This window comes from Streptomyces sp. L500 (assembly GCF_054551825.1).
On the sequence record NZ_JBTOLC010000018.1, the window covers coordinates 1 to 55,724 of the forward strand.

General features: G+C 70.6%; 53 protein-coding genes and 1 pseudogene (1 of these 54 running past the window's edge). 30 read left to right on the forward strand and 24 right to left on the reverse strand.

Annotated features, from left to right (window positions below):
• A partial coding sequence (locus ACX9I7_RS18215; protein ID WP_459387896.1) for a beta-ketoacyl synthase N-terminal-like domain-containing protein occupies positions 1–1,155 on the reverse strand: 1,155 nt, incomplete at its 3' end.
• A 122-nt stretch (positions 1,156–1,277) separates the two neighbouring features.
• Positions 1,278–3,860: an acyltransferase domain-containing protein gene (locus ACX9I7_RS18220; RefSeq protein ID WP_459387897.1), complete on the reverse strand. Its 2,583-nt coding sequence runs from the start codon at positions 3,858–3,860 to the stop codon at positions 1,278–1,280.
• A 489-nt stretch (positions 3,861–4,349) separates the two neighbouring features.
• Between ACX9I7_RS18220 and ACX9I7_RS18225 the strand changes: the two genes are divergently transcribed.
• From ACX9I7_RS18225 to ACX9I7_RS18260, 8 genes are all read left to right on the forward strand, one after another.
• Complete coding sequence (locus ACX9I7_RS18225) at positions 4,350–6,362, forward strand: CoA transferase (RefSeq protein ID WP_459387898.1); 2,013 nt, start codon at positions 4,350–4,352, stop codon at positions 6,360–6,362.
• The gene (locus ACX9I7_RS18230) at positions 6,359–7,975 is read left to right on the forward strand and encodes a thiamine pyrophosphate-binding protein (RefSeq protein ID WP_459387899.1); all 1,617 of its coding nucleotides are present in this window, start codon (positions 6,359–6,361) and stop codon (positions 7,973–7,975) included. Before ACX9I7_RS18225 ends, ACX9I7_RS18230 begins: the two co-directional genes overlap by 4 nt.
• A gap of 11 nt (positions 7,976–7,986) precedes the next feature.
• The gene (locus tag ACX9I7_RS18235) at positions 7,987–8,805 is read left to right on the forward strand and encodes an alpha/beta hydrolase (RefSeq protein ID WP_459387900.1); all 819 of its coding nucleotides are present in this window, start codon (positions 7,987–7,989) and stop codon (positions 8,803–8,805) included.
• Positions 8,806–8,819: 14 nt separating this feature from the next.
• Positions 8,820–10,019, forward strand: coding sequence for an enolase C-terminal domain-like protein (locus ACX9I7_RS18240; protein ID WP_459387901.1), 1,200 nt, complete (start codon positions 8,820–8,822; stop codon positions 10,017–10,019).
• Positions 9,986–10,774, forward strand: a complete 789-nt coding sequence (locus tag ACX9I7_RS18245) for an SDR family NAD(P)-dependent oxidoreductase (protein WP_459387902.1) — start codon at positions 9,986–9,988, stop codon at positions 10,772–10,774. The genes ACX9I7_RS18240 and ACX9I7_RS18245 overlap by 34 nt, the downstream gene beginning before the upstream one ends.
• Positions 10,775–10,817: 43 nt before the next feature.
• The gene (locus ACX9I7_RS18250; protein WP_387571136.1) at positions 10,818–11,588 is read left to right on the forward strand and encodes an SDR family NAD(P)-dependent oxidoreductase; all 771 of its coding nucleotides are present in this window, start codon (positions 10,818–10,820) and stop codon (positions 11,586–11,588) included.
• A 387-nt stretch (positions 11,589–11,975) separates the two neighbouring features.
• Positions 11,976–12,131, forward strand: coding sequence for a DUF6131 family protein (locus ACX9I7_RS18255; RefSeq protein WP_240667824.1), 156 nt, complete (start codon positions 11,976–11,978; stop codon positions 12,129–12,131).
• A 204-nt stretch (positions 12,132–12,335) separates the two neighbouring features.
• Entirely contained in the window at positions 12,336–12,500 is a 165-nt protein-coding gene (locus ACX9I7_RS18260; RefSeq protein ID WP_126917778.1) for a CsbD family protein, read from the forward strand.
• Between the two features lie 245 nt (positions 12,501–12,745).
• Here ACX9I7_RS18260 and ACX9I7_RS18265 read toward each other — a convergent pair whose 3' ends face one another.
• A complete protein-coding gene (locus ACX9I7_RS18265) occupies positions 12,746–13,666 on the reverse strand; it encodes a helix-turn-helix domain-containing protein (RefSeq protein ID WP_459387903.1) in 921 nt (306 codons plus the stop codon).
• 200 nt (positions 13,667–13,866) lie between these two features.
• Between ACX9I7_RS18265 and ACX9I7_RS18270 the strand changes: the two genes are divergently transcribed.
• Entirely contained in the window at positions 13,867–14,793 is a 927-nt protein-coding gene (locus ACX9I7_RS18270) for an alpha/beta hydrolase (protein ID WP_459387904.1), read from the forward strand.
• Between the two features lie 121 nt (positions 14,794–14,914).
• On the forward strand, positions 14,915–16,417 hold the full coding sequence (locus ACX9I7_RS18275; protein ID WP_459387905.1) for a M20/M25/M40 family metallo-hydrolase: 1,503 nt from the start codon (positions 14,915–14,917) through the stop codon (positions 16,415–16,417).
• 133 nt (positions 16,418–16,550) lie between these two features.
• On the opposite strand, the gene ACX9I7_RS18280 is transcribed toward ACX9I7_RS18275, so the two are convergent.
• The 3 genes from ACX9I7_RS18280 to ACX9I7_RS18290 all read right to left on the reverse strand — a co-directional run bounded on the left by ACX9I7_RS18280 (position 16,551) and on the right by ACX9I7_RS18290 (position 21,089).
• Entirely contained in the window at positions 16,551–16,805 is a 255-nt protein-coding gene (locus ACX9I7_RS18280) for an RICIN domain-containing protein (RefSeq protein ID WP_459387906.1), read from the reverse strand.
• Between the two features lie 193 nt (positions 16,806–16,998).
• Positions 16,999–19,656, reverse strand: a complete 2,658-nt coding sequence (gene rph / locus ACX9I7_RS18285; RefSeq protein WP_459387907.1) for a rifamycin-inactivating phosphotransferase — start codon at positions 19,654–19,656, stop codon at positions 16,999–17,001.
• Positions 19,657–20,252: 596 nt separating this feature from the next.
• Positions 20,253–21,089, reverse strand: a complete 837-nt coding sequence (locus ACX9I7_RS18290) for an alpha/beta fold hydrolase (RefSeq protein ID WP_459387908.1) — start codon at positions 21,087–21,089, stop codon at positions 20,253–20,255.
• A 109-nt stretch (positions 21,090–21,198) separates the two neighbouring features.
• Between ACX9I7_RS18290 and ACX9I7_RS18295 the strand changes: the two genes are divergently transcribed.
• On the forward strand, positions 21,199–21,876 hold the full coding sequence (locus tag ACX9I7_RS18295) for a TetR/AcrR family transcriptional regulator (RefSeq protein ID WP_387571119.1): 678 nt from the start codon (positions 21,199–21,201) through the stop codon (positions 21,874–21,876).
• A gap of 518 nt (positions 21,877–22,394) precedes the next feature.
• Positions 22,395–23,147: a response regulator transcription factor gene (locus tag ACX9I7_RS18300; RefSeq protein ID WP_459387909.1), complete on the forward strand. Its 753-nt coding sequence runs from the start codon at positions 22,395–22,397 to the stop codon at positions 23,145–23,147.
• A gap of 521 nt (positions 23,148–23,668) precedes the next feature.
• On the opposite strand, the gene ACX9I7_RS18305 is transcribed toward ACX9I7_RS18300, so the two are convergent.
• The gene (locus tag ACX9I7_RS18305; protein WP_459387910.1) at positions 23,669–24,172 is read right to left on the reverse strand and encodes a hypothetical protein; all 504 of its coding nucleotides are present in this window, start codon (positions 24,170–24,172) and stop codon (positions 23,669–23,671) included.
• A 197-nt stretch (positions 24,173–24,369) separates the two neighbouring features.
• Positions 24,370–24,801: a GNAT family N-acetyltransferase gene (locus ACX9I7_RS18310; RefSeq protein ID WP_387571111.1), complete on the reverse strand. Its 432-nt coding sequence runs from the start codon at positions 24,799–24,801 to the stop codon at positions 24,370–24,372.
• A gap of 247 nt (positions 24,802–25,048) precedes the next feature.
• Here ACX9I7_RS18310 and ACX9I7_RS18315 point away from each other — a divergent pair.
• Both ACX9I7_RS18315 and ACX9I7_RS18320 read left to right on the forward strand, forming a co-directional pair.
• Positions 25,049–25,679, forward strand: a pseudogene (locus tag ACX9I7_RS18315) (DUF1731 domain-containing protein).
• Between the two features lie 139 nt (positions 25,680–25,818).
• Positions 25,819–25,983 (forward strand): CsbD family protein, encoded by a 165-nt coding sequence (locus ACX9I7_RS18320; protein ID WP_358626574.1) that lies wholly within the window; start codon positions 25,819–25,821, stop codon positions 25,981–25,983.
• A 156-nt stretch (positions 25,984–26,139) separates the two neighbouring features.
• Here the strand turns inward: ACX9I7_RS18320 and ACX9I7_RS18325 are convergent, their stop codons facing one another.
• The gene (locus tag ACX9I7_RS18325; protein ID WP_459387911.1) at positions 26,140–27,075 is read right to left on the reverse strand and encodes a LysR family transcriptional regulator; all 936 of its coding nucleotides are present in this window, start codon (positions 27,073–27,075) and stop codon (positions 26,140–26,142) included.
• 122 nt (positions 27,076–27,197) lie between these two features.
• Here ACX9I7_RS18325 and ACX9I7_RS18330 point away from each other — a divergent pair, with 122 nt between their 5' ends.
• The 6 genes from ACX9I7_RS18330 to ACX9I7_RS18355 all read left to right on the forward strand — a co-directional run bounded on the left by ACX9I7_RS18330 (position 27,198) and on the right by ACX9I7_RS18355 (position 32,708).
• A complete protein-coding gene (locus tag ACX9I7_RS18330) occupies positions 27,198–28,439 on the forward strand; it encodes an MFS transporter (protein WP_459387912.1) in 1,242 nt (413 codons plus the stop codon).
• A gap of 124 nt (positions 28,440–28,563) precedes the next feature.
• Positions 28,564–29,163, forward strand: a complete 600-nt coding sequence (locus ACX9I7_RS18335; protein WP_459387913.1) for a cysteine hydrolase family protein — start codon at positions 28,564–28,566, stop codon at positions 29,161–29,163.
• A 312-nt stretch (positions 29,164–29,475) separates the two neighbouring features.
• A complete protein-coding gene (locus ACX9I7_RS18340) occupies positions 29,476–30,273 on the forward strand; it encodes a GNAT family N-acetyltransferase (protein WP_387571099.1) in 798 nt (265 codons plus the stop codon).
• Positions 30,267–31,274 (forward strand): threonine ammonia-lyase, encoded by a 1,008-nt coding sequence (locus ACX9I7_RS18345; protein WP_459387914.1) that lies wholly within the window; start codon positions 30,267–30,269, stop codon positions 31,272–31,274. The genes ACX9I7_RS18340 and ACX9I7_RS18345 overlap by 7 nt, the downstream gene beginning before the upstream one ends.
• Before the next feature lie 21 nt (positions 31,275–31,295).
• Entirely contained in the window at positions 31,296–32,162 is an 867-nt protein-coding gene (locus ACX9I7_RS18350) for a TauD/TfdA dioxygenase family protein (RefSeq protein ID WP_459387915.1), read from the forward strand.
• Between the two features lie 96 nt (positions 32,163–32,258).
• Positions 32,259–32,708: a hypothetical protein gene (locus ACX9I7_RS18355; RefSeq protein WP_459387970.1), complete on the forward strand. Its 450-nt coding sequence runs from the start codon at positions 32,259–32,261 to the stop codon at positions 32,706–32,708.
• Between the two features lie 179 nt (positions 32,709–32,887).
• Here ACX9I7_RS18355 and ACX9I7_RS18360 read toward each other — a convergent pair whose 3' ends face one another.
• Together ACX9I7_RS18360 and ACX9I7_RS18365 are read right to left on the reverse strand one after the other, a co-directional pair.
• Complete coding sequence (locus tag ACX9I7_RS18360) at positions 32,888–34,393, reverse strand: sensor histidine kinase (protein ID WP_459387916.1); 1,506 nt, start codon at positions 34,391–34,393, stop codon at positions 32,888–32,890.
• Positions 34,386–35,063 carry a response regulator transcription factor gene (locus ACX9I7_RS18365; RefSeq protein ID WP_387571089.1) on the reverse strand — a complete coding sequence of 226 codons (678 nt, stop codon included), beginning with the start codon at positions 35,061–35,063 and terminating at the stop codon, positions 34,386–34,388. Before ACX9I7_RS18365 ends, ACX9I7_RS18360 begins: the two co-directional genes overlap by 8 nt.
• A 136-nt stretch (positions 35,064–35,199) precedes the next feature.
• Between ACX9I7_RS18365 and ACX9I7_RS18370 the strand changes: the two genes are divergently transcribed.
• From ACX9I7_RS18370 to ACX9I7_RS18380, 3 genes are all read left to right on the forward strand, one after another.
• The gene (locus ACX9I7_RS18370; RefSeq protein WP_459387917.1) at positions 35,200–35,733 is read left to right on the forward strand and encodes a hypothetical protein; all 534 of its coding nucleotides are present in this window, start codon (positions 35,200–35,202) and stop codon (positions 35,731–35,733) included.
• Positions 35,734–35,858: 125 nt separating this feature from the next.
• Positions 35,859–36,608: a COG4705 family protein gene (locus tag ACX9I7_RS18375; RefSeq protein ID WP_459387918.1), complete on the forward strand. Its 750-nt coding sequence runs from the start codon at positions 35,859–35,861 to the stop codon at positions 36,606–36,608.
• Between the two features lie 345 nt (positions 36,609–36,953).
• Positions 36,954–38,600 (forward strand): hypothetical protein, encoded by a 1,647-nt coding sequence (locus ACX9I7_RS18380; protein ID WP_459387919.1) that lies wholly within the window; start codon positions 36,954–36,956, stop codon positions 38,598–38,600.
• Positions 38,601–38,913: 313 nt separating this feature from the next.
• Here ACX9I7_RS18380 and ACX9I7_RS18385 read toward each other — a convergent pair whose 3' ends face one another.
• From ACX9I7_RS18385 to gvpO, 11 genes are all read right to left on the reverse strand, one after another.
• Positions 38,914–39,738: a hypothetical protein gene (locus ACX9I7_RS18385; protein ID WP_459387920.1), complete on the reverse strand. Its 825-nt coding sequence runs from the start codon at positions 39,736–39,738 to the stop codon at positions 38,914–38,916.
• Positions 39,735–40,643 carry a sigma-70 family RNA polymerase sigma factor gene (locus tag ACX9I7_RS18390; protein ID WP_386729911.1) on the reverse strand — a complete coding sequence of 303 codons (909 nt, stop codon included), beginning with the start codon at positions 40,641–40,643 and terminating at the stop codon, positions 39,735–39,737. Before ACX9I7_RS18390 ends, ACX9I7_RS18385 begins: the two co-directional genes overlap by 4 nt.
• On the reverse strand, positions 40,640–40,861 hold the full coding sequence (locus tag ACX9I7_RS18395; protein ID WP_387571074.1) for a hypothetical protein: 222 nt from the start codon (positions 40,859–40,861) through the stop codon (positions 40,640–40,642). Before ACX9I7_RS18395 ends, ACX9I7_RS18390 begins: the two co-directional genes overlap by 4 nt.
• Positions 40,862–41,365: 504 nt before the next feature.
• A complete protein-coding gene (locus ACX9I7_RS18400; RefSeq protein WP_358626606.1) occupies positions 41,366–41,647 on the reverse strand; it encodes a gas vesicle protein K in 282 nt (93 codons plus the stop codon).
• Positions 41,644–41,844, reverse strand: coding sequence for a gas vesicle protein (locus tag ACX9I7_RS18405; RefSeq protein ID WP_387571071.1), 201 nt, complete (start codon positions 41,842–41,844; stop codon positions 41,644–41,646). Before ACX9I7_RS18405 ends, ACX9I7_RS18400 begins: the two co-directional genes overlap by 4 nt.
• The gene (locus ACX9I7_RS18410) at positions 41,834–42,856 is read right to left on the reverse strand and encodes a GvpL/GvpF family gas vesicle protein (RefSeq protein WP_459387921.1); all 1,023 of its coding nucleotides are present in this window, start codon (positions 42,854–42,856) and stop codon (positions 41,834–41,836) included. Before ACX9I7_RS18410 ends, ACX9I7_RS18405 begins: the two co-directional genes overlap by 11 nt.
• Complete coding sequence (locus tag ACX9I7_RS18415) at positions 42,853–43,206, reverse strand: gas vesicle protein GvpJ (RefSeq protein WP_387571066.1); 354 nt, start codon at positions 43,204–43,206, stop codon at positions 42,853–42,855. Before ACX9I7_RS18415 ends, ACX9I7_RS18410 begins: the two co-directional genes overlap by 4 nt.
• A 49-nt stretch (positions 43,207–43,255) precedes the next feature.
• Positions 43,256–43,459: a gas vesicle protein GvpG gene (locus ACX9I7_RS18420; RefSeq protein WP_459387922.1), complete on the reverse strand. Its 204-nt coding sequence runs from the start codon at positions 43,457–43,459 to the stop codon at positions 43,256–43,258.
• Positions 43,459–44,178, reverse strand: coding sequence for a GvpL/GvpF family gas vesicle protein (locus tag ACX9I7_RS18425; RefSeq protein WP_459387923.1), 720 nt, complete (start codon positions 44,176–44,178; stop codon positions 43,459–43,461). Before ACX9I7_RS18425 ends, ACX9I7_RS18420 begins: the two co-directional genes overlap by 1 nt.
• Complete coding sequence (gene gvpJ, locus ACX9I7_RS18430; RefSeq protein WP_358626618.1) at positions 44,175–44,603, reverse strand: gas vesicle protein GvpJ; 429 nt, start codon at positions 44,601–44,603, stop codon at positions 44,175–44,177. The genes ACX9I7_RS18425 and gvpJ overlap by 4 nt, the downstream gene beginning before the upstream one ends.
• Before the next feature lie 126 nt (positions 44,604–44,729).
• The gene (gvpO, locus tag ACX9I7_RS18435; RefSeq protein WP_459387924.1) at positions 44,730–45,281 is read right to left on the reverse strand and encodes a gas vesicle protein GvpO; all 552 of its coding nucleotides are present in this window, start codon (positions 45,279–45,281) and stop codon (positions 44,730–44,732) included.
• Between the two features lie 223 nt (positions 45,282–45,504).
• Here gvpO and ACX9I7_RS18440 point away from each other — a divergent pair, with 223 nt between their 5' ends.
• From ACX9I7_RS18440 to ACX9I7_RS18465, 6 genes are all read left to right on the forward strand, one after another.
• A complete protein-coding gene (locus tag ACX9I7_RS18440) occupies positions 45,505–45,966 on the forward strand; it encodes an SRPBCC family protein (RefSeq protein ID WP_459387925.1) in 462 nt (153 codons plus the stop codon).
• A 621-nt stretch (positions 45,967–46,587) separates the two neighbouring features.
• Entirely contained in the window at positions 46,588–46,914 is a 327-nt protein-coding gene (locus tag ACX9I7_RS18445; RefSeq protein WP_459387926.1) for a trypco2 family protein, read from the forward strand.
• A gap of 68 nt (positions 46,915–46,982) precedes the next feature.
• A complete protein-coding gene (locus ACX9I7_RS18450) occupies positions 46,983–51,866 on the forward strand; it encodes a tetratricopeptide repeat protein (protein ID WP_459387927.1) in 4,884 nt (1,627 codons plus the stop codon).
• A gap of 366 nt (positions 51,867–52,232) precedes the next feature.
• Complete coding sequence (locus tag ACX9I7_RS18455; RefSeq protein WP_459387928.1) at positions 52,233–52,577, forward strand: DUF6980 family protein; 345 nt, start codon at positions 52,233–52,235, stop codon at positions 52,575–52,577.
• 19 nt (positions 52,578–52,596) lie between these two features.
• Complete coding sequence (locus ACX9I7_RS18460; RefSeq protein WP_387571044.1) at positions 52,597–53,226, forward strand: hypothetical protein; 630 nt, start codon at positions 52,597–52,599, stop codon at positions 53,224–53,226.
• Between the two features lie 160 nt (positions 53,227–53,386).
• The gene (locus ACX9I7_RS18465; RefSeq protein ID WP_387571041.1) at positions 53,387–53,899 is read left to right on the forward strand and encodes a hypothetical protein; all 513 of its coding nucleotides are present in this window, start codon (positions 53,387–53,389) and stop codon (positions 53,897–53,899) included.
• Between the two features lie 381 nt (positions 53,900–54,280).
• Here ACX9I7_RS18465 and ACX9I7_RS18470 read toward each other — a convergent pair whose 3' ends face one another.
• Positions 54,281–54,643, reverse strand: a complete 363-nt coding sequence (locus ACX9I7_RS18470; protein WP_387571038.1) for a MerR family transcriptional regulator — start codon at positions 54,641–54,643, stop codon at positions 54,281–54,283.
• Between the two features lie 88 nt (positions 54,644–54,731).
• Here ACX9I7_RS18470 and ACX9I7_RS18475 point away from each other — a divergent pair, with 88 nt between their 5' ends.
• Positions 54,732–55,517: an amidohydrolase family protein gene (locus ACX9I7_RS18475; RefSeq protein WP_459387929.1), complete on the forward strand. Its 786-nt coding sequence runs from the start codon at positions 54,732–54,734 to the stop codon at positions 55,515–55,517.
• Between the two features lie 108 nt (positions 55,518–55,625).
• Here the strand turns inward: ACX9I7_RS18475 and ACX9I7_RS18480 are convergent, their stop codons facing one another.
• A protein-coding gene (locus tag ACX9I7_RS18480) for a YunG family protein (protein ID WP_459387930.1) crosses the window boundary here: on the reverse strand, positions 55,626–55,724 show its 3' end. It continues 300 nt past the right edge of the window; the window shows 99 of its 399 coding nt (coding positions 301–399); the start codon falls outside the window, past its right edge; the stop codon is at positions 55,626–55,628.

Below are 55,724 nucleotides of genomic sequence, written 5' to 3' on the forward strand. Positions count from 1 at the left end.
GGCGGCCTGCGCATGACCGATGTTGGACTTCACCGACCCCAGCCACAACGGCCGGCCCTCCGGCCGCCCCTGACCATACGTCGTCAACAGTGCCTGCGCCTCGATCGGGTCGCCGAGCCTGGTGCCCGTGCCGTGCGCCTCCACCGCGTCCACGTCCGAGGGCATCAGCCGCGCGTTCGCCAACGCCGCCTCGATGACGCGCTGCTGCGACGGGCCGTTGGGTGCCGTGAGGCCGTTGGACGCGCCGTCCTGGTTGAGCGCGGAACCGCAGATCACGGCCAGTACCTCATGGCTGTTCCGCCGGGCGTCGGAGAGGCGTTCCAGTACCAGCACGCCGACGCCCTCGCCGAAGCCCATGCCGTCTGCCGTCGCGGAGAACGCCTTGGAGCGTCCGTCGACGGCCAGCCCCCGCTGCCGGGAGAAGGCCACGGGAAGCTGGGGTGTCGACATGACCGTGACGGCGCCGGCCAGGGCAAGCCCGCACTCCCCCGACCGCAGTGCCTGGGCGGCCAGGTGCATGGCCACGAGCGAGGACGAGCAGGCGGTGTTGACGGTGATCGCGGGGCCTTCGAGGCCCAGTGTGTAGGAGATCCGGCCGGAGAGCACGCTGCCGGAGGCTCCGGTGGCCAGGTAGCTCTGGGACCGGTCGTCGGCGCGCAGCAGCAGGGTGTTGTAGTCCTGCCAGTTAGTGCCGGCGAAGACGCCGGTGCGGGTGCCGCGCAGGGACCGGGGATCCATCCGCGCCCGCTCGATCGCCTCCCACGAACACTCCAGCAACAACCGCTGCTGCGGATCCATCGCCAACGCCTCACGCGGCGAGATACCGAAGAACTCGGCATCGAACTCCCCCGCGTCATGGAGGAATCCGCCTTCACGCACATACGACTTGCCGGGGGTGTCCGGGTCGGGGTCGTAGAGGTTCGGTACATCCCAGCCGCGATCGGCGGGGAAGCCGGAGACCGCGTCGCCACCCGCCTCGATCAGTTCCCAGAAGTCCTCGGGCGAGCGCACGCCGCCGGGCAGGCGGCAGCTCATGCCGACGATGGCGATGGGCTCGCGGTCGCCGTCCTCCAGCTCGCGCACACGCCGCTGTGCCTCGTCGAGCTCGGCGCTGACGCGTTTGAGGAAATAGCGGAGCTTGTCTTCGTGTGCCATGGGGAAATCCGCCTTCGACGAGGACTGGGGTGGGGGCGGGTGGGCAGCGCGCGGCCGTCGAAGCCGCGTATGAAGCTGATGGGCTGTGGAGTGGGAGCGGAGACCGGGGAGGCCGGCCGGCTCTAGGAGATGCCGAACCGCTCGCCGATGAGGGCGAACATCTCCTCGTCGTCGGCCGACTCGAAGGGGTCGGCGACCGATGCCGAGTCGTCCCCGTCCCCTGCTTCGGCCGTGTCGCCGCCGGTGCGTCGGAGTCTGGCCAGCAGGGCTTCGAGGCGTGCCTGGATCCGCTGGGTGGAGGCGCCTTCGGTGGCCGGCAGCTGTGCGAGGGCCGCCTCCGCCTGTTCGATGGCGGCGAGCACCGGGGCGTCCGGGCTCGTGCCGTGCCCGAACAGGACACTCTCCAGGTAGTGGGCCAGGGCGGCGGGGGTGGGGTGGTCGAAGGCGACCGTGGTCGGGAGGTACAGGCCGGTGGCGGCGTTGAGCCGGTTGCGCAGTCGCACGGCTGTCAGTGAGCCGAGGCCGATCTCCTTGAACGCCGCCTCGGCGTGGATCGCGTCGGCGGACTCCTCCTCCAGTACCTCGGCGACCGTGCCCCGGACGAGATCGACCAGGGCGGCCGTCCGCTCGGCGCCGGGGAGGGCGGCGAGGCCCTCCGCCCAGGACGGACGGGCGCCGTTGCCGTCCCCGTCGTTGTCGTCCCCGCCGTCGGCGGCCGAGAGTTCCGGCAGGTCGATGTACTCGGAGTCCGTGCCCGCGAGAGTGGGCGACCAGTCGACGTCCATGCCCCGGGTGTACGCCTCGGCCAGCGCGGTCAGCACCCGGCGGGTGCCGCCCTGGCCTCGGCGGAGGGTGCCCACGACGGCCACGTCGCGGATGCCCAGCTCGGCGGCGGTGTCCTCGATGGACATCGCGAGCAGCGGGTGGGGGCTCACCTCGATGAACGCCCTGTGGCCGGCGGTGAGCAAGGAGCGGATGGCGTCGTGGAACCGGACCTGGCTGCGGGTGTTGAGGTACCAGTAGTCGGTGTCCAGGGTGGCGGTGTCGCGGCGCGTGCCGTCCACCGTGGAGTAGAAGGGGACGTCGGAGTTCGTCGGGGAGACGGGGCGCAGCACGTCCAGCAGGTGGTCGCGCAGGATGTCGACCTGCGAGCAGTGGCCCACGGTGTCCACGCCGGGGATCCGTTTGGCGTACACGTTCTGTGCGGTGAGTTCGGCGACCATGTCGTCGAGCACGTCGGGCGGGCCGGCGAGGGCCACGGATCGCGGTCCGTTGACCGCCGCCAGTTCGACCGAGTCGGGCCAGGCCGCCAGGTGGCGGGTGATCTCCTCCGCGGAGGTGCCGACGGAGATGACCGTGCCTTTGCCGACGAGGCGCAGCCAGGCCCGGCTGCGCCGGGCGAGCAGGCGTGCGGCGTCGCGCAGGCTCAGTCCGCCGGCGACGTGTGCGGCGGCGATCTCTCCGTAGCAGTGGCCGACGACGGCGGCGGGCCGGACGCCGTGGGAGCGCCAGAGTTCGGCGAGGGAGACCATCGTCGCCCAGAGGGTGGGTTGCAGGACGTCGACGCGGCGCAGCGGTGGTGCTCCGGGTGTCTCGCGCAGGACGTCGAGCAGTGACCAGTCGACGAACTCCGAGAGGGCGTTCGCGCAGGCCTGGACGCTGTCGTGGAAGACCTCGGAGGTTTCCAGCAGTTCTGCCGCCATGCCGGCCCATTGGGAGCCCTGGCCGGGGAAGACGAAGACCGGTCGGGGGTCGTCGATGGCGGTGCCGCTGATCAGGTGGGGTGCGCTGCCGTCGGTGGCGAGTGTGGTCAGTCCCCGGCGCAGTTCGGTCCGCTCGCGTCCCACGACGACGGCTCGCCGAGGGGCGGGCGGGGTGGTGAGCAGGGTGCGGGCGACGTCGGCGGGTGGTGCGGGGTTGGTGTCGAGGTGGGCGGCCAGTGCCGCGGCCTTGGCCCGTAGGGCTCGGGGGCCTTCGGCGGTGAGCACCCAGGGGAGTTCGGTGGCGGCGGTCGCGACACGGGGGTGTTGGAGGATCACGTGCGCGGTGGTGCCGTCGGCGCCGGACTCGGATATTCCCACGGTGCGCGGTGTGTCGCTCTGAAGGGTGCGTACGGTGTCAATCGCCGCGGTGAGGCCGGTGGCGGTCTGCGGGGCGATGTCGTCGGGCGTCAGTCCTCCGGCTGCCAGCGCGTCGGCGGTGGCCCGCTCGGGGTCGCCCGAGGAACCCGTGTGTACGACGGCCGAGCCGCGTACGACCGCGAGCACCCGGGCTCGTGCCGTGTGTGCGACGGAGAGTCGGGCCATCAGCAACGCGCCCGTCTCGTCAGCCTTTTCCGCGCCGAGGAGTACGAACGAGCACGCGTCGGCGCGCAGTGTCTGGGTGGCGAGGTGGAGCGCGGCGAGCGCGGGTGTGTCGGTGGTGTTCAGTGAGATCGTCGGGCCGGTGAGGCCGAAATGGCCGGCGAGTTCACCGGTGGCGCCGGCGCGGCCGAGGGTTCCGGCGATCACGCCGGTCCGGTGCTCGCGCAGTGCCGTCGGGTCGATTCCCGCTTGTTCGACGGCGGTCCGGGCCGCTTCCAGCAGCCGTTCGGCCGGGGTGGCCGAACAGGCCCGGTGCCGGTCTTCGATGAGACGTCCGGCGCCCAGGACGACCAGTGGATCGGAATTGTCCCACGCACGTGAGAATTTACTTTCGTGCGTCATGAAATGGACTCACAGAAACGATTGGAAAAGCGCTTCCCCCGCAATGCTTCCCTCCGGATCACGCCCGATGCGAAACAGACGCCCTTTGTGAATTCCTTATGAAGCGTCGCGGCCAACCGTGCCAGCGGAAACGACGCACCGTCAACAAGTTGATCAAGTGATCCAGGTCACATAACGACGCGTTGGTTTAGACAACTTCCTTGTCAGGGGCGGTCACCTTCGACACCTCACAGGGGCACCCCACACCCCGGGGTCAAATCTCCACCAAAGCGTTGACCACCGGAAAGGCATGCTGTATGTACGCGCCAATAGTCCTTCGTAGAAAAGAACCATTGGCTTCCCCGAGGGGCGGTGATACCGTCGCCGCCTGAGCGATCCCGGAATCCCGAATCCGGTCGAGGCGATATCACGCAAAGACCCGGTGAACACTTGAACACGCCACTTGAACATGTGGCGTCGCGGCCGGGAGCGCATGTCTAGGGGGACGAAATGAACAGGGCGGGGCCGCTGGGCGGCATCACCGTCATCACCGCGTGCGAGGACAGGGCGGCGGCACTACTCTGCCGGATCCTCGCCGATCTGGGAGCACTGACGATCCCGGTCGGTGAGCTCCCGGCGCCCTCCGACGGTTTCGAGCGGTGGTTACGTGCCGGCGCGGCCGCACCCGCCGCGGGGGAGAACATGGAACGGCTCCTTCACCGGGCCGACGTCCTGGTGTGCGACGCGGCGGGCGGTGCGCGGCTCACCGCGCGCGGCCTGAGCCCGCGACAGCTGGCAGCCGCCCACCCGGAGCTCGTCACCGTACGGATCAGCGCGTTCGGCCTCAGCGGTCCGTTGCGCGACACCCCGGCCACCGAAGCGACCCTGCAGGCGCTGGCCGGTATCACGGCGGCCACCGGCGCCGACGGGGATCCCCCGGTCACCGCGACCGTGGGACTCGCCGCCCGCACCGCCGCGCTGTCCGGCCTGATCGCCGTCACGGCCGGGCTCATCGGCCGTGACCGCGGAGGCGGGGGCGATTACTTCGACATCGCCGAGTTCGACAGTCTCCTCACCCATGTCGGCACCCTCCTGCCGAGCGTCGCGCTCACCGGCCGGCCACCCCGGCGGACCGGCAACCGGCACGGAATGGCCGCTCCCTGGAACAGCTACCCCTGCCGCGACGCCCCCGTCGTCATCTGCACGATGGGCGAGACGATGTGGCACCGGCTCGTCAAGGTCACCGGCCGCACGGAGCTCCTCGACGACCCGCGCTTCGCCGACACCCCCGCCCGGGTCGCCCACGCGGACGAACTCGACGCCGTCATCGCCGCGTGGACCGGCGAGCGCGCGGCGCACGAGGTGGTCACCCTGTTGCGTGCCGAGGGCATCCCTTGCGCGCCGGCGGCCGCGCCCCGGGACGTCCGGTACGGGGCGGCCGCCCGGCGCCGGGGTCTGGTGGCCGGGCCGCACCACGAGCCGCGCGGCCCACTGCGCTCCCTCGTCCCGGAAGTGCCGGACGCACCAGGCGCACCGGCTTCGCCGGACACGCGCGCCACGCCCGAGCCTCTCCCCCGGCAGGGCCGCCTGTGGGAGCGGATACCGCGCGGCGCGCCCCCGCTCCTCGGGGTCCGCCTGCTGGAGTTCGGTTCGTACACGGCGGGGCCGCACGCGGGCCGGCTGCTGGCGCAGCTGGGCGCCGACGTGCTCAAGGTCGAACCGCCGCACGGCGAGGGCTCCCGGCGTCTGGCGCAGAGCGTGGGCGGGGTCGGCTATCTGTACCTCGTCAACAACGCGGGCAAGCGTTCCTGCCGTCTCGACCTCGCCGACCCGGCGGACCGGGCGACGTTCGACGAACTGCTCGGCGGCGCCGACGTCCTGCTCACCAACCTGGCCGCCGACACCCTCGACGCCACCGGCATCTCCCCCGGGCGGGTGCTGTCCCGGTACGGCGTCGTGCACTGCGCGGTGACGGGCCACGGCCTGGCCGCCGCCGACCGCAGCGTCGACACCGTGATCCAGGCCGAGTCCGGGATGATGCGCCTGCTCGGCGGCGCCACCGGCACCCCGCTGCGCACGCCGGTGTCCAGCGCCGACGTGCTCGGGGCCTATCTCGCCGCCGCCGCCGTCACCGTGTCGTCCTACGTCCGGCTGCGCACCGGTCACGGCGCCGGCGCCGACGTGGCGTTGTTCGACGCGGCGGTGTGGGCGACCCAGGACAGCTGGTTCGACGACGCTCCCGTACGGACGCCACGGATCGTCGAGACCGACGACGGCCCGGTGCTCGCCGACGGGGACGGGATACCCACCGCACCCCTGCACGACCTGACCCGGGCGGTACGGCATCCACAGGTCGGCGCCCGGGGGATGGTCGTCGAGCAGTCGTACGCCGACACGACCGTGCTGATCACGGGCAACCATCTGCGCTCGCTGTTGCGCGGCGCGCCTCCGCCCGGTCCCGCGCCCGTGGACCACGACGACCCCGCCTGGCCGGCACCCACCACGATCGAAGGGCAACGATGAAGGTCTACCAAGCGCTGGCGGACGCCCTGGCCCGGCACGGCGTCGACACCCTCTTCGGGCTGATGGGCAACGCCAACCTCCTCTATCTCCCCGCGTTCGCCGACGCGGGCGGGCGGTTCGTCGCCGTGACCCACGAGGCCGGCGCGGTGGCCATGGCCGACGGCTACGCGCGGATGTCCGGTCGGCTCGGGGTTGCCTCGGTGACCCACGGGCCCGCGTTCACCAACACGCTCACCTCCCTGGTCGAGGCCGTCCGCAGCCACAGCCAGGTCCTGCTGATCACGGGTGATCCGCCGCTGATCCCCAGTCATTTCCACCACTTCGACATCGAGACGGTCACCAAGGCGGCGGGCGCGGGCTACGAGAGGGTCTACGAACCGGCGTCGCTGGTCCGCGACCTCGACCGGGCGGTACGGCGGATCGTCGCCGAGCGCCGGCCGGTCGTCCTGAACGCCCCGATCGGCTTCATGGCGGCCGAGGCGGGCGCGCAGCCGCCCGTGACCCTTCCGGTGCCCCCGCCGGAGCCGGCGCCCCCGGCGGCGCGGGCGCTCGACGGCGCGCTCGGCCTGATCGGCTCGGCGAAGCGGCCGCTGATCCTCGCCGGGCACGGCGCGGCCGTCTCCGGGGCGCGCGACAGCCTGGTCGCACTGGCCGACCGGATCGGCGCGGCCCTGGCCACCACCGTCCTCGGCAAGGAGATGTTCGCCGGTCACCCCCGTGACATCGGTATCTTCGGCAGCCTCGCGCACAGCGTCGCGGGCACCGTCATCGCCGAGTCCGACTGTGTGATCGCCTTCGGCGCCTCCCTCAACATGTGGACCGCGCTCAACGGCGACCTCACCAGGGGCAAGCGGATCGTGCACGTGGACACCGACCCGGGCCGGTTCGGCTCGTACACCCCCGTCGACGAAGCCGTGGCCGGCGACGCCCGGCTCACCGCGCTCGCGATGGACTCCCTGCTGGAGCGGGCGGGTCACGGCGGGAACCGGCACTGGGCCGAGCGGACCGAGAAGGCACTGGCCGGTTTCGCCCCGGAGGCCGACTTCACCGACCTCGGCGGCGCGGACACCGTCGACATCCGGTCGGCGATGATCCGGCTCGACCGGGTGCTTCCCGAACGGCGCACGGTCGTCAGCGACATCGGCCGGTTCAACGTGGGCGTCTGGCCCCATCTCCGGGTCGCCGACCCGCTGCACTTCACCACCATGGGCGGCTTCGGCTCGATCGGGCTCGGCCTGGCCGGGGCGATCGGCGCGGCGCTCGCGGGCGCGGGCCGGCCGGTGGTCGCCACCCTCGGCGACGGCGGTTTCATGATGCACCTCGCCGAGTTCACCACGGCGGTGCGCGAAAGGCTTCCGCTCGTCGTGGTGGTGCTCGACGACGGCGCCTACGGCGCGGAGCACTACAAGCTCAAGAACCACGGGTACGACCCGGCCCACTCGGCCTTCGCCTGGCCGGACCTGGCGGCCCTCGCCACCACCATGGGCGCGCGGGCGCTGACCGTCCGCCGCACCGAGGAACTCGACGCGGTGGGCGCACTGCTCCCCGAACTCGACGGCCCGCTCCTGGTCGACGTCCGGCTCGACCCGGACGTCAACCTCGTCCGGTACTGAGGGGGACGGCCGTGCACACCATCAGCACCCTGACCGCCTCCGACGGCACCCCACTCGCCCTCCACCGGTGGACCGCCCCCGGTACCACCGCCGCGCTGTTCTACGTCCACGGCATCCAGAGCCACGCCGGATGGCTGTACGAGACCGGTCCCGAGCTGGCAGCACGAGGTGTCGACGTCCACGTCCTGGACCGCCGGGGTTCCGGGCGCAGCGGAGGCGAACGCGGTCATCTGCCGTCGTCCGGACAGGTCCTCGACGACTACGCGCGTGCTCTGCGGGCCGTGGCCGACGACACCCACGGGCGCGGCCTGGTCGCCCTCGGGCAGAGCCTGGGCGGCAGCGTACTGACCGCCCTGTGGTGCGAACACGCGCTGCCGGTACGGAAGCTGATCCTGTGCGCGCCGGCGCTGGGGCAGCAGCGCTCGCGCCAGGCCCCGGCGGCGCTGGAGGAGCGCCGCACCCGCACGGGGACGGCACCCCAGGAGGTGGGCCTCTCCGACGGCGACTACACGGACCTGCCCGGATACCGGGCGTTCCTGGCCGGCGATCCCCTGATGCTCCGGCAGATCACCGCGGCCACGCAGGGGACGCTCGTCCGTCTCGAGGACCGCTACGTCGACGGCTCCCCCCGGACGGCGCTGCCCATCGACGTCGCGATGCCCGCCCACGACCCGATCATCGATCTGGACGCCGCGCGGGCGGTGCTCGCCCGGCTGGCGCCCACGGCCGGCGAGCGGGTCTTCGCCACGGACCGGCACTACCTCGAGTTCACCGGCGTCAGGACCGCGTACTGGGACTGGCTCGCCGCCCGGGTCCGGGAGGCCGTGTGATCCGGCGGATACGTGTGCACACCGCGACCGTACCGATGGCCACGGCCTTCGACCACGCCACCCGGTCCCGCCGCCGGTCGGAGTCCCTGCTCGTCGAACTGGACCTGGACGGGGCGCGCGGCTGGGGCGAGGGGGCGCCGCGCGGCTATGTCACCGGCGAGACGCTGGAGGGCGCGGCGGCCGCGGTACGGGCCTGCGATCCGGCCGCGCTGGCCGGGCGGATCGACTGGACGTCGTTCGACGGCGCCGTCGCGTCGATCGCCGCGCTGAGTCCGGCCGCACTCCGGCCGTCCGCGCTCCGGCCGTCCGCACTCGCCTGCGGCCCGTCGGCCGCGGCGGCGCTGGAGATCGCTCTGCTCGACGCGGTGGGCCGGCACTTCGGCCGGCCCCTGGTCGACGTGTTGGACGTGCCGGACGTACGGGACGTGCCGAAGCGGCCCGCCGGGGTGCCGCGCGCCGGCGCGGCGGCCGTGAGCCTGGTCGTCCATCTGTCCCGTGACGTCACGGCGGCGCTGGAGGAGCTGACGCCGGAGGCGAGGGCGGCCCTGCGGCACGTCAAGATCAAGGTGGCGGACCCGGACGCGGCCGTGGAGCGGCTGCGGCGGGCCCGTGAGCTGCTGGGCCCGGACACCGGGATCTCCCTGGACGTCAACGGCCGCTGGTCGCCCGGGGACGCCGAGCGGATCGCGGACGACCTCGCGGGGGTGGCCTGGATCGAGGAGCCCCTGGCCGCCCGATCGTGGGCGGAGCTGGCCCGGCTGCGGCGGCGCACCGGGCTGCCCGTGATGCTCGACGAGTCGTGCACGGGTCCGGCCGATCTACGGGCGGCCGTGGAGACCGGCGCGGCGAGCCACGTCAACGTACGGCTGTCCAAGTGCGGGGGCGTCTTCGCGGCGGCCCGGCTGGCGTCGCTCGCCCACGAGCTGGGTGTCGGCTGCCAGCTGGGAGTGCACGTGGCGGAGGTCGGCCCGCTGTGGGCGGCGGGCCGGGCACTGGCGACAGGCTGGGGGCCGTGGCGAACGGTGGAGGCCGGGCGGGGAGACGAGTGGTTTCCCGAGCCGCTGACCCGGCCCGCGTTCGCGGTCGACCGGACCGCGTACCGGGTACTGCCGCTGCCCGGTCCGGGCACCGGCGTCGAGCCCACCGAGGAACTGCTGCGGCACACGAGGTGCCTGGCGACATGGCGGCCGGACACCGGCTGGAGGACGACATGACGGTGACAGCGCAACGCGACGTGGCCCTGCTCACGGGCGCCGGCGGCGGGATCTGCGCCGAGGTGGCCCGGGGCCTGGCCGCCGAAGGCATGCGGCTGATCCTGGTGGACCACGACGCGGAGGCGGTGCGGCGCGTCGCCGGGGAGCTCGGCGACCGGCTGGCCTGCGACCCCTTGGTGGCCGACGTGACCGACGTACGGGCGCTGGAGGCGGCGTTCGCCGCGCTGCCGGCCGACCTGCGGCCCGGTGTGCTGGTCAACGGCGTCGGCGGGGACACCCGGCCGCGCCCCCTGACCGAGCTGACGGAGGCCGACCTCGAGCACGCGGTCACCCACAACCTGACGAGCGTGTTCACCCTGACGCGGCTGTGCGTGCCCGCGATGGTCGCCGCGGGCTGGGGGCGCGTCGTCAACCTCGCGTCGGTGGCGGGCCGTACGTACACCCGCTTCAGCAACGCGGCGTACGTCGCGGCCAAGGCGGGCGTCATCGGGTTCACCAAGCAGTGCGCCTTCGAACTGGCGCCGCACGGCATCACGGTCAACGCGGTCGCGCACGGGGTCATCGGCACCGAGCGCATTCGCCGGGCCTGGGAGGACCGACCCGAGAGCTGGACCGCCGAGCGGGTCAGCCACATCCCGGCCGGCCGCTTCGGGACCGTCGCCGAGGCGGCGGGAATGGTGCGGCACCTGTGCGGCGAGCACGCGGGCTACACCACCGGCACGGTCGTCGACGTCAACGGCGGACTGCACATCTGATGGACACAAACATCTGCTGGACACGAACGGAGTGGGTCACCCCATGAACCTGGAACTCGACCAGCGGGTCGTGATGGTCACCGGAGCGGGAAGCGGGATCGGCCGGGCGGCGGCCCGGCTGTTCGTGGGGCTCGGCGCGCGGGTCGTCCTCGTCGGCCGCGGGGCGGAGGCCCTGTGGGAGACCGCCGAGGGCCTGCCCGCCTCCGAGGTCCTGGTGGCGCCCTGCGACGTGGCGGACGAGGCGCGGGTCGACGCGTGCGTGGCCGAGGCCCTCGACCGGTTCGGGCGGCTGGACGGGGCGTTCAACAACGCGGGCACGTTCGGCGCGTTCGGCCCGCTGCACCAGGACACGGCCGGGAACTTCGACAGCGTGGTGGGCACCAATCTGCGCGGGGTGTGGGCGTGCATGCGGGCCCAGATCGGGGCCATGCTGACCACCGGCGGCGGGGCCGTCGTCAACTGCGCCTCGGTGGCGGGGCACATCGGCCACGCCCAGAGCCCGTTGTACTCGGCGACCAAGCACGCCGTGATCGGGCTGAGCAAGTCCGCGGCACTGCAGTACGCGGGTGACGGCATCCGCGTCAACGTGGTCAGCCCCGGCTCCACCGACACGCCACTGCTGCGCGACCTCTACCGCGATCCGGACGCGCTGGACCAGCGGGCCCGCCGGGCGCCGCTGGGCCGGCTGGGATCCTGCGAGGAGGTGGCCAACGCGGCCGCCTGGCTGCTGAGTCCGCTGTCCGGCTATGTCACCGGCCAGACCGTCGTCGTCGACGGCGGCGTGACCGCCGGTTCGGCCGTGGCACGGAAGTGAGCGGTACGCGGCCGAGGCTGCGCCGGGCCGCGTCGTGCCCGGCCGCTTCGTGCCGCGTGTCGGCGCGCCGGGCCAACGTGTCCGCGTCGGTGGCCGGGACGATGGCCGAACCCGGCAGGAATGTCGGGCAGAAGGCCGGGCTGAATCACCGACGTCGCGTCGATCACAGTCGCCGAGCGCGCTGACATACAAGGTCCCCGGCCGCGCCGTCCGGCTGGCCGAACTCGGCAATCGTGGGACGCGCAGGAGCACCATTGGCCGGGTGCCGGACGTGGTTGGTGGAGGCGTGGGTCCGTTCCCGTACGGGTCGGCCCACGCAGGGCCATGTTCTGAAGGAACGAGGGTAGGAGGGCGGTTGAGAGACTTTCCCTACAAGTGGAGGGCATCGTGATCGTCCTCGGGATCCTCTTCCTCGTCATCGGATTCCTGACCGGCATCTCCATCCTGTGGACCATCGGTGCAGCCCTGCTCGTCATCGGCGCCGCCCTATGGGTCCTCGGTGCAGCCGGACACGCGATCGGCGGCCACCGGCACTACTGGTAGAAGCGGGGTGGCACGCAAATACAGCGATCGGTGGCACTGCCACCATCCGACAGCCGGGGGAGACTGGCGAACACTCCCCTGCCCGGCGCACCACCGACAACAGACGCGGCGTCCGTTGCTGTTCGAGGCCCCCAAGGGGGAGGCACGCCCGGCGTGACGGAAGGAAAACCACACCACTATCGCAGCAGGAAGGAAGGCAGAGCCATGAGCAAGGCACAGGGCAAGGCCAAACAGCTCAAGGGAAAGGCGAAGGAGACCACCGGCAAGGCCACCGGCAACCGACGCCTGCAAGCAGAAGGCAAGGCCGAAGAACTCCATGGCAAGACACAGGAAGCCGCCGAGAAGATCAAGAAGTCGACCGACACCTGAACTCGACTCCCCCGACGAGAGGGGTAGGCGCTAGCACAAGGCTCTGAGCCCCCACAAGGAACACCTGTGGGCTGCGCGCCATCCAGTGGCGCGCAGCCCACAGGACGTCTCATGGCCGGGGGCAGGGGCGAGATACCGGCCAGGCAGAGCGGGGGCCGCCACCTCCTGGATACGGGCGCCTTGTTCCATCGGCCAACCAGGACGATCGGGATCTCCACAGCCGGGTTGATCGTCATCCCTGGTGGTCAGGCAGGTGAGGTGGGCGCGGTCTTCGGGTGTCCAGGCAGCCTACGCGTCAGGTCCTCCGTCCGGCCGGGGCTCGGTTGGCGGGTGGCCCATGAGGTGAGGATGCGCAGGGCGTCGTGGGTGGGGCTGCCGGGTTCGGCGGTAAGGATCATCAGGCGCTGTCCGGAGCCGTCGGGGCTGGTCCATGTGTCGCAGTCGAGTGTGAGGTCGCCCACGAGGTGGTGGCGGTAGCGCTTGGTGCCGTAACTGGCGCTGTTGACGCGGTGTTCGGCCCACCAGGCGGAGAAGTCGGGGTCGTGGAGGGAAAGTTCGCCGACGAGCCGGGCGAGTTCGGGATCGTCGGGGTCGGCCGCGGCCTCCATGCGCAGTGCGGCGACGGCTTCCCTGGCGTCGTGGGACCAGTTCTGGTGCAGTTGCCGGATCACCGGGTCGGTGAACAGCAGCCGGATGTAGTTGCGCCGGTGTGCCGGGATCGCGGCGAAATCGGTGTAGAGGGCTATGGCTGCGGGGTTCCAGGCCAGGACGTCCAGGCGTTTGCCCAGGACGAGCGCGGGGGTTTGGGCGAGCTGGTCGAGTAGACGTCGCATGGCGGGACGCAGACGTTGGGCGGGCCGGCGGCGGTGCGGGTGGGCGTCGGGTCGGCCGGCGAGTGTGCAGAGGTATTGCTGCTGGTCGTCGTCGAGGCGCAGGGCGCGGGCCAGGGTGGTGAGCACGGGTACGGATGCCCGGACGCGGCCTTGTTCCAGTCGTGTGTAGTAGTCGACGCTGATGGCGGCGAGCTGGGCGACCTCCTCGCGGCGCAGTCCGGCGACTTTGCGGGCGGAGTCCGTCTGGGGAAGGCCGCACTCCTGCGGTGTCAACCGGGATCGGCGGGCCTTGAGGAAGGCGCCCACCGCCCGGGAGTCGGAGTCTGACGTCATGGTCTCAAGTGTCGTTGCGCCGTGACGATCACGGCACATGTGTGAGGGGGCAAGTTCTTTCCCAGGCAGAAACCTGTCCCTCCCGCTTGTGGGGAGGCTGACGGAACGTGGAGGTGTGCCCGGCGCGGCGGTGTCGGCTTCCGAGTCCGCCGCGCGGGTGCGTTACGACACCATCATGACCGTTTCAGGGGAGTTTTCTCATGGCCCGGACCACCGTCAGCTTCGACAGCGCCGGCATCTCCATCGCCGGACACCTCTACACCCCCGACGCTCCGGCGTCGGGTCCACGGCCGGCACTCGTGGTCGGTCACCCCGGCACCAGTGTGAAGGAACAGGCTTCCGGCACCTATGCGCGGCGGATGGCGGAGCGCGGTTTTGTCACCCTCGCCTTCGATGCCGCGTACCAGGGTGAGTCCGGCGGTCTGCCCCGGGGTCTGGAAGACCCCGGTCAGCGCGTGGAGGACTTCAAGGCCGCCGTCTCCTACCTCACCACGCGCGACGGCGTCGACGCCGGACGCGTCGGCCTGCTGGGCATCTGTGCCTCCGGCGGCTACTCCCTCGCCGCCGCCGGCGGTGACCACCGCGTCCGGGCCGTCGCCACCGTCTGCGGCGTCGACGTCGCTCGCCAGTTCCGGCTCGGCGCCGACGGCACCCAGGACCCGGCCGTCTTCCAGAGCCTGCTCGACACCGCCGCCCAGGCCCGCACCGCCGCCGCCCGCGGTGAGGACCCCGGCGTCATGACCGTTTTCCCCCGGACCGTGGAAGAAGCCCACGCGCTTGGCGGCCGGCACGGCGCCGAGGGTTTCGAGTACTACTGCACGCCCCGCGGTCGGCATGAACGCTCCGCGAAGTTCCTCGCCTGGCAGAGCGTCGACAAGCTGGCGTCCTTCGACGCCTTCCACGCCGTCCCGCTCATCGCCCCTCGGCCCCTGCTCCAGATCGTCGGCAGTCGCGCCGTCACCTCCTGGATGGCCGTCGAGATCCACCAGCGCGCCACCGGCCCCAAGGAACTCCACTGGATCGAGGGGGCCGGCCACGTCGACCTCTACGACAAGGAGCAGTACATCGACCCCGCCATCGACAAACTCACCGACTTCTACACCGCCTGCCTCACCGCCGACCGATGAGCGCTCCCCCACTTCCCCCAGGGGCCGGAACGGGCGTTGTCGGGCTCGGGCCCGACAGCCCTTCTCCCCGGGCCGAAACCGGACCTTGCGGGGGTGTTGAGGCGGGCGTGACGATGGCGGCATGACGGAGCCGGGCGAGGACGCGGGCGGCAGAGACAGCGGTCACGACGGGCACAGCCGACGCAGCGGAGAGGGCACGGCGCGGCGTACCGTGCTCGGCGCGGCCACGGTCGGTGCGACGGCCCTGGGGCTGTCGTCGGCAGCGGCGATGTCACCGGCGGTGGCCGGACCCGCACAGTCCGGGCCGGCGCGGCCGCCAGGACCCGCCCGTCACCGGCCCACCGAACAGCCCCCTTCGCGCGAACTCCGCGCACTGTTGCGGGAGATCGATCCGCGTCGTGTCGAGGCGACCGTCCGCAAACTGGTCTCCTTCGGCACCCGGCACACCCTGTCCGCCCAGGACGATCCCGTGCGCGGCGTCGGCGCGGCCCGCGACTGGCTCCTCGCCGAGCTGCGCCGCCGCGCACAGGCATCCGGTGGCCGGATGACCGTGGAGCTCCAGTCGTACGTGCAGCAGCCCGCGCCCCGTGTCCCGGTGGCGACCAGGATCACCAACGTCGTCGCCACACTGCGCGGGTCGGTCACGCCCGACCGGATCTATGTGGTCTCCGGGCACTACGACTCGCGGAACAGCGACCCCATGAACGCCACCGGCGACGCGCCCGGCGCCGACGACGACGCCTCCGGCGTGGCCGTCGTCCTGGAACTGGCCCGGGTCTTCGCGACCCGGCGTCCGGCCGCGACTCTGGTGTTCGCGGCGGTGGCGGGTGAGGAGCAGGGGCTGTACGGGGCCGGGCACATGGCCCGGATGTACCGGGGCCGGCAGGCCGACGTACAGGGCATGTTCACCAACGACATCGTGGGGAGCCCGACCGCCGAGGACGGTTCGCGCGATCCGTACACGATCCGGCTGTTCGCCGAGGGGGTACCGACCGCGGAGACGCCGGAGCAGGCCGAGGTGCGGCGCTCGGTGGGCGGCGAGAACGACTCGTCCTCGCGCCAGCTGGCCCGGTTCGTCCGGGACACCGCAGAGAACGACGCGACGGGGATGCGGGTGCGGGTGGTTTTTCGCCGCGACCGCTATCTGCGCAGCGGCGACCACATCCCGTTCCTCCAACAGGCTTATCCGGCCGGGCGGTTCACCGAGCCCGCCGAGAACTACGCGCACCAGCACCAGGACGTGCGGATGGTGGACGGCAAGCAGTACGGGGACCTGCCCGAGTTCTGCGACTTCGGCTTCATCGCCCGGGTGGCCCGGGTGAACGCGGCCGCCCTGTGGTCGCTCGCCCATGCACCCGGTACACCGCGCGGCGCGAAGATCCGCACCACCGCCCTCGGCAACTCCACCGAGCTGGCGTGGGAACGAGGCCCCGAGCCGGACCTCGCCGGCTACGAGGTGGTGTGGCGGGAGACCACCGAACCGGAGTGGACCCACGTCATCCCGGCCGGGAACGTGACCCGGTACGCCGTCGACCTGTCCAAGGACAACGTGTTCTTCGGCATCCGCGCGTTCAACCACTCCGGCCTGCGCAGCCCGGTCGCTTTCTGCACGCCCCAGGCGTGAGGCCCCGTGGCCGGCCGCGTGACCGGGGCCTTTCCCGGTGCTTCACAGGGCACGGGTGCCCCGCCTTCCGGATCGGGCGACTCGCGCAGCGGCCGTCGTCGGTCGGCGACCAGTGACGGCCGCTGCACAGGTTTCACCCGTGCCAGAGTTGGGTCGCGCCTCCGTAGCAGTCCCACTGGTTTACGACGGTGCCGTTGGTGTGGCTCCATACAGCGTCCAGGCACTTGCCGCTGTCCACGTTGACGAAGTAGCCGCTGCTCGCCGCGAGGCCCGGGCCGCCGGGCTTGGCTTGCGCGTCTGCCGGAGCGGCCGTTACGAGGCTGCCCCCGATGAGGGAGGCAACGCCGACCGCGAGAGCGACCATGTGCTTGGCGTGATTCAGCGCCATGGTGTGGTACTCCTTCGCTGATGCCACTGGCGTGGTGGTGGGTACAGGCCGCACCTCCCTGTCCGTAGACCGGGCGGATGGCTCGGCGAGCGCCATCGATATCGGCGTCACCGTGGCGAGCAGCGGGACGAGGGCGGGGATCCCGTCGCTCAGGTGCCGCCGTAGAAGGTGACGGGCTTCTCGGTGTGGTCGGTCAAGGAAGGATCTCGACGTACCCGTCGGTTCCGTGCACGCGGATCCGTTGCCCGTCCCGGATCAGCCGGGTGGCCTGCTCCACGCCCACGACGGCCGGCAAGCCGTACTCCCGTGCGATCACCGCGCCATGGGTCATCAGGCCGCCCACCTCCGTCACCAGGCCCGCGATTCCGACGAACAGCGGCGACCAGCTGGGGTCCGTGAAGGTCGTGACCAGGATGTCGCCCGCTTCGAGATCGGCCTCCGCCATGTCGAGGACGACGCGGGCCCTCCCTTCGATGGTCCCGGCGGAAACCGGTAGGCCGATCAGGGCGCCGGCCGGCACGTCGTCGCGCCGGTAGGCCCCGGTGACGGCCTCACCGTCCGATGTGAGCACCCGGGGCGGTGTGAGCGCGTGGTACGACCGGAACGCGTCCTTGCGCTGCTGGATGAGCCGGTCGTCCACCCGGTGCGAGCGCACGACGTCGTGGAGTTCCTGGAGCGTGAGGTAGAAGATGTCCTCCTTCTCAGGAAGCACGTCGGCCTGCACGAGGCGCTCGGCCTCCTTCAGCAGGGCCTGCTTGTAGACGAAGTAGCGGCTGATGATGCCGTACTTCGGGTATTCCCGGTACCCGATGAAGGTTCTGACCCGGTCGATCATCCGCTTGGTCCCGTCGGCTTTCCGGTCCCCGTCCGGCAGGGCCCGCAAGCGTGACAGCACGTCCTGTTCCTTCTTCCGCGCCTTCTGCCGCCCTTGCTCGAAGCGCCGCTCGGCGGCGCCCGGCTCGAAGTTCCTGACGTTGTCGAGGATCGCGGGCACGAGCGTGGTGGGGCGTTCGCGCCAGCGTGCCCTCGTGATGTCGATCTCGCCGGCGCAGCGCACGCCGTATTGGTCGAGGTATGCCTCTATGGCGTCGCGCGCTTCGGTCCCACCCGGGAGCTTCGCCAGCTCGTCCAGGAAGCCCTCACCCTCGACGCCTTCGTCACCGGCGCCCTCATACCCGACGCCCTTGTGCCCGACGCCCTGCAGGAACGCCACCACCTCCGGATGCGGGCGGATCACGTCCGCGACGTCGAGCAGCGCCAGTCCCATTTCCGACGTAACGTTTCCGGGGGCGGACAGCGTGAGCGTGTCAGCGGCGTTCTTCTCGCCCAGCCACTCCTCCAGCTTGTCGTTGAGCCACCACGTGGCCTCCATCCCCGCCATGATCACCTGAAGGCTCAGCGGATCCCTGAGGACTCGCTTGTGCTCCTCGAATGCCTCCAGCAGGAAGTCGAACAGCGCCGGCCCGGTCTTCGTCCGGATCTCGCGCTCCAGGGCGGCGATGGACACCCGGCTGCGCTCGATCAGCTCGTTGACGATGGCCGGATCGGTCTCGATCGGGGCGGGCGCACCGCCGGCCGCCGGCCCGCCGGGAGGCGCGTCCGGGAGCGATGGGACGAAATCGTCGCGGTTGAGAACGGTCTCCAGGGCGTCCCTGACCAGCGGATCGCCTCTCCCTATGACATCCAGGAGGGCGGCGCGGCTCGCGGGCGCGGCCAGACGCCGGGTGACGTCGACGAACAGCCTGCCACCGGCCTCGTGCATCGGCACCATGGCCGTCAGCTGCCACATGGAGAGCCCCAGGGGCTTCATGGGGTCGGTCATCATCTGCTGGTGACCGACGGAGACGTAGACGTGGTTCTCCTGGTCGCCGGTCTCGGGGATGGGGAACAGTGTCGTGATCGGCCGGCTCTGAACGATCTGGAAGCCGTCATCGACCCGGCACCATTCGATGTCCTGCGGGCGGCCGAAGTGTGCTTCGATCCGCCGCCCGAGCTGTACGAGCCGCACGGCCTGCCCGTCCGTGAGCGCGGGCTGGTCCTGCAGCCGCGAGTCGATCGCCACTTCCCGCGTACCGCCGGTCGGCAGGGCGTGCAGGGCGCGCTGTTTTGCGGCGATCGTCTTGGCGACGACTTCGCCGTCTCGCACCGTGAAGACGTCCGGGTTCACCAGGCCGGAGACCAGGGCCTCACCGAGGCCGAAGCCGGCGTCCACGGTGGCGACCTTCCGGTTGCCCGTGACGGGGTCGGCCGTGAACAGGACGCCGGCCGCATGTGGGAAGACCATCTGCTGCACGACCACGGCCATGTGGACCGTACGGTGGTCGATGCCGTTCCGCCGGCGGTAGGTCACGGCCCGCTCGGTGAACAGCGAGGCCCAGCACCGGCTGATGTGCTGGAGGATCGCCGTCGGACCCACGACGTTCAGGTACGTGTCCTGCTGGCCGGCGAAGGAGGCCGTCGGCAGGTCCTCCGCCGTCGCGCTGGATCGGACGGCGTAGGCGGCTTGCTCGCCGAACCGGGCGAGCGCGCGGGTGATCGGCGCCGCGATATCGCCGGGGATGGCAACCTCTTCGATGGTCCGACGAATCTGCGCGCTGAGCGTGCGGATCGCCTCCCGGTCGTCCCGGTCGTCCGGATTCAAACGCGACAGCTGATCGAGCCGATCGTCGATCGACGGCGCTTCCGCCATGACACGCCGGAAGGCGTTGGTGGTCACGCAAAAACCACCCGGCACGTGGATGCCTTCGATCCGCGACAGCCCGCCCAGGTGCGCGCCCTTGCCGCCGACGACCGCGACCTGCGTCTCGTCGACCTCTTGAAGATCCAACACGTACTGCTTCTTTTCAATCATCGCGATACCCCGAGGCAACCATGCTCTGTCCCACTGCGGTGGCCGATCGAATCACCGGCGCCTCCGGCTCTGTCGAGCCTGCTGTCGAGCACGTCCTCATTCCTGGTTGCCTTTCCTCTGACGAGTCGGTCGGCCGCTCCGTCCGATCGAGCGGCGCGCACCCCCGCGTCTCCGCGCCGAGCGCCCACAATCCCCACCGCAACCGCACTGCTGGTCCCACCACTGGTTCGATTTCACCGCGTCCCCCATATGCCGACAGCGACACGCGCACGTCGTGCCCCCTGCTTCCGCTTCCGCGGGTTTCGGGCATCGGCCGACGATTCTGCGCCATGACCCGGGCCTTGCGGCAAGCCCCCCAGTGCGCTATATGTTGAGAGTGGCAAGGAGAGGGTTCTCCTTGCCTTTGTCTTTTTCCGCCAATGGAACCGACAAGTTCCTCGCCGAGCAGTGGCGCGCCGCGCGCAGGCATGTACGGGCTGTGCTCATGGATCGGTAGATGCGGCTCAGCGAATTCCTATTCCGCATCCGACAGTTGCATCAGCGGCGTCGCCGCATTTGCGATCTCGCGCACTTCGGAGGCATAAGTGGCCCACGCGTCACGGCCGAGGTAGTGCCCGACGTCGGGCACTGTTCGCAGCCGGGCGCCGGGGATGGCGGCGGCGATGCGGCGGGCGGCTGCGGTGCGCAGCAGCGGATCTCCTTCGCCGTGCAGGACGAGGGTGGGTGCGGTGATGTCGCCGAGTGCGCCGCCGTGCCATTTGGCGCCGATCTGCCGGCTCTGGGCCTCGTCGTCGCGGAAGCTGACGACCCCGTGGGCGGCCTCGCGTCGGACGAGCTCGCGGACGTCGTCCTCGTTGACGCGCCGCCGGGGTGCGGCCAGGAGCCTGGTGACGTCCAAAGCCAGGGCAAGCTCTCCTTCGGGCGTGCCGCGGGTGGCGCAGCCGGGTGAAGCGGGCGACCGTACCGAGGCGGACGTAGCGCAGCACGTTGAGGCCTCGGACGTCGCTCGGTACGGCGGAGGAGCTGGTGAGCGTCCGGATCCGTGTGCGGTGTCGGATGGCGATGCGTTGGGCGATCAGCCCGCCCATGGAGTGCCCGAAGAGGTGGGCACGCTTCCAGCCGAGGGCGTCCAGCACGGTGATCGCGTCGTCGGTGAGGTCTTCGGCGGTGTAGGCGGGCGCCTCGCGTCGGAGCAGTGCGACGAGCGGGTGGGTCCGGCGCCGGCCGGGGAAACGGGTGGATTCGCCCGCGTCGCGCTGGTCGTAGGCGACCACGTGGAAGCCACGCCGTACCAGTTCGTCCGCCAGTCCTCGCGGCCACCAGAAGCGCGAGGCCCCGAGGCCCATGACGAGCAGCAACGGGTCGCCACCGGTGCCGCCGAGCTCTTCGAAGGCGATCCGGACCCCGCCGTTGTCCGCATACCGTGTCGCCATCCCGTGCTCCTTCCGAGATTTGGTTTGCGTACAGCGTTCGCGAATTTTGCGAACACTGTACGCAAAGAGTTAAGCTGGCACAACCACGAATGGCTGCAATGGAGATGACGTGTCAGTTGCGAACGAGACGGTGATCTGGTTGCGACCCGAGCGCGCTGCGGTCGGCCGACCGGCCGAGCGCAGCCGCGCCGAGATCACCTCCGCCGCGATCGCCCTCGCCGACCGCGAGGGCCTCGACGCGGTCTCCATGCGACGGGTCGCCGCGCAACTCGGCACGGGCGCGGCCTCGCTCTACCGCTACGTCGCCACTCGCGACGACTTGCTGGACCTGATGACCGACGCCACCGCCTCGGAGTACGAGCTGAATGAGCCTGGCGGGGACTGGCGGGCCGACCTGCTCACCGTCGCCCGCCAGACTCGGCGGATCATGCGCCGCCATCCCTGGCTGCCGGGCCTGATCGCCACCCGGCCGGCGCTGGGCCCGCACGCGGTGGACGTCCTGGACCGCTTCCTGGAATTCCTCGCCGACCACCCGGCCCCCGCCGCTCGGAAGCTGGAGGCATTCGCCCTGCTCAACGCGGTGACCGCGATGATCGTCCAGAACGAAAGCGCAGCCACCACCGCCGGCACGGCCCGCAGCACCGCATACCTGCGGCATGTCGCGGCCGCCGGCACCCACCCCCGGATCACGGCCGCGCTCGCCAGCGCCCCTATGGCGGACGGCGCCGCGACCACCGACCCCTTCGACGACGCCGTAGCCCGCATGCTCGACGGCCTCCTCGGCTGAACGCAGCCGATCCGCAGGGCTGGAGACGCGATGCCCGAGCCGCAGGCTTCGACCCCGTGGGCCTCGATCCCGTGGGCGAGCACCGGCTCGAACGGAGGCGTCGGCGCCACCTCATCGTCCTGGCCGTGCACGGCGGCCCGAAGCCGAGTCGTCCCGCATGAGGCGGACAGCGGGTGGACATGACCGGCGTTCGGCCGTCCGGGCACCGTTTCCAGTCAGGGCGGGGCCAGGAGCTGGAGGGCCTCCCGGCGATGTTGTTGGGGGATGTGGTGGGTGGCGCTGAGGGCTTCGGCTTCGGCTTGGGCTTGGGCTTGGGCTTCGTCGGCGAGCCAGCTGTGCGGGCTTCGCGTCGATGGTGCCGATGGCAGCGCGCGACCGGGACCGGGCAGTAGCCGCAGGCGGTTGCGAACGCAGTCGCGGATCAGGCACCGTGCGGCAGGCCTGCCGGCGGGGATGTCGCCAGGCAGCAGGGCCGCCATGGCCTTGTGCCCTGAGGAGGTACCTCACAGACTTTCCCCATGGGGCGGCTTGGCGTACGGGACTACGAGCAAATACTGGACCTCGCGGTGGCGATCCTCGAAAACACCGACCCTGAGGCGATGTGGTCGCTGATCACCAAGCATTTATGCGAAGTCTTCGACTGCACAGGGGTGACGTTCTCCGGCCTGTACATCGCTGAGCGCGTCCTTCGGACGGAAGCCTGGGCACCGGAATCGCATGGCCCCATTGCCTTGGATCTCACCGACCGCTACCCCAATCCGGACCAGCATCCCTTGACCCTCCACGTGGCGTCCGGGGGAACAAGCCCAGTCATTTTGAGCCGCATCAGCGAGAGGTGGCGGCATTCTCCTTGGTACGACTCAGCCCGGGAGACCGGGGGCGGGGAACAACTCGGCCTGCCCACCCCTGGTGACCCGCTGGCGTTGCGCTCCCTCATCCTGGGGCGCGAGCAGGAGTTCACCGACCGCGATCTCGCCCTGGCAGCTCGCATCCAGCCCCTGATCCTGACCGTGGACAGCCAAGCCCGCGAGTTCCGCCGCCTAGGCGCCGCCGCACCACTCTCCGTTTCCACCAGACACGACCTGACGCCACGCGAGCTGACAGTGCTGGGCCTGCTGTCGGAGGGCCTGACGTCCCAGGGCATCGCTCACCGTCTGCTCATCTCCCCGCATACAGTCAACCGTCACCTCGAGAAGGTCTACCGGAAACTCGGCACCAACAACCGGGTCTCCACCGTCCTACTGGCGAAGCAGCACGGGCTGGTGCCTTGAGGTGACTTCGTCTCTTTCCGGCAGACCTCCACCACCACTAGCTCGCCGACTACAGCGGGGGCCCGTTCTTCTGCACAGCAGAGCCAAGCCAAGCGATGCCATGTCATGGCTCATAAGCAGCACAAGCCGCGCCGGAGACACAGGCGGGCACGGCGGACAGGATCAGGGCAACCATCGGCCTCCCTGTCACCGGGTTGAACCTCATGCCGGGGCTGGGGGGGGAAGCGTGCCGGGCATGGCACGGTCGTGGTGCTGCTGGCACGTTCCTCGGCCTGGAGACCGCCGCGGGAGCCGGTCCTCACCAGGACGACACCGAGAGCCTCACGACTCCCCCGCCGCCGAAAACCACGCCTCCGGCCACGGATGGCCCGGGCCCGGCGGGCGCACGAGACGCCCGGTTCGGGAACCCATCAGAATCAGGGCTGACGCGGGCGTCCGATGTCGCGGAAGCCCGCATCAGGGTCAGCAACCTCACGATCGACGTCTGGATCCGCTGGGGCCTGTCTGCGGAGTGCGGTGTGTCAGGAGATGGACGGGCCGTCCGGGATGGAGTTGACCGCCTCGATGGGCAGGTTCTGGATCTTGTTCCAGGCGAAGTAGTACTTGTCCATCGCCGCCGGGCTGGTGATCCAGCGCTTGGTGCCGTTGCTGAACAGGTAGACCTCGGGTCGACCCGATGCCTTGCCGAGGAACGCGCCGTCGCTGAGCGCGCCGCCGGCCGTGATTCCCCCGACGTCGAGGACCGACACGACGCCGTTCCAGTCACGGAACAGGTTGTTGTAGGTGGCCGGGTTGGGTATCCAGTGACGCTTGCCGTCGAGGACCAGGTAGATGTTCGGGGCGTTGACGGCCTTGATGCGCAGGCCGTTGAGGTCGGGTCTGTCTCTCTGCGGCTTCGCCGTCGAGCCGTGCGACGCGGTGTCTGACGCGGTGTCCGGGGTCGTGGCCGCGGATGCCGTCGCCGCCCCGGCGGAGGAGACGAGCATCAGGGCCAGGGCCGCAGCGCACCATGAACGTTTCGTCATTCTTCCTCCACGGATTCCGATGGAGCTCAGGCCTTTGGGGCGCGACAACCGTCGTGGCAGCCGAACCGACTGTCAAGGGACGTCCGCGGCCCCCCAAGGGCGGTCGGCGATTCTCCGCCAAGACCACACTCGGCGTCCGGGTTGCGGCCCTGCGCCCTGTGCCCCTCATACACCTGACGCAGCGGACCCTGTAATGGTCAGTCCAGCTTCTTACCGAAGTGGAAGGCGTCGACGACCATGCGCTCGCGGAAGTAGAAGCGGTGGGCGTCGGTGCGGTGGGTGCCGGAGTCCAGCCGGAACTGGTGGCAGCCGGCCTCACGGGCGCGCGTCTGCAAGTGTTCCAGGAGCTGGTGTCCGACGCCCGTGGAACGGGCCTCGGCGTCGGTGACGAGGTCGTCGACGTAGAGCATGCGCAGCGTGCTGGTGTTGACGGTTATGCGCCAACCGGCGACGCCCACGCATATCCCGTTGTCGTCGTAGGCGGCAGTGAAGCGCAGCCCTTGCGCGTGCCCCTCCTCGTACACCTCCCGGAAGACTTCTTCGGTGAGGTGCGGGCGCAGCTGGCGCAGGACGGGCAGGAGGTCGGAGGCGAGGCGCGGGTCGCCGGGAGAGAGCTCGATGATCTTCATAGCCGCACACACTAAAGGAAGCCGCACGCACTGGAGGAATCCGTGAGCCTGGCTCCGGTTACCTCACGGCCGGCGCAGGTGAGGGCCGCAGCGGGTGTCATCGCTGAGGGGCGTGCTGCTTCGCGAGGGGCTCGAATACGCCCGCCAGCGCGCTTGGGCAGATCTCGCGCAGCTCGTCGCGGGAGCACGCCAGTAGATTTGGAGGCGTCACCGACCGGCTCTCCGCAGGCCCTTCTCAGGAGGCGAGATGAAGGTTGTGACAGCAGGCGGGACCGGCCAGGTGGGAACGATCCTGCGTCGCGCCCTGACAGCCGCCGACCGCGAGGTCGTGGTCCTCACCCGACATCCGGTGCGCGTCGGCGAGGTCGGCTGGGACGGCCGGACTCCGGGCCCCTGGGCGGAGGAGGTCGACGCCTGAGGCGCGGAAGGTCGCCCTGCGCTCGGCGATGGTGATGAGTCCGGACCGGGGTGGCGTCTTCGACGTGCTGTTGTGGTTGGCCAGGCTGGGGCTGGGCGGTCCGGTCGTCGGCGGTGCCCAGTACATCTCGTGGATCCACGACCGCGACTTCGTCCGGGCCGTCGAGTTCCTGATCGACCGGAACGACCTCACCGGCGCGGTGAACCTCGCCGCTCCCGAGCCGCTTCCGCAGCGGGAGTTCATGCGCGTTCTGCGTAAGGCATGAGGCAGGCCGGCGGGGTTGCCCGCCACGAAGTGGATGGCGGAGCTCGGCGCCTTCGCTCTGCGCTCGGACGCCGAGCTGCTCCTCAAGAGCCGTCGCGTCATTCCGGGGCGGCTACTGGAGAGTGGCTTCTCCTTCACGTGCGGACGCTGGCCGCAGGCAGCTGCCGAGCTGGTGCACCGCGTGCGTCAGAGGTGAGTCCTCCTTCCCCCCGGCCGCCGTCACGCGCTCGCGTTCCGCTTCTCGGTCTGGCCTGAGCATGCCTGGCTCGGAGGATGGTGGGTAGGCGGTTGGAGGGTAGAGAGATCTCATCCGCAGTGGGAGGGAAGGTCCGGTCATGAGCAAGGCGCAGGGCAAGGCCAAGCAGCTCAAGGGGAAGGCGAAGGAGACTGTCGGCAAGGTCGTCGGTGACCGGCGCATGGAAGCCGAGGGCAAGGCCGAAAAGCTCCACGGCAAGGCACAGGAGATCATGGGGAAGATCAAGAGGTCAGGCGGCAGCTGAGCTCTGTGGGATGTCGGGCCGGCCCCTCCCCCAACCCCGGCTTCGCAGGAGCGCAGGACGACGAGCAGTCGGGCGTCTCGAACGCGTCGGTGGCCAGGCGCCCCAGTCCAGGGCTGCCTTTCGAGGTGAGTTCGGGAGTCACTTCCGTGGCGGCGGTCAGCGCGGCATCACCCAGCTGGGCGCCCACATGCCGGCGGTCTCGTGGGCCGCCGCTGTGGTGGCGAGGTGGGAGCGGAGGGTGGTCAGCGCCGGGTGGGGGTTGTCGCGGTGCCAGAGGAGTGAGTGCGGGTAGACGGGTGTGGGGTCGGTCACCGGGATGCGGCGCAGGCCGTGGTCGGCGGGCCAGACGAGGCGGGTCTGCTCGCTCATGAACGTGGCCAGGGCCGGGGTGTCGGCGATGGTGTCGAGGAGGGCGTCGGAGCCGAAGTTGGGGCCGGTCGCCTCGATGGTGAGGCCGAATTCGGCGACGAGGTCGTCGTAGTAGGCGGCCCACTCGGTGCCGGGGACGATGCCGGGCATCCAGATTCTGTGCCCGGCGAGCTGGGCGAGGGTCACCGACCGTGCGGACGCCAGCGCGTGGGCGGGGCCGGTGAGGAGCTGGAGCGGTTCGTCGAGCACCCGGGCGGACTCGATGTCCTCGGGAAGGGGCCGACCGGGCATGGCGACGGCGCGGAAGGATGCGTCGATCGTGCCGGAGCGGATGGCGGCGACGGCCGTGTCGACGTCGAACAGCATCACCACGTTGAGGTCGATCTCGGGATGCGCGTGGTGGAAGCCGCGCATCAGGCCCGAGGCCGCGCCGCGCGAGTTGATTACGTCGACGCGCAGGGGACGGCGGCCGGTGCGCACGGACGCGACCGCGCGTTCGGCGACGCTCAGCAGCTCCCGCGCGTGGGGCAGGAACGCCTGCCCGTCGATGGTGGGCTCGGCGCCGCGCGGTGTGCGGGTGAACAGTCGCACACCGAGGTCGCGCTCCAGCGCGGCGATGCGCTTGGAGACGGCCTGCTGGGTGATCGACAGGTCGACGGCGGCTTTCTGGAACTGACCCGCTTCCGCCACAGCGACGAAGGTACGTACTGCTTCTAGGTCCACGCTGATTCAGCTTAGTGAACAACAGATGGTTGTGCAGAACCGCCGGGACAGTTGTTTGACCTGCTGTTGTGGTCCTCGGTTAGCTCTCATTGGTCAACCTCGGATTGTTCGGGTGGGAGAGCATGGTGGGCAGGAGACGGTTGGGTCGGCGGTTCGGCTGGCTGTGGGCGGCGTATGCGGTGAGCGCCTATGGATCCGGGCTGGGGTTCGGGGCATTGCCGCTGATCGCCGTGCTGGTGTTGCACGCCGGCCCCGCTGAGGTGTCCGCGCTGTCCGCGGTGGGGCCTGCGGTGGGCGCGCTGATCGCGGTGCCGCTCGCGCCGTGGGTGGAGTTCCGGCGCAAGCGCTCGGTCATGATCGCGATGGACCTGACCCGGTTCGCGGTCATGGCGACGATCCCGGTCGCCTACGCCTTCGGCCGGCTCTGTTTCGTCCAGCTGCTCGTGATCTCGGCCGTGGTCGCCGCGGCCAAGATCGCGTTCAACGCGGCCGGCGGCGCCTACCTCAAGGCACTCGTCCGGCCGGACGACCTGCTCGTGGCCAACGCGCGGTTCGAATCCACGAACTGGAGCTCCATCGCGGTCGGACCGCCGCTGGGCGGGGCGGCGATCGGCCTGTTCGGGCCGGTCACCACCGTGGTGGCCGACGCGCTCAGCTACCTGCTCTCCGCGCTGGGCATCACCGCGATCGGCGGCGGGCGGGAGGAGGCACCGCGACCGACCGGCAAGAGCCAGGTCCGGGCCGGCGCGCTGCTCGACGGCTGGCGGCACATCATGGGCGATCCCGGTCTTCGGGCGCTCTACCTCAACAACATGCTCGTCTCCGGTCTGATCATGGCCACCGAGCCGCTGCTGGCCGTGCTCCTGCTTCGCCAGCTCGAGTTCCCGCCCTGGCAGTACGGCCTCGCCTTCGCCGCCCCCTGTTTCGGCGGACTCATCGGCTCCCGGCTGGCCCACCGTGTCGTGGCCCGCTACGGCCGGCACTGGGTCTTCCGGACCGTCGGCACCCTGCGCGCCGTCTGGCTGATCGGCCTGGCCTTCGTCCGTCCCGGCGTCGTCGGCCTCGTCACCGTGATGGTCGTCGAGCTGGCGATCATCATCAACATGAGCCTGTACACCCCGGTGCTCGCCACCTACCGGCTCGAACGCACACCCAAGCATCTCGTCGCCCGCACCCTCTCGGCCTGGTCGATCGGCCAGCAGGCGTCCATCGCCGTCTTCACCGCGCTCGGCGGGCTGCTCGCGGACGTCACCGGCCCGCGTACCGCTCTCACGGTCGCGGGGCTGGTCATCCTGGCCACCCCATTCCTGCTTCCCCGCCGCGACCGGGCGACGCCGCAGCACGAACCGGAATTGGCTGCGTAGCCACTCATCACGTACCCGTCACGTCACGCACCGCGATGCACCACTGAAATCCGCAGGCCGCCGCTGATTCGCCAGTGTGCGTCCGCGTCGACCAGGCACATCCACCAGTAAGGAGAAAACTCGCGTGAGCACCGCCCCCGCGCTCGACCCCGCGCACACCGCTCTTCTCGTCATGGACTTCCAGCCCGCGATCCTGGCCGCTCTACCCGAAGGCGGCGACCGCGAGGCCCTGCTCGGTCGCGTGGAAGGGGCCATCTCCGACGTTCGCGCGAAGGGCGGCACCATCGCCTACGTACGCGTCGGCTTCACCGAGGCCGACTGGGACGCGATCCCGGCCGTCAACAAGTCCTTCGCCCCGCTGGCGCAACACCGTGTCATGTACCACGAGGACCCTGCCACTGCCATCCACGAGCGTCTGGCTCCCCGGGACGGCGACATCATCGTGCGCAAGACCCGCTACGGCGGCATGTCCACCACCGACCTCGACCAGCGGCTGCGCGAGCGCGGCATCACCACGCTGGTCGTCTGCGGCATCAGTACCAGCGGCGCCGTCCTGTCCACCGTCATCGACGCGGCCGACCGTGACTACCGGCTCTACGTCCTGTCCGACGGCGTCGCCGACCCGGACACCGAAGTCCACAGCGTCCTGCTCCGTCAGGTTCTCCCCTCACGGGCCCACATCGTCGACGCCGCCGAGCTCCACGCTCTGCTCCGGGCTGTATGACGCCCGCACGCGTGGGGAAGGCGAGGCCGAGGCGATCCTGCCCGTTCCTGTCTGTTCCCGTTCCCGTTCCCCTTCCCGTCTGCTGTGAGGCGTCAGCCCAGGGCTGACGCAGTTGAACACGATAACGGCCCCGGCCGTGACCTCGGTGAACTCGGATATCCGTCATATGTCAGCCAGGGTCGCAATCGAGCCAGTTACTCAACGATTACAGCTCTTCCCTAGAATCTTGCAGGCCCCTGGGAGCGAATCCGCGTGCGTTTGACCCGCCCGCCCCGTTTTCCGAACCCTATGGAGAGCCCCGATGGAGAACCAATGAGCGCTGCCCCGCCGGTGCCCGCCGCGGACCGGACGCGACTGGTCGAGGTAGCCGCAGCCGACTTACCGCGTCTTGTCTCTCTGTTCGACACCGACTATCCCAATCTGGCTTTCGTCCACGCGGTCATCGACGGAGCCATCCCGGGCAGGGCCTGGGCGCACTTCCGGAACGGCGCGCCCGTAACCTGTCTGGTCGCCACCACAGCGCCGTTCTGTCTTGCCGCCGGGGCCATGACCCCCGCCTTCTTCGCCGAGGCCAAGGCGCTGCTCGCCGGGCACGGCGACGTACAGCTCGTCCACCCGCCGGGCCCCGAGACCAGTACCTGGGCGCAGCAGGCCGGCTTCACGGCGGGGCAGCGGCTGCACTTCACCCGTACCCATTCCGACTTCATCGCCCCTCCGCCGGCCGTCCCCGACGGCTACGAGCTGGTGCGGATCGACGCGGAGACCTTCTCCGGCCTCGATTCCCCGATGGCCCGGAGCATCTTCGGCACGAGTGCCCAGTACGCCGAGCATGCGGTCGGCTTCGCCCTGGTCAAGGACGGCCGGGTGGCGGCAGACGCCCACGGCGTCATCGGCGGCGGGCTGATCGAGTTCGGTATCCACACTCATCCCGATCATCGTCGCAAGGGCCTGGCGTTCGTGGTCCTCGCCGCCGCCGATCGCTGGGGCGGCGAGCAGGGCCTGCGCCCGGTCATGACGTGTCACGCGGACAAGGCGCCGAGTATCGCGCTGGCCCGAAAGCTCGGTCTGACCGAGGAATTTTCCTACCCGATAGCGAAAGCCATATGCTGAAATCCCCGTTATCCGAGGCGATTTCCCCCGCATCGGTACGGCGTGTGCGCGAACTCATCGATCCGCACATTCGTCGTACGCCATTGCTGCGGGCGAAGGCGCCGAGTCCGGTGGACATTCACCTGAAGTGCGAGAACCTTCAGGTCACCAATTCGTTCAAGGCCCGAGGTGCGCTCAGCGCGCTGCACGCGTACCGGCGGTTCCGTCCGGAGGTGTGGGACCGCATCGTCCGCGACGGTGTGGTGACAGGCAGCTCGGGAAATTTCGCGCAGGGCCTGGCGCACGTGACGTCGGAACTGGATCTGGCGTACACGGTGGTGGTGCCGGATTCGATTCCGGAGGCGAAGCGGTCGCAGATCCTGGCGTACAACCCCAGGACGCGGATCGTGCAGGTCCCGTATCCGGTCTGGCGCCGCACCATGGTCTCCGCCTCCTTTCCCGACCTGCCGGGTTTCTTCCTCTCCTCGGAGAGTGATCCATACGTCTCGCTGGGCATCGCCACGATCGGAATGGAGATCCAGGACGATCTGCCGGACGTGGACGCGGTGCTGGTGCCCTACGGCGGCGGGAACCTCGCCTACAGCCTGGCGACCTATTTGAAGGTCCCCGTCTACGCCGTGGAGATCAGCACCGGAGCCCCACTGTCCGCCTCGCTGCGCGCGGGACGGCCCACGGATGTGGAGTACGAGCGGTCGTTCGTGGACGGCATCGGCGCGAGCTTCGTCATTCCGGATCAGTTCGAGCGGCTCAAGGACAAATTGGCCGGGGTGTTCACGGTGACTCCGCAGGAGATCGCGGAGGCGCTGTCGTCGCTGGCGTTCGTCGACAAGATCGTCTGCGAAGGTGCTGGAGCCGCGGCGTACGCGGCCGCGCTGAAGCACTCCTCCTCGTACGCCTGGCGCAACCCCGTGGCCGTCGTCAGCGGCGGCGTCATCGATCCCGACGTCCTGCTGCACACCCTGACCACCACCGGTCAGCCTCTGACCACGCCCATTTCCTAGCCTTAGAGGAGCGATATCAACATGAGTGGAACTCTGCCCGTCATCGAGCCGGTAAGCCCCGCCATCGGGGCTCGGGTCACGGGTCTCGATTTGTCGCAGGATATTTCGGACGAGGCGTGGAAGACGGTCCAGGACGCCTTCCACCAGTACAACGTGCTGGTATTTCCGGGACAGGACATCTCGGTCGAGCAGCAGAAGTCGTTCACGGCGCGCTTCGGGCCGCTGCTGACGCACAGCCACCTGCTGCCGATGACCGTTGAGGGCCACCCCGAGGTGATGGTGCTCCACAACAACGAGCAGAAGCCGCCGGGGCTGAACGACTGGCACACCGACAACAGCGGCTGGGCCGAGCCCCCGCTCGGCACCTCCCTCTACGCCAAGATCACGCCCAAGGTCGGCGGAGACACCCTCTACGGCAACATGTACCTGGCGTACGAGACGCTGTCGGCGCCCATGCAGGAGTTGCTGCTCCAGCTGACCGCGACGCACGACGTGCGCAAGGCGTTCGGCCCTGACTACGGCAACCTTCAGAAGTCGCTGCGCAAGAAGGGCATCGACCCGGATCAGCAGTTCGCGGGCCAGGACCCCGTGGAGCACCCGCTGATCCGTACGCACCCCGAGACGGGGCGCCGGGCGCTGTACATCTCCAATCCGTATGTGACGCGAATCAACGGTGTGACCGAGTCCGAGAGCCGGGCGCTGCTGGACTTCCTCCGTCGCCACATCGAGACCAACGAGCTGATCTACCGGCACCGTTGGACCCAGGGCGACCTGGTGATCTGGGACAACCGCTGCACCCAGCACCTCGCGGTCGCGGACTACTTCCCGCACGAGCGCCTGATGCACCGCCTCAACATCGCGGGAGAGAAGCCCTTCCTGAAGCTCTGACCACCTCTCCCCCACCCGCCACGTCGCGCCCCCTGCCGTGAGGAGCAGGGGGGCGACGTGGCGTCCGGCGCGGCCGATCGCGCGCCCCTGGTCCTGATGGGCCACGGCGGCGGCAACCACAAGAAGCACCCCGCGATGGCGGGCCGCGCCCAGCTCCTCGTGAACGGCTGCGGTTTCCACGTCGCCGTCGTCGACGCGCCCGGTCACGGCGACCGGCCGCGCACCGCACATGACGAGGAAGAGATCGCCGAGCTGTTCCGGGCGAGGGCGGCGGGCGAGCCGGAAGGCCCGATCGTCGTCCGCTACAACGCCCACCTGGCCGAGCAGGCCGCGCGGATCACCATCCCGATCGAGTTCGACCTGCAGTGGGACGACGAGCACATCCCGCGCGAGGCCGGTCTCGCGCTGTTCGACGCCTTCGCTTCGAAGGAGAAGACCTTGCACGCCAACTCGGGCAAGCACAAGGAACTGCCCCGGTTCGAGGCCGACAGCGGGGCCCGGTTCTTCGCCCGGCCCCTCGGCCGAGGGGCCGCCGCTTCGGCCTGACGATGAGCGGTAGTGGTGCCCGGGCCGCGAGTCGGGCACCACTACCGCGGCCCGCCGGACAAGCCGAGCGCGAGCGCCAGCAGGTCCCTCACACATTGCTACGATCGCCCGCTCGGTGGGCGCATCAAGGCATCTGGGAGAGCACGCGTACCTCCGCGTGCGCCCCGTGGGTCACAGCGTCAGCAGCCCAACGGAGCGACACCCATGTCCTGTACACCGTGGAACGGTTCGGACGGGATGGGCAGTCGGGTGCGAAAGGTGGTCGTTCCCGGGGCGTCGAGGACGGTCAGGGTGCCTTCGTGGATGGCCGCGATGTCGCGGGCGATGGGGAGGCCGAGGCCGGTGCCGCCGTCGTCGCGGCTGCGGGCGTCGTCGAGGCGGGCGAACCGTTCGAAGATCTTCTCGCGGTCGGCGGGCTCGATCGGCGGGCCGTCGTTGGTCACGTCCAGGACGGCGTGGCCGGAAGTCCGGTCGGCGGTGAGGCGGACGGTGATGTGACTGCGGGCGTGGCGTTGGGCGTTGTCGAGCAGGTTGGTCAGCAGCCGTCGCAGCCACAGGGGGTTGCCGTGGATGGTGATCGACACCGGGGCGTGGACGGCGATCGGGTGGGGTTCGGCGCCGCGGGCCGTGACTGTGGATCGCACCAGGTCGGCGAGGTCGACGGGTTCGTCGGGCCAGTCGTGGTCGGTGGTGTCCAGGCGGGCGAGCAGCAGGAGGTCGGCGGCGAGTGCTTGCAGGCGTTCGGTGTCCTCCAGGGCGCCGGCCACCAGATCCGTGTGGACGTCGGGGTCGGAGTGGGCGAGGGCGACTTCGAGTTGGGTACGCAGGACGGTCAGAGGGCTGCGCAGTTCGTGGGAGGCGTCCGCGATGAAGCGGCGCTGTCGTGTGCCTGCGGCTTCGAGGCGCTGGAGCATGGCGTTCATGGTGTCGGCGAGGCGGGCGATCTCGTCGTCGCTGCGGGGTTCGGGGACGCGGCGGTTGAGGTCGCGGTCTCCGATGGCGGCGACCTCGGCGCGGATGGCCTCGACCGGTCGCAGGGCACGGCCGGTCGCGCGCCAGGTGAGAGCACCGACGGTGAACAGCAGGATCGTGCTCAGTACGGCGAGGGCGGCGGTGGTGAGGTCTTCGGCGGCGTCGGCGGTGCGCAGGGACGCGCCGACGTAGACGGTGACGGGGCCGGTGGGGGTGGTGGTGGCGATGCTGGTGACGCGCTGGTGGTGGTGTGCGTGGCCCCGGGCGTCGAGGTTGAAGGTTCTGTGGCCCTTGGGGTGGCCGGCGGGAGCGAGCGGGGGGTGGCCGGTGAGGTTCTGGCTGGCGGCCACCACCGTGTGCTTCGCGTCGACGACCTGGATGAAGTCGGTGCCGTGGTCGAGGGGAAGCGGGCTGGTGAGGTGGCCGTCGGTGGCGAGGCGGGCGACCGCCTGGGCCTGCTCGCGGGCGTCGGCCTCGACGGTGCGTTCCAGGTTGACGCGCAGCAGGATGATGACGGCGGCCGAGGCGACGCACAGGACGACGGCGACGCTGGCGCAGGCGGCGAGGGTGGTGCGGGCGCGGACCGAGCGTGGCGTCAGACGGTCGACGAGGGCCGCGACGCGGGGGTGGCGGGCCAGGTGGCGGTGGCCAGCGGCGCGCAGTCGGTGGTGTGCGGCGCCGGTGGGTGCGTCGGCGGGGGTCTGGTCAGCCACCGTCGGCCGCCAGTCGGTAGCCGGCGCCGCGGACGGTCTGGACCGCGGCTCGCCCGAAGGCGGTGTCGATCTTACGGCGCAGGGCACTGACGTGGACCTCGACGGTGTTGGGGTCGCTGTCGAGGGCGTTGTCCCAGACGGCGTCGAGGATCTCCCGCTTGGAGACGGCTTCGCCGGCCCGGCGGGCGAGGTGGTCGAGTATGGCGAATTCGCGGGGGGTGAGGGGGATCGTGGTGCCGGCGCGCGTGCAGGTGCGGGCGGCGGAGTCGACCACGAGGTCGCCCAGGACGGTGCGCCGGGGCGCGCGGCTGCCGATGCGGCGGGCCAGCGCCTTGAGGCGGGCGACGAGCACGACGAAGGAGAACGGTTTGGACAGGTAGTCGTCAGCGCCGGTGTCGAGCGCCTCGGCCTCGTCCCATTCGCCGTCCTTGGCGGTGAGCATCAGGATGCCGACGTCGCTGCCGCAGGCCCGCAGGCGTGAGCACACCCGGTAGCCGTTGAGACCGGGCAGCATGACGTCGAGCACGACCACGTCGTAGGCGTGCTCCATGGCCTGGGCCAGGCCGGAGGGGCCGTCGTGGGCGACGTCGACTTTGAATCCCTGGGCGGTCAGCCCGTGCCGCAGCGCCAGGGCCAGCCGGCGTTCGTCCTCCACCACCAGTACTCGCATGCCCACCAGGGTCGCAGATCGCCGGACCGGGCTGCTGACGGCGTCCGCTGTTCTTCAGCCGATCTTCAGCAACGCACGGACATCCTGCCGGTGTCGCCCGGGGAGGTCCCGGGCCTGGCGAGGATCGGGGTGTGTCATGAGCGAGCCCATAGAGACGGGTGAAACGTTGCCGCAGGAAGAGCCGAAGGCCGTGGGCACGGGCAGGACGCGTACGGGTTCGGGCCGTGCCGGCCGGTGGGTGCGGTGCCGGTCGGTGCGCTGGGTGGCGGCCGGGGCGGCCGTGCTGGTGATCGGTGGTGGCGTGGCGGCGGTGGCCCACCACCACGAGGGCGAGGAGGGCCACGGCCACGGTCACGGCCACGACCGTAGCGCGGCTGCTGGTGACCGGGGATGGCACGACGGCGGGGACGGCGGTGAGGACCGCCGGGGCGACGGTCGGGCCGACCACGCGGCGCCGGCGCCGTTGCCGTCGACCAGCGCGGCCGACGCGCTGACCAAGGCCGCGTCGGCGGTGTCCGGCGGCAAGGTGGAGTCGCTGAAGCCGGTCACCGAGCAGGGAGGTGGCCGGGCCTGGCGGGTCGTGGTCCTGGGCGCCGACGGTGTGCGGCACGCGGTGACCGTCGACGGAGCCGGCGACACGATCACCGGCAACACCGTCCTCGACGGCTGACCCACTCCACCCACCGACCGGGTGCGGCCCGGCCGCGCCGTACAGAAGGGAGCGCCGTCGCCTTGGGCGCCATGACATCCACCCGAGCGGCCCACCGCCGTCAGTCTGTGCCGGCGCGGCCGGTCATGAGCAAGGTCCCGCGGGTGACGGCGGTGTTCTGGATCGTCAAGATCCTCACCACCGGCATGGGCGAGACCACCTCCGACTACCTCGCCCGGACACTCGGGCCCGTCCCGGCGGTCGGCTCGGCCGCGCTGTTGCTGGCCGTCACGTTGATCGCGCAGGCCCGCGCCCGCCGCTATGTCCCGGCCGTGTACTGGGCGGCGGTGATCATGGTGAGCGTGTTCGGCACCATGGCCGCCGACGTCGCGCACGTCGCCCTCGGCGTGCCCTACGCCGCTTCCGCGACGGCGTTCGCCGTGGCCTTGGCCCTGGTGTTCGTCCTGTGGCGCCGGGTGGAGGGGACGCTCGCCGTGGAGACGGTCGCGGGCGGTCGCCGGGAGGTGTTCTACTGGTGCGCGGTCATGGCCACCTTCGCGCTCGGCACGGCGGTCGGAGACTTGGCCGCGGCCACCTTGGGCTGGGGCTATCTGCCCTCCGGGCTGCTGTTCGCCGCCCTGATCGCCCTCCCCGCGTTCGCCCACCGCTTCACAGGCCTGTCGTCGGTCCTGACGTTCTGGTGGGCCTATGTGCTCACCCGGCCGCTCGGCGCGTGCTTCGCCGACTGGGCCGGCGTCAACCACGAGCGCGGGGGCCTGGACCTCGGCACCGGGCCGGTCAGCCTCGTCCTCGCGGTGGTCATCGCGGCGAGCGTGGCGTGGCTGAGCGCCGGCGAGCGACGCGCCCTGCGGCGCGGCCTGCGGGCATCGGACTGACGCTCCCTGTCGGCCTCCGCCGCAACAGCCGGACCGTTCTCTGGAAGAGGGCCCTGAACGCGATGAAGGCCGGTCTCTGTCGGGGCTCTTGGCCGTGGGCGGTTCGGCATCCTCGGGAGCGGGTGGAACTGCCGGTGGCCCGTCCCCACGTAACCGCGCCTGCCCCCCCGCATTGACCGTGAAGCATCCCTCGGGGCGCGCGGACTATACAGCAGCACCGGCCATCTTGTACGCGATCAGGGCACACCGGTGCTGAAAAGCCCGATATCCGGTGGCTGACCGGCCGACATCCCCGATGATGGGACTACGCCGAGGCAACGGATCAAGGAACGCGGGAGGTGCGTCGTGGCAGTGGAGGCCGGTACGCGGCAGGAGGAGCGCGTCGTGGGACGGGTGTGGACGGTGCGTCTGGACCCTGACGGCCGCCCCTCCGTCGGCGCGGTGAGGCTCTCCTGCTCCCGCCCGGCCTGCGCCGATCAGCGCTTTCCCGGCGGCGCCGCTGTGGGACGCAAGGCCGCGATCGACCACGTCAAGGAGCACTTGGCCCGTATCCGCGAGGGCGGTGGGCCGCGCGGCGACGCGTGGTGCGCATGCCGTGCCGCAGGCTGCGCGTGGCACACCCCCGCCCCTGCCGCCGGACGGCCGAGCGGTGCGCCGCCGGCGGCGGGAGCTGTGCGGTGCGAGGGGCCGGCGGTCCTGACCGTGTACGTGGACCGGGCCGGAAGACTGTGGCGGATCGCGGAGACGTGCACGCGGTGTGCGGCCGCCACCCCCGGCTGCCGCGTCCTGAACACCGCCCGACGCCCGGCTCGTCCCGCCCCGGCGGGAATGGACCAGGCACCGCAAAAGCCGGACGCGCAAGAGGACCCCGCAGACCGCACCGGTCGGGATGGCCTGACAGCGGCCTTCTCCGACCGCGGCGCCGCCCCCGCCGCTGGTGCTCCGTCGTGCGCGGCCGCCTCACCGGCGCCGGTCCCCCGTGCGCGCGCCGCCCAACCGGCCTCGGCGTCCCGGCGCACGAAGCGGTGGGGGAAGATCGCCCAGCGCATCGTCCCGCGTGACCTCGAGCCCGACGCCCTGCGCCTGGAGCTCATCAAACTCGGGGACGAGTTCCGCGCGTACCAGCAGCGCACCGAACCCGACCTCGCCGTCCTCGCCACCCTCCACGAGCGCAAGGCCCGCGCCTTCAGCCTGTGGGCCGATGTGAGCGGTGACATCTCCCTGCGACACGAGGCCGAGCGCGCCGAGAAGGCCGCGCAGACCACCCTCGAGATGCACGCCAACCGTACCGGCCAGCCCCTCGGCGGCACGGCGGGCGACGGGCCGGTGGTGGAGCGGCTGCTGACCCGCACCCAGGCCGCGAGCGCCCGTACAGTGCTCGACTACGTCGCTGCCAACTCCCCGCACCCGGAGGCCGAGGTGCGCTTGGCGGTGCTCATGCTCACCTTGCGGTCCGCGCGCGCCGGCACCGGGAATGTCACGGGCCAGGACCTGACCGGCTGGCTCCAGGGCGACGCCGAGCAGGTGGTTCAGCGGCTGATCGAGGCCGACTGGCTGCGTCTGCCCGGCACCGTCGCCGAGCTGATGGCCTCCCGGCCCGAGGGCCCCATCGCCATCACTGTTCCGACGTTGCTGCCCGAGCAGGCCCGTCCGTTCGCCTTCGGCAAGACCACCCGGGCGAGGATCTCCGGCTGGGCCCAGAAGGTGGTGAGCGACCGGAAGATCCGCAAAAAGAAGGCCACCGCGGCGGACCGTCTCCTCGCCCTGTACACCGCCGCCCACGCCCGCCCGGATGGCCGCCTGGGACATGCCGAGGACGACGGGCTGCGCCTGGACCAGGCCGCCGAGTTCTGCGCCCTGCCACCCGACCAGATCGCCGAGCACGCCGGACTGCTCGTCGCCGCCGGCTGGCTCGCCGAAGCCGACACCACCGGAGACAGGCTGCGCGGACAGCTCGCAGAACGGGCCTTGCCGCTGGGAGGGATGCTGTAACGCGCGAGGGCGCCGCAATAGTCGTAGGGCCTCCCGGTTTCCCCAGCCGAGTGAGGGATATCCCTCTTGCAGCCCGGGGTTTTCTCCATGCCCCGGTGGTGTTCCAACAGGGCATGATCCATCCATGGCTTCCCGGCGAACGGAAATCCGCGTCCTGACCGGCGCGGCGCTCCTGGGCAATGTGCCCGCCCTGGTTCGCCCCGGCCTCGGCAGCCGGCGCTCACAGCGGGAAGGCACAACATCGCGAGCCAGCTCGCCGTTCTGCCCAAGAACGGCGCGCGCCGGCTGACTTCCTTTCGCCGCCCCGCCGCCTTCAGTGGGTCGCGGCCTCGCCCATCTGCCGGTGGATCCGCAATGCGGGCCGGGAGGTGTCCCGCCGTAGCCGGAGGTGGTCGTGGGGGTGGGCTGGGAGATCGCTGGGTCCGTGGGGTCGCTCGGTGGCCGCGGCCAGCAAGGCGCGGATCTCGCGGGCGAACTGGGGGCCGGGCAGAGGCAGCTCGCTTTCGGGTTCACGGAGGTAGCCGACGGCGACGGCGGTGGGCATGTAGTCCATCAGTTCGCCGACAACGGCGGAACGTGTGCGGGTGGTGTGTCTGGCGAGACGGCGCAGGACGCGAAGGATCGTGCTGGTGGCCGCCTCGTCGTCGTGGCGCAGTACGACGGGCGTGCCGTCCCAGTGGTTGGTGGTGCCCACGGCGCCGGTATGGGGCTTCACATCGTCGGTCTGGTTGTGCCACCAGCGAGCGGTGTGGGTCTCACCGAGGGCGAGATGGTGGAGGTAGAGGCAGTATGCGGCGGCGGGCTGGCCGGCGCCAGCGGCGTACTGCCACCAGAACCGGGCGCCGTCGCCGGTGTCGGTCAGTTGCAGGACGCAGGCCAGCACCAGGGCGCTGCTGGGTTCAGGGACCTGGTCGGTGACGAAGGCGGCGACCGCGGTGACGGGGGTGTGGGTGACCAGGGTTTCGCACAGGGCGCGCAGGTCCTCGGCCGCGGACACTCTTGGCGTCACACCGGGCGTCACGCCCGGTGTGACGGGCGACCGGCCTGATTCGGCTTCGCGGGGTGGGACGGTGTCGCGGGGCACAGGGCGGTGGCGGACGAGCAGTGCCCTGGCCAGGATGTCTTCGAGCGATGTCATGAGGTGGGTCCTCCGGTGTGGTGCGGCAGCTCGATGGTGTCGGCCAGGAAGCGTTCGGCGTGGCGCTCGTCGGACCTTACGGCGGCTATCGGGATGCCGAGGAGGTCGGAGAGTTTCTCGGGGCTGAACCCGCACAGATGTCGCAGCACCACGACGTCGAGCTGGGCGGCGGGCAGTCTGCTGATCGCGGTGAACAGCTCCAGACTCTCGGCCAGCTGGGCCGCCTGTCCTTCCAGAGAGGTCTGCGCGCTCAAGGCGACGGTATCGAAGGCGGCCTCGCCCAGTAAGGGCCGCTGGTCGCGGTGGTCGGCCTTGGCCTGGACGGTGGCGCGCAGGATGTTCCAGGCGTAGCGGCGGATGTCCGGGCTGGCGAGGGCGTCGTCGAAGGAGAGCCAAAGAATGGCGAAGGTGTCCTCCACCGCGGCGTCGAGCGCCTCGCCGTGCAGGAAGGCCCCGGCGTAGAGGCGGTAGCACTCTTCCACCATTGAGCGCAGGGCATCGTGTTCCAGGGGCGGTCCGGACCGGGCGGTGGCCAGGGCGATGGTCCCCTCGGTGGACCGCTCCACCCAGTCCCGGCTTTTGCCGGCGTCGAGAGCCGCTTGCTTCCACAGCCGGTACAGGGGCCAGCCCGGGATGTTCAGCTCGGTGGCCAGGCGGTGGATGACCTCCCAGCGCGGGTAGTGGCCCACGCCGCGCAGCAGCTCGGAAAGCTTGGACTTGGCCAACGGAACGCGAATGCTCAGGTCGCTGAGGGTGTGACCGCTGGCGAGGTAGTGCTCGCGGGTCGGTTCCAGCCAGGCACGATGGGAGCTGCCGACGGTGGAGGCGATGGGGCCGAGCTTGCGGCCGGGACGGACCGGGCCCGGCTCGGAGGCCGGGCCCGGTGTGTTGATCGACGTCGTCACGGGGCGTCGTCCTCCTTGTCGGGCACCGTCGCCACGCGGTGCCCGGAGGCGGACGAGGACCGCGGGGGAAACCCGCGCAGCACCTGGGTCACGGTCAGGCCCAGGACGGGCGCCAGCGAAGCGATCAGCGTCACATGCCCCATCGCCGCCATCACCGTGCTCCAGCCGAACACCATCATGGCCAGCACCAAGAGCAGCGCTACTTTCCTGGTGTCCATCACACTCCTTTGTGTCATGCCGCAGCCATCCGGAGCCGCATCAGCAGGGACCCCTGCCAAACCGCAGGTGCCGAACCGCAGTTGAGGGGAGCATCAGCATGGACCGGCCACGACCCGCTACGCCACGTGATCAAGGAATCGCGGAACTTTAGAGTCCATGGGGTGCCGGATCCATGGGGACGTCGGGTCAGCGCCCGGAGTAGCCGTTCCAGCGCGCGTAAGCACATCGGGAAGGTTGGGCGGGTGAAGTTCCCGATTTTCCTTGCAATCCCACCGGAGACCCCTGTCATATGGAGACAGGACACCTTGGTGTCGCCCTTCCGTCCGGAAGAGGCTCGGCCCCCGTGCCGAGAATGAAGGGGGCGCGTGCCGCCCGCTCCCGCCCGGCCTGAGTTGGAGGCCGGGCGGGAGCGGGGTGGGTTCAGTTCACCTGGGGTGTCGTGGGGCGTGCTGCGGACATGCCGCGGGCGTGCTGTGGGCGTGCCGCGGGGCGTGGGGCTCTCGTCACCGGTCGGCCGGCGGCAGGAGCGGGCCAAGGGGGCCGAGGTCGAGGTTGAGGTCGTCCGGCTCGAGGCCGTAGCGGTCGCGAAGTTCGGTCATGCGGTCGGCGAGGAGCATGAGCGTCAGCCCGATGCGTTCTTCCTGTTCCTCCGAGAGATCGCCTTGCTCGACGCGGCGCAGGGCTTGACGTTCCATCAGCTGGCGGAGCAGTTCGATCACCGTCAGCACCAGCCGCATGAGGTCGCGTTCCACCGTGTCCTGGTCCAGTTCCACGCGCCGGGTCATGTTCCGTGTTCCTCCCAGGGCGACGGAAGCCGGGCGTCCACCGAGCCGATGAGGGCGCGGAGGTCCACGCGGACCAGGTCGACGTCCGCGATTTGCAGGGTGATGTCACCCGCGATCACCACTCCCCCGGCCAGCAGCCGGTCCAGCAGGTCGACCAGGGACAGCCGTTCGGCCGGCAGCGGCCGGTCACCGGTCATCGGTGCCGTCCGCGGGGCCGATGGTCGCGGCGACGAAGGAGTACGGCACCCAGGGGCCGGTCAGCTCGACCATGAGCCCCGAGACCGGTGCGCGCTCGACCTGTGCGCGCACCTTCGCGGTGAAGGTGGAGTCGTCGTCCCGGCGTACCAGGTAGGAGGCGTTGAGCAGGTTGCGCCCGGGGTGGGTGGAGAGGCTGGAGTTCTGGGGTGGATGCAGGTGGGCGGCCTCGGCCGAGGCCGCCAAGGCGGTGTGGATCTGCCGCACCGCGTCATCGGCCTGGCGGGCCCGGTCCTCGTCCGCGCGGCGTTCGGCTCCCCGCCGCCTCAGGTAGGCGCGGCCGATACCGGGGGCGGCGGACCGGGCCCGGTCGAACTCGGTAGGTGCCGTCGACTCGGCATTGCCGCTGGTGGCCGGCGCGGTGGCACTGTCCTGTGCTGCGGGGCTGTCTTGTGTGGCGGCGCTGGCCGGTGCGGTGGCACTGTCCGGTGGGGTGTGCGCTTCCGTCTCCGGGGTGGGCAAGGTGTAGACCTTGACGCCCCACTCCGCCCTGCCCTCGACGTGGTCCAGTGCCGTGGTCAGCGTTTCGTGCCGTGCCTGAAACATACGGCGCAGGCTCGACGCATCCCGGTAGACGGTGGCCAGCCGCAGCGGCAGCACGCCGGCCGCCGCGGCCGACGATGCCGCCTCGACCACGGCCTGGTGCCGACGGGCCACCGCGGCGAGCCAGTCGAGATCCTCCAGGTGACGATGCAGGGGTTCCTCGTCGAAGTCGGCGGCGGGCACCCGGCCCGCCACCCCCACCAGGTCCAGGTGCCGCACGAGCCGTATGGGCTCACCTACCACACCGGTCACCGGCTGGGCGTGGGGCGGACGCGTGAGGTACTGGCCGGGCAGGTCCGCATGGTGGGCGACGGCGTAGAGGTAGAGAAGCCCCGCCGGGCCGTCAGGAGGGCAGCCGTTGGTTGCGTCCGCGCGGTCGGTGGAGTCGCTGGGGCCGCTGGGGTTGTTCACCGCTGTTCCTTCCCGTCGTGCGCCTCGTGTGACTGCTGCCGGGCCTCGAGTTCGGCGATGCGGGTGCGCAGCAGCTCGTTCTCGGTCGCCAGCGCGCGGCGACGCGCGCCGGAGGAGAGGGCGGGATCGCTCTCCCACCAGTCGATCCCCATCTCCTTGGCCTTGTCCACGGAGACCACGATCAGGCGCAGCTTGATGGTCAGCAGCTCGATGTCGAGCAGGTTGACCCGGATGTCCCCCGCGATCACCACGCCCTTGTCGAGCACACGCTCCAGGATGTCGGCGAGGTTGGCGGAGCTGCCGGAGGGGGAAGGCGTGTCGGGGAAACGCTGGGAGTGGATACCGGTCATGGCCGCTGTGCCTCTTCCTGGCGTCTTCCTGCGGTGCGGTTGCCCGTCGTCAGTGCGTCCCGTCGGTGTACCGGCGCGTCTCCTCCATACGGTCCAGGAGCTCGTCTTCCCGCTGGTCGAACTCCTCCTCGCTGATCCGGCCCGCCGACAACTCCGCTTCCAGTCGGGCCAGTTCGTCGCGGATCACGGCCGGGTCGCGGGCGATGCGTTCGGCCTCGGCGAGGAGCTGCCGCAGCACCCAGCCGACGAGCATCAGATGTCGGTGAAGCTGTAGGGCGGCAGCGGGCCGTTCACCCGCAGTTCCAGGTGCGGATGTTCATCGGCGAGCCGTCGCACGGCTGTCAGCAGGCGTTCCGCGCGCGGCTGTGCGATCAGGAAGGAGAGGTTGACGAACCAGCCGGTGCTCTCGGGCCCCACCCGGAGGCTTTCCGCGGCGGGTTCCAGGGCCTGGCGCACCGCCTCCGCGTCCTCCGTCTCGCGCTCCCGGACCGCGGTGGCCACCAGTTCGCCGAACCGCAGCCGCTCTTCGTAGGTGCCGCCGCCATTGCGCCGGTCGGCTTCGGCGCGTGCCCGGAGGTCCGGGTTCTGTGCGAGTACGAGGTGCAGCACCGCTTCCTGCTGGTGTGCGGCCTTGACGTTGTACTCCACCCGGCCTTCCAGCCGCTGAAGCTGTTGCTGGTAACCGTCGGCGTGCTCCCGGAGCACGTCACGGACGTCGTCGTCCGCCTCGGCGACGCTGCCGAACCGCATCGGCAGCGCGGCGGATTTCCGGCCCACCTCGGCCAGCACCCGCTGGTGTGCCAGCAGATCGCGCCGCTTGGGGCGCAGCCGGTCCGGGCAGTCGCTGACGACCGCGGTCAGCCCGGCCTGCTCCAGCTGTCGTACCGGCAGGGGTGGATCGCCGATCCCGGTGAGGTCTTCGGGCAGGTCGACGTCGCCGCCGCGGGCCATGCAGTACACGTAGGTGCTCACTCGCTCTCCTCCTTCTTCCTGCGGGAGGCGGCGGTGCCGCGGCCGCGGCTCTCGCCTTCGTCGGGTGTGCGGTGGAAGGCGTCGGAGACGGCCTGGGCGGCGCCGGAGAGCGCGCCCTTCGTCTTGCCCCGCGCGCCGTGCTCGGCGCCGCCCTCGGTGATCTGGCCCACCACGTCGGGCAGGCCGGGGCTGCGGTGGGGGCCGGCCTCCAGGTCGAGGCGGTTGCACGCCTCGGCGAAGCGCAGGTACGTGTCGACGCTGGCGACCACCACGCGCACATCGACCTTGAGGATCTCGATACCGACCAGGGAGACGCGCACGAACGCGTCGATCACCAGGCCGCGGTCGAGCACCAGCTCCAGGACGTCATAGAGTCCGCTGGTTCCTCCTGCTCCCCCGGTCTGCGGGGGCGGGACAACACTCATCGTGGGCACTTCCTCTCGGCCGTCGCACGGCGACGGCCCGGCAGGGTGGTGGGCCCGGCGAGGGCGCACCAGGTCGGCGCAACGGCCGCCTCGGCTGCCGGATGGGTCACTTCGGCATGGTCAACTTCAGCGGGAGTCGGTCCTGCCGCGCTCGTAGCGCCGCATCCGGCGGTAGCCGGTCAGCATGCCTGCTGGATCGAGGGTCACCTCGTAGAGCCCCATCACGCTCATGGTCTCGGGGATGCGGGCGACCTCCATCACCTCGGCTTCCGCCACCCACCCGGCGTCCGTCCGCTCCAGTCGGCAAATGCCCTCGGGCCGAAGCCCCGTCAGCTCGGCGAGCTGTTCATTCGCCGCGCGCATTACTTGTACGGCTGTGAGGTGCTGCGGGTTCGCTGTCTCGCCCGAATCTTCGGCGGGGGGTTGGGATGTCGCGAGCCTGCCGGGCTTGTCAGGCTGATCGGGCTGATCGCGCTGATCAGCATGATCGGGATCGCCAGACTTGTCGGACTGGCCGGCCCTGTCGGACTGACGTGGCTTGTCGGACTGACGTGGCTTGTCGGACTGACTGGGCTTTCTGGACTGGCCGGACCTTCTGGACTGGCCGGGTGAGTCGGTCATAAGCACCTCCGCATCAGCTGTCGAGGGCCTTGCCACGCGCCTACCATTCCGCCGCATTCTCAAACCCTGAAAATGCCGCCCTTTCAAGATGGCGCGGGGGCGTGGGCGGTGACGATGGCGGGGCGGTAGCAGTCAGTGGCGATGACGGTAGCGGTGGCGGCGTTCACGAACGCTGCGCCGGTCCGACAGGCATCGCACGAGCGTGAGCGGGTACGCGGACGGTGGACAGGGCGCGGCGGCCCCTGGCGCCGCGCTTCCGCGACGACAGCGAGGAGCTGTGATGACCACGGTCAAGGAGACCGTAGAAGTGGACGTGCCCCTGCGCACCGCCTACAACCAGTGGACACAGTTCGAGGAATTCCCGAACTTCATGGAAGGCGTCGAGGAAGTGCGACAGCTCGACGCTCGGCACAATCACTGGATCACCAAGATCGGTGGCATCCGGCGGGAATTCGACACAGAAATCGTCGACCAGCTCGCCGATGAACGGATCACCTGGCGTACCGTCGACGGAGATACCCAGCAGAGGGGCACGGTGCGCTTCCAGCGCCTGGACGACACCCGTACTCGTGTGGAACTGGTGATGGAGGTCGAACCGAGCGGGGTCGCGGAGAAGGCCGCCGACCTGACCGGGACCATCGACCGGCGCGCCAAAGGTGACATGAAGCGCTTCAAGGACTTCGTGGAGAACCGCGGTGGCGAGACAGGAGCCTGGCGCGGCCGGATCCGGCCGGGAGGCTGACCCCGGCTCACGTTCCGTGTGACGTGCGTGCCGCCTTGGGCCAGCACGTCGAGGACCTCGCCGAACAGGTCGTAGGGTCGGCACTCCGGTGTCAGGGCATGGGACAGGTGCTCGGGGCGCGCGGTCTTGGCGTCTCTCCAGAGCGGAGTCGCTGGGGTGCCGACCGCTCGGTCGGCGGGACACGGCCGGGTCCCCGGCAGGAGCCGAGCCGGCGGCCCCCCTCGTGCACGCAAACGCGACCCCTGTGCCCCTCGCCTCGGGTGAGCCTTCGTAGTCGTCCGGGCCGTGGGCACGAAGCGGGGTCCTGGCCTCGGCGGAAGACATCCTCGACACACATCAGGAACGGCTGCTCCACCGCATTCACCCAGCCCTTCCTCCAGCGCATGGTGGCCAAGGGGTAATTCTTCCACCGGCGCCTCGGAGCTGAACTCGAGGGACGAGGACATCCGGCTGTGGGCCGCGACGCTCCCCGTCGTGGTGACCGCTCCTGCCCGCGGATCACGACGAGCGGCGTCGGCGAATCCCACCTCTCTCCATCGCCGCGCCTGTACCGTCTATGAGGTCTTCGGCGGTGCACCGCCGGGGCACGTCTGCAGCCAATACTCGGGGGGACGCACAGGCATGGAGATCGAACTCGCGGCTGCGGTGGCCGCGTTACGTGATGAGCTGACCGAGGCCGCGGCCTGTGGCAACGGGCAGGGGATCACTTTCCAGGTGGGTCCGATCGAGCTGGAATTCACCGTCGAACTCCGCCAGGACGTCAAGGCGAAGGCGGGCTTCAGGGCGTGGGTGGTCTCCGGTGACGGCGAGGCGGGAATGGCGCGGGGCCGTACGCACCGGGTGAAGGTGGCACTGACGCCTCAGGGGCCCGACGGGGACGTCCTGATCCACAGAAGGCGGCTGACGGCCCCGGGGCCGGGTGACGTGTCCGGCCGTATCGAGGACTGACGCGCCGAGGGGCAAAGGGCCGGGCCCGTCTCCGGGCGCGGAGATCCACGTACGGGGGGGGCATCACGGTGAGCAGCGATCTGATGGTCGGGGTCGACGGGCCCGAGGGGCTGGGGTCGGGGTACGTCATCGCCCCGGGTCTCGTCCTGACCTCGGCACACGTCGTGCCGGCCGTGGGCGGGGCGGTGACGTTCTTCCGTCCCGGCAAGGACGGGCAGTACGCCGCGACGGTGGCGTGGCGGGGCACGCCCGGGGGGCGCGACGACTCGGCCCTCCTGCGTTTCGATGACGGGCATCCCGACACGGAGGGGGCACCGCGGCCGGTCGCACCCGTCCGGTGGGGGCGGCTCGTCACCCACCGGCCCGCGACCGGCTGTGAGACCTGGGGCCTGCCGGCCGTCGTCCAGCGGGAGCATCAGGCGGTGGAGATCCTGCACGAGCAGGGAACCGTCAACCGGGCGGATCGCTCCGTCAACAACCGCTACCTCATGCGCCTCGCGGAGCGGGTCGTTCCGTGCACCGATCCGTCCGGGCGGGCGATCTCGCCCTGGGCGGGTCTGTCGGGCGCGGCCATGTTCTGTGACGGGCTCCTCACCGGGGTGATCTGCACGGACTTCGGGGGTTTCGCGCACACCCGGCTGGAAGTGGCGCCGGCCTACGCCCTGCTCGGCGACGACGACTTCCGCCGGGTCCTGGCGGAGCACGGCGGGGGGACCGTACTCGAACCAGCCGAGTGGGCACGCCTGTCCAGCCTCTCGCCCAGGGCCAGGGGCCGCCGCGCGCCGCGCGCCTTACCGGCCTCGCCCGCGGCGCTGCTGGAGGCCAGGAATGCCGTGGTTCCCTTCCGGGGTCGCGAAGAGCTGCTCTCGGAGTTGCGGCTGTGGTGCGAGGAGCCCGGCCTCGACGTACGTCTCGTGCACGGGCCGGGAGGACAGGGCAAGACCCGGCTGGCCCTTGAACTGACGGCCCGGCTGGAGAGCGACCGCTCGACGGTGGTGTGGCTGAGGAGCGACGCGAAGGCCGAGGACATGGCGGCGCTCGGCGACACGGCCGTCGCGCTGCTGGTGGTCCTCGACTACGCCGAGACACGTGTCGAGCAGCTGACCGCCCTGCTCACGATGTTCGTCGCCCGCCCGCTCCCGACGCCGTTCAAGGTGTTGCTGCTCGCCCGCACTGCCGACGACGACTGGTGGCAGCCCGCGCGGCGGGCGAACAGCGACACCCGCGACCTCCTCGAGGACTTGATCGAGACCCCGCTGCCACCGCTGGAACCTCACCCCGAAGGCCGCGCCGAGGCCTACCGGGACGCCGTGGAGCATCTGGCCCTGGCCCTGCAGCTCGTGCGCGGACAGGAGCACCACACGTGGCCGAAGGTCGCCGCGACGGTGACCGATGCCGTGCGGCGCAGGCCCGACCGGCTGGACGGTCCCGGGCTGGAGACAGCGCTCGCCCTTCACATGACCGCGCTGGCCGACCTCCTGGACGAGGCCGTCCACGCCGCCACCTCCCGGTCGGGGGCCACGACCGAGCCGGCGATCGGCGCCCGGCCGGTCGCCGCTGCCGGCCGCAAGACCGTGCGGGTGGAACAGCGACTGCTCGACCATGAGTCCAACTACTGGGAGAGCGCCGCCAAGCAGCACCCACTGATGCCGCTGGATGAGGAGACCCGCAAGGACGCCCTCGCCGCGGCGTTCCTGTGCGGCGCCGACACCGCATACCAGGCGGAAGCCCTCCTCGGCCGCATCTCCTACCTCAGGGACCACGGACGGGCGTGCCACCGGGCCCTCACTGGCTGGATCGCAGCGCTCTACCCACCCCGTGACGGCAAAGCGTGGGGGTCCCTGCGGCCGGACCGGCTGGCCGAGTACTTCGTCGGAGTACGGCTGACCAAGAACCCCGACCTGGCACAGGACCTGCTCGGCGGCGGCATGACGGCGGACGACCGCCGACCGGACGACCTCACCGACGCCCAGATCGCCCAGCTTCTCACCGTCTATGCCCGGGCGGCCGCCCACCCCGCCCACCGCGACGCTCTCGACGAACACCTCACGGAACTGTGCGTGCGCCGCCGGGACGTGCTGACACAACCGGCCATCGATGTCGCCACGCACGTCGAGCGGCCGCGACCGCTGGTGTCGGCGTTGGACCGGCTGGCCGACGAGCCGGGTGCCACGCCGGAGGGCCTGCTGGAACTGGCCGACCGCCTGCCACGACCGACGCACGCGCTGGGCCCACTGGCCGCGAAGGTGGCCGAGCGGCTCGTCGAGAGCCATCGCGAGCGGGCTCGTGGGGACGCCGCCGGCCTGCCCGGCCTCGCCCTGATGCTGCGCCGGCTGACCGGCCGCCTCGGTGATGTGGGACGGACCCGGGAGGCGTACGAGGCCACCGGCGAGTCCGTCGGGCTCTACCGGCGGCTGGCGCGGGAGGATCCGGCCGCCCACCGGCCGCATCTCGCCGCCGTCCTGCACAACCTGTCGCTGACCTCGCGCGCTCTGGGCAAGCGGGAAGAGGCCCTGGCGTCCGCTCAGGGAGCCGTGGAGATCTATCGTGAGCTGCGTCTCGCCCGGCCGGACGCGCAGGAGTTCCGGACCGGTCTGGCCCACGGTCTGGGTGCTCTCGCCCAGGCCGAGGGCGAGCTGGGCCGGCCCGAGGCGGCACTGGCGGCGATGGACGAGGAAGTCGGCATCCGGCGCGAGGCGGCCGAGGAAGACGGCGACGGCGCCCTGGGGCCGGAGCTTGCCGCCGCCCTGAACAACCAGGCCATCTGGCTGGTGGAGTGCGGGCGTGTCGAGGAGGCGGTGCCGGTGAGCGAGGAGGCCGTCACCTGCTACCGATTCCTGGCCGAGCGACGCCCCGACGCCTTCCGCAACGGTGTCGCCCGCAGCCTGAGCACGTACTCCAACTGCCTGCATCTCGCGGGCAGGCCGAAGGCCGCGCTGGCGGCGGCCGAGGAGGCCGTCGAGATCCGGCGCCGACTGGCCGGTGAGCGGCCCGGGGCGCATCTCTCCGACCTCGCGCTCAGCGTGCACTCCCTCGCCATCGACCTGGCCGGGGCGGGACGGCCGGACGAAGCCCTGGCACGGGCCGCCGAGGCCGTCGGCCTCTACCGACGCCTGACCGAGAAGGAACCCAACGGGTTCCGGCACCGGCTCGCCAACTCCCTCAATACGTACGCTCACAGGCTGAACGACGCGGGGCGGCTGGCTGACGCGCTGGAGGCCGCCCGGGAGGCGGTCAGTCTCTACCGGCCGCTGTTCACGGCGGAACCCGGGACGTTCAGGGCCGATCTCGCCATGAGCCTGGACACGTTGGCCGGCCAGCTGGAGGAGACCGGGCGCCCGGAGGACGCCTTACGGGCCGGCGAGGAGTCGGTCGGCCTGTACCGCGCGCTCGTCGCCCAGCGTCCCGACGTCCCGCTCGACGACCTGGCGAGCGCTCTGACCAACCTCTCCCGGCGGCTGAACACCCTCGGGAGGCCGGACGAGGCCCTGGCGGCGCTGGACGAAGTGGTCGGTATCCGCCGCCGTTCGGTGACGGCGGATCCGCTCGGCAGGTCGCGGTCACGGTCGCGGTTTGTCTTGGCGGGCGCGCTGCTGGCCAGGATGCACTGTCTGTGCGACGTCGGGCGGACGGAGGCCGCCGTGGCCACGGCGGCCGAAGCGGTGGAGCTGTACCGCGGGCTCGTAAAGGAGGACGGGGAGGACCTCGTAAAGGAGGACAGGGAGGGCGGGGACAAGGAGTACGCGAACGGGTACGCGCGCGGGTTCGCCATGGCTCTGTCCGGTCTCTGGCTCATGCGGTCCCGGGCCGGGCAGACGGCCGAAGCACTGGCCACGCTGGAGGAGTCCATCGAGGTCAGTGGCCGTCTGCTGGGGCTGGGGCGGGAGCAGAACGCCGACTCCGCATGGGCGTCCACGTGGGCGTCCGCGTCGGCGTCGGCCTACGGCGAGGAACTGTTCGTGCTCGGCACCCAGCTCTCCGCGGCGGACCGCCCGGACGACGCGGCGCGCGTCATGCGCAGAGCCGTCGCCGCGCTCCGGCAGCCGCCAAGGGGCGGCTCGTTGGGGTCTTCCCCCCGGCTGCCCACGGCCCTGGCGTGCCTGGCGACGTACCTGGTCGAAGCGGGACGGCGTGCCGAGGCGCTGCCCGTCGCCGAAGAGGCCACCGAGCTGCTCGGCGACCTCGCGCGGCGAGACGATGCCCACCAGAGTCCGCTGCCGGCGCACTCGCTGTGGGTTCTCGGCTGCCTCCAGCACAACGCCGGCCGGCGGGAGGCCGAGGAGACCCTGCGGCGGGCCGTCGCCGTCGCTGACGCCCTGCCCCCCGTCGGCGGGCGCGACGTCGTTCGCGGTCTGGCCCGTTCCGGCCTGGGGGTGCACCTCGTGGAAGGTGGCCGGGCGGCCGAGGGCCTGGCGTACGCCCGGGAGGCCGTCGCCATTGCCCGCGAGCTGGTGGGTGCCGATCCCGCCCACGGCAGAGTGCTGGCCCTGATGCTGATCGACCTCGGCCGCCTCCTGGCACTCGGCTCATCGGCGCGTGAGGAGGCCTTTGGCGTCTCCGCAGAGGCCCTGGCCGTGTCCGAGCAGGTGGCGACGGCTGGAGCGGCGGCCGGTGAACCGGTCCTGGTCTGGGCACTCGCCCACCACGGCCTGCGGCTGAGCGAGGCAGGGCGGAACCCGGAGGCCCTGGACGCCACCGCCCGGGCGGTTTCCTTGAGCCGCAGCCTGGCCGCCCGCCACCGTGCGGCACACGAGGACCACCTCGCCTTCGCCCTCTACGCGTACGCCAGGACCCGGCTGCTCGCGGACGCCCAACGGGAGGAGGCGAGAGACGCCATCGCCGAAGCGGCTCCCCTGTGGCGTGCGATCGCCGAGAACGAACCGGGGCTCGTCGGCCCGTACCTCGACGTGGTGACGGAGACCCATGCACGGCTCACCACCGGGCCGGAGTGAGGGTTTTCGTTGCCGGATCACCACCCGCAGCCGCTGCGCTGACGGTCGTCTGGCCGGCTGATCGCCTGATCACCTGGTCGGCCAGGGCGTCGACCAGTACGTGCAGTACGTGATCCTCGGGGCGAGGCTGGACTCCTTCGCATACCGGAGGCCGTCAGCACCTCCGCACCCGGCACCGGCATACACGGCCGGGGACGGCTGGTGGCGTCGATGCCCTGGTGCTGATGATCGGTCCATGAGAGCCCTTTGTCGGTTTGGCGAGGCTTACACCGCCCACTCGACTGATTTCTGGTGCTTTATGGCAGCCGTCCGACGCCCGGAAGCGCTTGTTATTGTCATGTCACCGATCAAAGAGAAGCCGAGGTCATGACCAACCACTGCTGCGAGGCGATGAACAGCCATGTCGACGTACGCTGCCACGAGCACGACGACGTCTACACCTGCCCGGACACGCTGATCGGCTTCAGCACCAAGTTCCAGGAATACGGCCTGATCATCCACGACGGTGGCACGGCGAGCGTCATCATCGAGTTCTGCCCCTGGTGCGGACGCCGTCTTCCCGAGTCACAGAGGGAGCGATGGTACGACGAACTGGAACGCCGCGGGATCGATCCATGGGAAGACGAGGTCCCTGCGGAGTTCCAGGACGCCCGCTGGCTGGACTCACTCCCCCGCAACCACCGCACCGACAGCGCTCCCGACCACCCCTGAGACATCTTGACGGCCCGCTGTGAGTACTGACATCTACGGTTGCATCGAGGTCCGGCACCCGTGCGCCGACGAAGACTGGTACGAGTGGGAGCCGTGGCAGCGTGCGATGGACCTGTCCCCGCTGTACTCCGGGCAGGATTACGCGGCGTTCGGCTGCCTCTTCGGCGTCCGCGACTACATGGGCTGGGAGCCTCTCGCGGCAGACCGGGGCCTACCCGCCGACGCGTCCACCGCCATACGCGAGGAATTCGAACAGGCCCAGGCCCTCGATGCGGCAGTGAACAGCCCGACCTGGGTGAGCTGGGAGGAACTGGACCAGGCTGAGCTGGACCTCTCCCCCGAAGGCGTTCATGGTGTCCTCATCGTGCGGGAGGGCGGCACACCGTACATCGAAGCCCGCTACGTCGTGCGTGACCAGTGGCCGGCAGAATTCGTGGAACGGCACGGCACGCCTCCCATGGGCGCCGACCCGCTCGGGGCGCCGTACGGCGAGTGGGCCTCCGGCACGACGAAGTTCTCCTACCAGCGTTTCACGCGCCGGGACGTCCTCGGGCCGGGCACCGGCTGGGAGCACGTTTTCGCGGTCATGCGGGCACTGGCCGACCGTTTCGGCGGCGACGGCGTCCGGCTGGTCGTGTACTTCGACTGACAGATATGGCCGGCGGCCCTCGGGGGCGGCATGGCGCTTGGGGGCCCAGGAGAGTGCTGGTGCGGCCCGGCAGCGAGCGTTTGAAAGCAGCCGACCGTGACCGAGCCGCCACCCCCGCCCCTGGAATATCCGGGCGATCAGCGAGGCGTAAACTCTGATCATGAACGGGCAAGAGACGGTGCTCCGGCGTCGTATTCGGATCTGGCTGGTCATCTTTATCGTGGGCCTCGCCCTGAGCGGACTGACAGCCTTTCCCTTGGTCACCGAAATGCGATGGGTGGACGAGGCCCTGAGATCCGACGGTTCGCCCATTCCCGAATGGCTGCCGGGACTAATGGAGTGGATCGGCCGGGTACGGGAAGGACTTGAGGCGACGGACGGCAAGTACCCGTTCGTGCTCTACGGCACCGACTGGCTCGCCTTCGCGCACCTCGTCATCGCCATTGCCTTCTACGGCCCGTACCGTGACCCTGTCCGCAATATCTGGGTCGTCGAATTCGGAATGATCGCCTGCGGGGCGATTGTGCCGCTGGCGCTGATCTGCGGTCACATCCGCGGGATTCCGGTTTACTGGCAGCTCTTCGACATGTCGTTCGGCTTCTTCGGGGTGATCCCGCTGCTGATCGTTCGTCGCATGATCAAGCGGCTGGAAGCGTACGAACTGGCGGCATAGCGTGTCGGCGAGGCCGCGGCAGCCACAAGTCTTCGGCGCGGATTCGTACGTGGCTTTCGCTCCGGTTGTGACGGGCGGCGCAACCTGCCGACAGCCGCTACGGCCTCGCGCGAGAAACCGTCGGCGCCGTTGGCGCGGACGCCCTGGTCCGTGGGTACGGGACGCGCGTTCACTCACTTGCGCTGGTCCCCCATCGTCGGCGAATCGGCCGGAGACACGTGACGACACCCACGACGCCTGGCGGGAATTGCCGGGCCTCGCTCGGCCATTCCTTCAGCACCCGCCCAAGCAGCCTCCGCTCCTCGTCGGCCCAACCCTCTTCAAGAATAGACAGGGACATGGCCGATCGACCGCTGTCGAGCGAGCCCTTACAGCCAATGCCTAGGCGACATCGACGCGCTGCGTCCCCGCGATCGTCGCGCGCAGCACCGCACGTGCTTCGTCGAGTTCGGCGGCTCGGGCGTCGAGGTCTGCCAGCCGGGAGCGCAGAGCGTCCAGCACCCCCGGGCACGGGTGCACGACTTCCCCTGCGGGGGCCGTGCAAGGCAGCAGGGCACGGATGGTCCGGACGGGCAGCCCGGCGGCGAGGAGGGCGCGGATCCTTCGCACGGTCTCCACATGCGACTCGTCGTACCAGCGGTAGCCATTCGGGAGCCGGTCGGGCAGAAGGAGCCCGCCGCGCTCGTAGTGGCGCAACAGCCGCTCGCTGATGCCGGTGCGTTCGGCCAGTTCCCCGATGAGCACTCCGCCCGCCCTCTCCCCTGGTTTGACCTTGTCACCATGACAAGGTGCGACGTTGGTCTCCTGGCTACCGACGGCTCAGGAGACCCCGATGATTATCGATGCGCACAGCCACGTCCACGACCCGGTGGCGGACCACGTCGCGCTGCTGGACGAAGCCGGTGTCGACCGCGCCGTGCTGTTCCCCACCCGCCCGCACCCGGAGCGGGCCACGGACCTTGCCGGGTTGCGCCGGGAGATGGCGGTGCTGCACCGCGCGCTCGAAGGCGCCGGGAACGGGGCCGACAGCTTCGCCCGCGCCCAGCAGGAACTGGACGCGGCACTGGCCGCGCACCCGGACCGTTTCATCGGCTTCGGCTCGGTCCGGCTGGACGCCGCTCCGGAAGACATCGCCGAGGCGGTGGCACGGCATGTGGTCGGCCGGGGCCTGCACGGCATCGGCGAACTCACCCCGCCGCCGGGCGGCGCGGCCATCGTCGAACCGGTGCTGCGCGCGGCCCACGACCATGGCGGCCTGCCCGTCGTCGTCCACGGCTCCGCCCCCACGACAGAGCCCGACCTCCACACACTGGCCCACCTCTCGGCCCGCTACCCGTCGGTCCCCCTGGTCGTCAGCCAGGTCGGCGGCCAGCACTGGATGACGGCCATCGAGCTCGTACGGGACACGCCGAACATGTATCTGGAGCTGTCGACGGCGAACATCGTCTTCGCCCTGCGGCTGGCGATCCGCGAGATCCCGGAACGGACGTTGTTCGGATCGGACGCCCCGTACGGGGACCCGGTCCTGGCACGCGCGATGGTGGAGCGGGTGACGCCCAGCGGTGAGGTGCGGGAGCGGGTGCTGGGGGGCAACGCGGCCCGGTTGCTGGGATTGTGAGCGTCCTCTGCCTTGCGTGGGCATTTGGGCCAGTTGGTGGGTGGCGCGGTGGCGGTGTCGAGGCCGCGTGCGGATTGTCGGTGATCCCCGGCGCCCACGGGGATCAGCTCAGACGGGTTCCGGAATCGGGCCGAGGAGCTTGACCACGCGCTCGCGCAGAAGGAGGTACTCCTCCCAACGGCGCGGCAGAGGGCCGCGCGGGCGCTT

Excerpts from the sequence above, each read along its gene's own strand:
- ACX9I7_RS18465 (WP_387571041.1), top strand. The coding sequence starts at position 53,387 with ATGAACGGGCAAGAGACGGTGCTCCGGCGTCGTATTCGGATCTGGCTG.
- ACX9I7_RS18345 (WP_459387914.1), top strand. The coding sequence starts at position 30,267 with ATGCTGAAATCCCCGTTATCCGAGGCGATTTCCCCCGCATCGGTACGG.
- gvpO (WP_459387924.1), bottom strand. The coding sequence starts at position 45,281 with ATGCGGCGGAATGGTAGGCGCGTGGCAAGGCCCTCGACAGCTGATGCG.
- ACX9I7_RS18395 (WP_387571074.1), bottom strand. The coding sequence starts at position 40,861 with ATGGACACCAGGAAAGTAGCGCTGCTCTTGGTGCTGGCCATGATGGTG.
- ACX9I7_RS18445 (WP_459387926.1), top strand. The coding sequence starts at position 46,588 with ATGGAGATCGAACTCGCGGCTGCGGTGGCCGCGTTACGTGATGAGCTG.
- ACX9I7_RS18400 (WP_358626606.1), bottom strand. The coding sequence starts at position 41,647 with ATGACCCGGCGCGTGGAACTGGACCAGGACACGGTGGAACGCGACCTC.
- ACX9I7_RS18270 (WP_459387904.1), top strand. The coding sequence starts at position 13,867 with ATGGCCCGGACCACCGTCAGCTTCGACAGCGCCGGCATCTCCATCGCC.
- ACX9I7_RS18220 (WP_459387897.1), bottom strand. The coding sequence starts at position 3,860 with ATGACGCACGAAAGTAAATTCTCACGTGCGTGGGACAATTCCGATCCA.
- ACX9I7_RS18420 (WP_459387922.1), bottom strand. The coding sequence starts at position 43,459 with ATGCTCGTCGGCTGGGTGCTGCGGCAGCTCCTCGCCGAGGCCGAACGC.
- ACX9I7_RS18310 (WP_387571111.1), bottom strand. The coding sequence starts at position 24,801 with ATGAAGATCATCGAGCTCTCTCCCGGCGACCCGCGCCTCGCCTCCGAC.
- ACX9I7_RS18300 (WP_459387909.1), top strand. The coding sequence starts at position 22,395 with ATGGGGCGGCTTGGCGTACGGGACTACGAGCAAATACTGGACCTCGCG.
- ACX9I7_RS18385 (WP_459387920.1), bottom strand. The coding sequence starts at position 39,738 with ATGACATCGCTCGAAGACATCCTGGCCAGGGCACTGCTCGTCCGCCAC.
- ACX9I7_RS18375 (WP_459387918.1), top strand. The coding sequence starts at position 35,859 with ATGAGCAAGGTCCCGCGGGTGACGGCGGTGTTCTGGATCGTCAAGATC.
- ACX9I7_RS18275 (WP_459387905.1), top strand. The coding sequence starts at position 14,915 with ATGACGGAGCCGGGCGAGGACGCGGGCGGCAGAGACAGCGGTCACGAC.
- rph (WP_459387907.1), bottom strand. The coding sequence starts at position 19,656 with ATGATTGAAAAGAAGCAGTACGTGTTGGATCTTCAAGAGGTCGACGAG.
- ACX9I7_RS18260 (WP_126917778.1), top strand. The coding sequence starts at position 12,336 with ATGAGCAAGGCACAGGGCAAGGCCAAACAGCTCAAGGGAAAGGCGAAG.
- ACX9I7_RS18415 (WP_387571066.1), bottom strand. The coding sequence starts at position 43,206 with ATGACCGGTATCCACTCCCAGCGTTTCCCCGACACGCCTTCCCCCTCC.
- ACX9I7_RS18305 (WP_459387910.1), bottom strand. The coding sequence starts at position 24,172 with ATGACGAAACGTTCATGGTGCGCTGCGGCCCTGGCCCTGATGCTCGTC.
- ACX9I7_RS18475 (WP_459387929.1), top strand. The coding sequence starts at position 54,732 with ATGATTATCGATGCGCACAGCCACGTCCACGACCCGGTGGCGGACCAC.
- ACX9I7_RS18355 (WP_459387970.1), top strand. The coding sequence starts at position 32,259 with ATGGGCCACGGCGGCGGCAACCACAAGAAGCACCCCGCGATGGCGGGC.
- ACX9I7_RS18330 (WP_459387912.1), top strand. The coding sequence starts at position 27,198 with ATGGTGGGCAGGAGACGGTTGGGTCGGCGGTTCGGCTGGCTGTGGGCG.
- ACX9I7_RS18370 (WP_459387917.1), top strand. The coding sequence starts at position 35,200 with ATGAGCGAGCCCATAGAGACGGGTGAAACGTTGCCGCAGGAAGAGCCG.
- ACX9I7_RS18245 (WP_459387902.1), top strand. The coding sequence starts at position 9,986 with ATGGCGGCCGGACACCGGCTGGAGGACGACATGACGGTGACAGCGCAA.
- ACX9I7_RS18455 (WP_459387928.1), top strand. The coding sequence starts at position 52,233 with ATGACCAACCACTGCTGCGAGGCGATGAACAGCCATGTCGACGTACGC.
- ACX9I7_RS18250 (WP_387571136.1), top strand. The coding sequence starts at position 10,818 with ATGAACCTGGAACTCGACCAGCGGGTCGTGATGGTCACCGGAGCGGGA.
- ACX9I7_RS18440 (WP_459387925.1), top strand. The coding sequence starts at position 45,505 with ATGACCACGGTCAAGGAGACCGTAGAAGTGGACGTGCCCCTGCGCACC.
- ACX9I7_RS18230 (WP_459387899.1), top strand. The coding sequence starts at position 6,359 with ATGAAGGTCTACCAAGCGCTGGCGGACGCCCTGGCCCGGCACGGCGTC.
- ACX9I7_RS18320 (WP_358626574.1), top strand. The coding sequence starts at position 25,819 with ATGAGCAAGGCGCAGGGCAAGGCCAAGCAGCTCAAGGGGAAGGCGAAG.
- ACX9I7_RS18280 (WP_459387906.1), bottom strand. The coding sequence starts at position 16,805 with ATGGCGCTGAATCACGCCAAGCACATGGTCGCTCTCGCGGTCGGCGTT.
- ACX9I7_RS18265 (WP_459387903.1), bottom strand. The coding sequence starts at position 13,666 with ATGACGTCAGACTCCGACTCCCGGGCGGTGGGCGCCTTCCTCAAGGCC.
- ACX9I7_RS18350 (WP_459387915.1), top strand. The coding sequence starts at position 31,296 with ATGAGTGGAACTCTGCCCGTCATCGAGCCGGTAAGCCCCGCCATCGGG.
- ACX9I7_RS18405 (WP_387571071.1), bottom strand. The coding sequence starts at position 41,844 with ATGACCGGTGACCGGCCGCTGCCGGCCGAACGGCTGTCCCTGGTCGAC.
- ACX9I7_RS18340 (WP_387571099.1), top strand. The coding sequence starts at position 29,476 with ATGAGCGCTGCCCCGCCGGTGCCCGCCGCGGACCGGACGCGACTGGTC.
- ACX9I7_RS18225 (WP_459387898.1), top strand. The coding sequence starts at position 4,350 with ATGAACAGGGCGGGGCCGCTGGGCGGCATCACCGTCATCACCGCGTGC.
- ACX9I7_RS18365 (WP_387571089.1), bottom strand. The coding sequence starts at position 35,063 with ATGCGAGTACTGGTGGTGGAGGACGAACGCCGGCTGGCCCTGGCGCTG.
- ACX9I7_RS18290 (WP_459387908.1), bottom strand. The coding sequence starts at position 21,089 with ATGGCGACACGGTATGCGGACAACGGCGGGGTCCGGATCGCCTTCGAA.
- gvpJ (WP_358626618.1), bottom strand. The coding sequence starts at position 44,603 with ATGAGTGTTGTCCCGCCCCCGCAGACCGGGGGAGCAGGAGGAACCAGC.